This is a genomic window from Pseudomonas sp. (genome assembly GCF_030147005.1).
Classification (GTDB): domain Bacteria; phylum Pseudomonadota; class Gammaproteobacteria; order Pseudomonadales; family Pseudomonadaceae; genus Aquipseudomonas.
The window spans coordinates 1-57177 of sequence record NZ_JASLAW010000254.1; the positions used below are offsets into that span (position 1 = coordinate 1).

The window sequence follows — 57177 nt, forward strand, 5'->3', positions numbered from 1 at the left end:
CTCCCGCTGGGTTGCGCAGCGACCCTAAAATCCTGGGAGCGCTTCGCACTCCAGCGGGAGCAAGCTCCCTCGCCACAAATGGGGTATATCCCCATCCCTGATGGATGTTGAATAAATGAAACAGAAAAAAGCCCAATGGCCCTGGCACCTGCTGACAGTGCTCGTGCTCGTCGGCCTGGCTGGCGCGTTGTATTACGCCACCTCGCTGATGTCCTACGAATGGCGCTGGAACCGCGTGCCGCAGTACTTCGCCTATCAGGCCGAGCAAGCGCAGCGTGCCGCAGATATCTCGACCGTCATTGATCTGGTGCGCAAGGGCGACGTGGCCGAGGTTACCCTGCGCAATGATGCGGGCGCGGAACAGAAGCTGACGGTCGCCGACGACAGCCTGCAAGTGGCGCGTGGCGATGATGTGGCTGAAGGTGACGTCATCGGGGTCAACCGTCATTGGGCATTGGGCCCGCTGATGTGGGGCTTGTGGACCACGCTGTGGTTGTCGGTGGTGTCCGGCATCCTCGGCCTGGCGATTGGCTTGGCCACCGGCTTGTGCCGGCTGTCCAGCAACCCGACCTTGCGCGACCTGTCGACGATCTATGTCGAACTGGTGCGCGGTACGCCGCTGCTGGTGCAAATTTTCATTTTCTATTTCTTTATCGGCACGGTGCTCAACCTGTCCCGGGAGTTTGCCGGGATCGCGGCACTGTCGCTGTTCACCGGTGCCTACGTGGCGGAAATCGTGCGTGCCGGTGTGCAATCGATCACCCGTGGCCAGAACGAGGCTGCACGCTCCCTGGGCTTGAGCGCCAGCCAGTCGATGCGGCATGTGGTGTTGCCACAGGCTTTCAAGCGCGTACTGCCGCCGTTGGCCGGGCAATTTATCAGCCTGGTGAAAGACACCTCGCTGGTCTCGGTGATCGCCATCACTGAGCTGCTCAAGAGCGGACGCGAAGTGATCACCACCTCGTTTTCGCCCTTTGAAATTCTGTTCTGTGTTGCAGGCCTGTACCTGCTGATCAACCTGCCGCTGTCGAAAATGGCCAGCCGGCTTGAGCGGAGGCTCGCGCAAAGTGATTGAAGTCCGCGATCTGGTAAAAGTCTTCGATACCCGTGGCCAGGTGGTGCGCGCGGTGGACCATGTCACCACCCAGGTGGCCAAGGGCGAAGTGCTGGTGGTGATCGGCCCGTCCGGTTCCGGCAAGTCCACCTTTCTGCGCTGCCTCAATGGGCTGGAGGAATTCGATTCAGGTTCGGTCAGCATCGGCGGTTTACAGCTGGCCGACCCGAAGACCGACGTAAATGCCTATCGCCGTGAAGTCGGCATGGTGTTTCAACATTTCAACCTGTTCCCCCACATGACCGTGCTGGAAAACCTGTGCCTGGCGCAAAAGGTCGTACGCAAGCGCGGCAAGCAGGAGCGCGAAGCCAAGGCCCTGGCGTTGCTGGAAAAAGTGGGCATTGCACAGAAAGCCAACGAGTTTCCGTCGCGCCTCTCCGGCGGCCAGCAGCAGCGGGTCGCGATTGCCCGGGCCCTGGCGATGGAGCCCAAGGTGATGCTGTTTGACGAGCCCACCTCGGCCCTCGACCCGGAAATGGTCGGCGAAGTGCTCGACGTCATGAAGACCTTGGCGCTGGAAGGCATGACCATGGTGTGCGTCACCCACGAGATGGGCTTTGCCCGCGAAGTGGCAGACCGGGTGCTGTTTTTCGACCACGGCAAATTGCTGGAAGACGCGGCGCCTGCCGAGTTCTTCGATGCGCCGAAGGACCCGAGGGCGCAGGCCTTCCTGCGCCAGGTCCTGTAGCAATATTCGTCTCTGTGGCGAGCGAGCTTGCTCGCGCTTGAGTGCGAAGCGCTTCCAAATTTTGGGGTCGCTGCGCAGCCCAGCGGGAGCAAGCTCCCTCGCCACAGGTCAAAGCTTGAACTTGGCGACCAGCGTCTGCAAATCCAGGCTCAACCTCGTCAACTGAACGCTTGCGGCCGCCGTTTCCCCGCTGGCGGCGGCGGTCTGTTCCGACACATCCCGCACCTTCAATACACTGCGATTGATCTCCTCGGCCACCGCGCTTTGCTGTTCGGCGGCGGCGGCAATCTGCGGGTTCATTTCCTGGATGACCGATACCGTGCGGGCAATCGCGGCCAGGGCCTCGCCGGCGTCGCGGCTCAGGGCAACGCTGTTGTCGGTCAGGTTGCGACTGCTGTCCATGATGTCCGCCACCTGCTGGGTGCCGTCATTCAGGCCGAGGATCAACCCTTCAATCTCTTCAGCGGATTCCTGCGTGCGCTGGGCCAGGCTGCGCACCTCATCGGCGACCACGGCAAACCCTCGGCCGGCAGCGCCCGCGCGCGCCGCTTCGATGGCGGCGTTCAAGGCCAGCAGGTTGGTCTGTTGGGACACGGACTTGATAACGTCCAGCACGCTGGCGATCTTCTCGCTTTCCTGTTGCAGGGTCAGCATTGCGCGGCCGGACAAGGCCATTTCACTGGCCAGGTTGTCGATCTGCTCAACCGCCTGAGTGACCACCTGCTCACCCGCGCTGGCCTGCTCGTCTGCTTCGTTCGCCGCAACCGAGGCGCGTTCGGCATGGCGCGCCACTTCCTGGGCGGTGGCGAGCATTTCATTCATCGCCGTTGCCACTTGGTCGGTTTCGTCTTTCTGGTCGTTGAGCCCGTTGCGGGTCTGTTCGGTCACAGTGGATAACTGGGTCGCCGCTCCGGCGATCTGCCGGGCGCTGTCGCCGATGCTGCCGATCAGGCCGCGCAGGCTGCGGGTCATTTGCCCGATGCTGTGTTGCAGCTGGCCCAGTTCATCGCGGCGCTCCACCTGGATGTCGTGGCTCAGGTCGCCCTCGGCAATGCGGTTGGCGGATGCCAGGACCTGGCGTAAAGGTAAGGCGATCTGCCGAGCGATCCACCAGGCGGCCAGGGCGCCAAGCAGCATCGCCACAGCGGTGACGCCGGTGAGCAAGGTGCGGGTTTGATCCGCTTCCCGGTCGCGCTTGAAGGTCTGGGCCTGGCTTAACAGGTCATTTTTTTCCAGCACGTGATCAAGTTGTTGTTCAAGTCGGTTCTGCACGGTTTCGGTAGTGAGCTGGGCGTCCTTGAGCGTTATCAGTTGCTCACGATAGGTGGCCAATTGGGTTTTGAGCAAAGCACCATCCACTCCAAGGGTCATGACGGCCACCTGTGCAGCCTCCAGTGCATCGAGCGCTGTGCCGACCGTTTCGGCATAGGCTTGCAGTGAGTCGACCGCCCACGCAGGGTTCTGGGCGCTGTTATCGGCAAGTGTTATCGCCTGACGCAGGTTTTCAATGGCATCAAGGGCGTTCTGGTCTTGCTGGTCAGGCAAATCACTGGCGAATTGAGCCAGGGTGTCGCCGATCTGAAGCGCCATTTTTTTGAGCGGGCCACGGGCGTTCTCACGTTGTTCGACCAAGGGCGGCAGCTCGCTGAATGCTGTTTTTAAGCCAGCTAACAGGCGAATTGCTTCCTGAAGGTGCTGTTGGTCGGAGGGGGCTCTCATGCGCGATGAGAGGTCAGCGAGGTACAGTTCGATTTTTTCGATGTGCGCGTTGATTTTGCCCAGGCTGGCAGTGTCCGCCAGTATTCGGTACACAATTCGATCGGCGCGCATGGCTTCGGCATCAACAGCCAACTGCCCCAATGTTGTCAGCTTGGAAGAGCGTTCAAGCACGGCATTCAGAGCTTGCCAGCCTGTCACGGCGATGGTGAGACTGAGGAACAGCACCAGGCCAAAACCCAGGGCGAGCTTGAGGCGGACGCTGGCGTTAACCAGTATGCGGGTCAGCCGAGAAAACATGGCACACCTCCCAATCAGAAAAAGCGTTTCGCGACAGATGAAACGCTAATTCGAATTGAGGTGAGGGCGGGCTGATAACTGTGTAGGAAATTTCATAAGATGCGGCAGCCCCAATCGGCCGCCGCGCAGCATCAGGTCAGATGCGGAAGCGCCCGACCAGGGTTTGCAGGTAGATGCCAAGCCGTGCCAGCTCTGCACTGGATGCCGCGGTTTCTTCGCTGGCCGAAGAGGTTTGTTCAGAAATATCACGCACATTCAGCACGCTGCGGTTGATCTCTTCGGCGACGGCGCTCTGTTGTTCGGCGGCCGTGGCGATCTGCGAGTTCATCGCCTGAATGGTCGAAACCGTGCGCGTGATGTTCGCCAATGCGCTGCCGGCGCGGCGCGTCAGTTCGACACTGCTGTCGGTCAGGCCACGGCTGTTGTCCATGATGGTCGCCACCTGCTGGGTACCGCTTTGCAGGCCGACGATCAGCTCCGCGATCTCTTCGGTGGACTTCTGTGTGCGCTGGGCCAGGCTGCGCACTTCGTCGGCCACCACGGCGAAGCCACGCCCGGCTTCACCGGCACGCGCCGCTTCGATAGCCGCGTTCAGCGCCAGCAGGTTGGTTTGCTGGGCCACGGATTTAATCACGTCGAGCACGCTGCCGATCTTGTCGCTTTCGCGCTTCAGATCGCCCATGGCAATCGTCGAATTGCCGACTTCGGTGGCCAGGCGCTCGATCTGGGCGATGGCTTCGCCGACCACCTTGTCGCCCTCACGGGCCTGCAGGTCGGCGGCCACGGCGGCTTCCGACGCTTCTTCGGCGTTGCGCGCGACTTCCTGCACGGTGGCGGCCATTTCGTTCATGGCTGTGGCCACCTGGTCGGTTTCGGACCTCTGGCTGTTGACCCCGGCGCTGGTCTGTTCGGTCACCGCCGACAGTTGCTCGGCGGCGCTGGCGATTTGTGTGACGCCATCGCTGATGCCACCAATCAACTCGCGCAGGCCCACGGTCATGCTCTGCATGGCGCGTTGCAGTTGGCCCAGTTCATCCTGGCGGGTGGATTCCAGGTTCTGGCTCAGGTCGCCCGAGGCTACGCGTTCGGCGACCTTGAGGGTCTGAGTGAGCGGGATAATGATCTGGCGAGTAATGGCCCAGGCGGCGAAGAGGCCAAAGAGCAGTGCCAGGAGGGTAGCCAGCAGCAACAGCTGTTTGGCTTGCGCGGCGTCGCTGTCGCGGACCACGGTTTGCGAGGCGGTGAGCTTGTTGCTGCGGTCCAACAGGATGTCGCCTTGGATGCTCATGATTTTCAGCGCTGCGGCGCTGGCCACCTGCGAGTCGCGGTACTGGCTGACAGCAGCGCGGTAGGCTTGCAGCGAGACGCTGGCCTGTTGCAGGTTGGTCGAAAATTGATCAGGTAGCTGGCCATTGAGCGCGGCGATTTTCTTCAAGGTATTGTCGATCGCATCCAGCGCAGGCTGCTCGGCTTCGACTTTGCCGCTGTAGGTGTAACCGCGCACCTGGAACCGCGCCTGCTGGATCAGCTTGCTCAGGTCGACGATGCTGTTGAACTGGCTGACGCTGTCGCCCTGTAACAGGGTCTTTTCCACTTCGCCTACCTTGAGCACCGCGTTGTCGGCGGTATCGCCGAGCTTGCTGCGCGCGTTCTCGCGATTGGCTCCCGCCTGGACCATGGCGTCGAATGCGCGCTTGTACTGGTCAACTGCGGCGAGTTGGTCATCGACCAACGCGATGTCGGCGGGCTGGTCAATCATTGCCCGCGCAGTTTTCAGGCCGCTTTCCAACTGGCCAAGAAAACCATTGACTGCCGCCGGGCCTTGTTCGCCACGGCGCATTTCAAAGTCCAGACGCGCGATGCGCAAGTCCTTGCTCAAGTCGTTGAGGCTGGCGATGTAGCCCAGTTTGTCGCCACGGCTTATCACCCCGGAAAGCCCGGCCCAGCCGGTGAGCGTGATGATCAACGTAAGTAGCAGCACCAGGCCGAAGCCGACGCCCAGCTTGGTTTTGACGCTGACATTTCCCAGCTTTTCGGCTAACCAACGATACATGCTGCGAACTCCCCTGGAGCAAGGCTTAGACTTATTCTGGGTTTATCGGCATGTAGGCAGGATTCTGTAGCGCCCCCGATTCAATGTGGCGGCTTGCGCTGGTTTTGTAGGGGCGAGCCTGCTCGCGAAAACCGCCAACGATAACGCGTATGTCCTGAATGAACGTGGCGCCTGTAGGTTTTTCGCGGGCAAGCTCGCGCCTACAGAGCAAGGAGTGCATTAGGGCAAGCCGCTCTTACCCTAGAACAGTCGGGCGAGCAGGGCGGTGACGGCGGTCTCGACGCGCAGGATGCGCGCGCCGAGTTGCACCGGTTGCAGGCCGGCCTTGGCCAGCAACTCGACTTCATAGGGTATCCAGCCACCTTCCGGGCCAATCGCCAGGGTCACCGGTTCATCCAGGCCACGGGGGCAGGGCGGGTAGTCGCCGGGATGGCCGATCAGGCCCCGCGTGCCTGCGGCCATGGCCGGCAAGCGGTCTTCAACGAACGGCTTGAAGCGTTTCTCGATAACGATCTGCGGCAGTATCGTGTCCCGCGCCTGTTCCAGGCCCAGGATCAATTGCTCACGGACTGCGTGCGGCTCGAGAAAGGGCGTTTGCCAAAAGCTTTTTTCCACCCGATAACTGTTGACCAGCACCACCTTCGGCACGCCCATCGCCGCTACGGTTTGCAGTACCCGGCGCAGCATCTTCGGGCGTGGCAGCGCGAGCAACAGGGTCAGCGGCAGTTTGCTTGGCGGCGGTTGGTCGAAGCTGACTTGCAGCTCGGCCTCGCTGGCTTGCAGGCGCAGCAAGTGCGCGTTGCCCATCATCCCGCCGATACGCCCGACCCGCAGGTTGTCGCCCACCTCGGCGCGATGCACTTGCTGCATATGCAGCAGGCGCCGATCGCGCAGGATCACCCGGTCGGCCGCAATAAAATCGGCCTCTTCGAGCAGCAGCAGGTTCACGGCTGGGTCGCTGGTGGTTGGTCGTCGTCGGCGGCCCGCTCATCATCCGGGTGTTCACCACGCTTGCTGATCAAGCCGCTGAACAGGATGCCGATCTCGAACAGCATCCACATCGGCACGGCCAGCAGGGTCTGGGAGAAGATGTCCGGCGGGGTAAGGATCATGCCGACCACGAAGCAGCCGATGATCACGTACGGGCGGATCTTCTTCAGGTAAGCCACGTTGACCACACCGATCCACACCAGCAACACCACGGCCACCGGGATTTCGAAGGCCACGCCAAAGGCGAAGAACAGCGTCATCACAAAGTCGAGGTAACTGGTGATGTCGGTCATCATCTCCACACCGGCCGGGGTGGCGGCGGCGAAGAATTTGAAGATCAGCGGAAACACCAGGAAGTAGGCGAACGCCATGCCGGTATAGAACAGCAGGATGCTCGACACCAGCAACGGCACGGCGATGCGCTTCTCATGCTTGTACAGCCCCGGTGCGATGAAGCCCCAGATCTGATGCAGGATCACCGGGATCGCCAGGAACAGCGAGACCATCATCGTCAGCTTCAACGGCGTCAGGAACGGCGAGGACACGTCGGTGGCGATCATCGTCGCGCCGGCCGGCAAATACTGGCGCAGTGGTGTGGAGACGAAGGTGTAGATCTGCTGGGTGAAGGCGAACAGCCCGGCAAAAATGATGAAGATGGCCGCTACGCAACGCAGCAGGCGGGTACGCAGCTCGGTGAGGTGCGAGACCAGTGGCATGTGCTGGTCGTTTTCCGGTTTATCAGCGCTCATGGGGCTCGCGGCGGCAATGTAGGGTCATGGGGCGCGGGCGACGCAACGGGCGTCGGCGCAGGCTCTGTCGGGGCAGCGGCGGTGGGGGCGGCAACGCCGGCTGGCGCGATGCTGTTTACGGGCGTTTCGACCACGGGCGTCGCAGGTTTGGCGGGCTCCTGCACCGGCGACAGAATATTGCGCGTTTCCTGCTCCAACGACAGGATATGTTCGTTGTGCAACTGTCGGCGGATCTCGTCGGCGCCGATTTCCCGTTCAACTTCCTGTTTGATCGCATTGAAACTGCGCTTCAGGCGCCCGATCCACAGGCCGGCCGTGCGTGCCGCACCGGGCAAGCGTTCCGGCCCCAATACGAGCAGGGCCACGAGGCCGACGAGCAGCAGTTCAGAGAAGCTGATACCAAACATTAGTCAGTGCTCACGAGTCTTTGCGGGTCGGCTCTTCGACTTTTTCAGCCTGCACGTCGAAGGTACGACGCTCGGTGATCGGCTGCGCGGCCTGCGGGTGCACAGGCTGGGCCGGTGGAACCGGGTTTGCAGTAGGTTCGGCCGGCTTTTCGTCGTCGTTCATGGCTTTACGAAAGCCCTTGATCGACTCGCCGACATCGGTACCCAGGTTCTTGAGTTTCTTGGTGCCGAATACCAGTACCACGACCACCAGAATGACGATCCAGTGTTTCCAGTCAAAAATACCCATGCTGCAAATCCTCGATAAAAGTTATTCAGGTGGACGGGCGTGCAGCCTTCTCGGCGTGCCCGGACAGGCCGAAGCGACGGTCCAGTTCATCCAGCACGGCCTGTGGATGCTGCCCCAGCTGGGCGAGCATGACCAGGCTATGGAACCACAAGTCGGCGGTCTCATAGATGACATCGCTGCAATCGCCACTGATTTGCGCATCCTTGGCGGCAATGATCGTCTCGACGGATTCTTCGCCGAGCTTTTCCAGGATCTTGTTCAGACCCTTGTGATACAGGCTGGCGACGTAGGAGCTGTCGGCATCCGCGCCTTTGCGCTCTTCCAGCACCTGGGCCACACGGTTCAGGGTATCGCTCATGTTCAATGTCCTGCCGAATAGATGGCGTGCGGGTCTTTGAGCACTGGTTCCACCACCTTCCATTCGCCGTTCTCGAACACGCGATAGAAGCAACTGTGACGGCCGGTATGGCAGGCGATGCCGCCGATCTGTTCGACCTTGAGGATCACCACGTCGCCGTCGCAGTCCAGGCGAAGCTCATGCAGCGTCTGCACATGCCCGGACTCTTCGCCCTTGCGCCACAGTTTGCCACGCGAACGTGACCAATAAATGGCGCGCTGCTCAGCGGCGGTGAGGCTCAGGGCCTCGCGGTTCATCCAGGCCATCATCAGCACGCGCCCGGTCTTGTAGTCCTGGGCAATGGCCGGCACCAGGCCGTCACTGTCCCACTTGATCTCGTCCAGCCAGTCTTTCATGTTCGGCTCCGGCAATTTGCGACAGTGTATAACCGGATGGGTTATCGACGCACGATCAGATAAACGCCCACGGCGACCATGATCCCGGCCGGCCAGTGGCTCAGTTGATTCAACGGTCCGCCAATCGCCAGCATGACCCCACCCACCAGATGCGCGGCGCCGAGCAGGCGCAGGAACCAGTCGTCCTTGCGCTTGCGCCATGGCGGCTCAGGATCCTTGGCGTGGGGCTGGGACATGCGCTCGAGCAAGTCGCGGGTCATATTGGCCAGGTGCGGCAGCTGCTCCATTTGGCTGTGCAGGTTGCCGAGCATGGTTTTGGGGCTCATCCGCTCGCGCATCCAGCGTTCCAGGAACGGCTGCGCGGTGCTCCACAGGTCGAGGTCCGGGTACAGCTGGCGACCCAGGCCTTCGATGTTGAGCAAGGTTTTCTGCAGCAGCACCAACTGCGGTTGCACTTCCATATTGAAGCGCCGCGCGGTCTGGAACAGGCGCATCAGCACCTGACCGAAGGAAATATCTTTTAACGGTTTTTCAAAGATCGGCTCGCATACGGTGCGGATCGCCGCCTCGAATTCATTGAGCTTGGTTTCTGCCGGCACCCAGCCCGAGTCGATGTGCAACTGCGCCACGCGGCGGTAGTCACGCTTGAAAAAGGCGAACAGGTTGCGCGCCAGGTAGTCCTGGTCTTCGGGCGTGAGGCTGCCGACGATGCCGCAGTCGATCGCGATGTACTGCGGGCTCCACGGGTTGACGGTGCTGACGAAGATATTGCCCGGGTGCATGTCGGCGTGGAAGAAACTGTCGCGAAACACCTGGGTGAAGAAAATCTCCACGCCGCGTTCGGCCAGCATCTTCATGTCGGTGCGCTGGTCGGCCAGGGTCGCAAGGTCGGTGACCTGCACACCGTAGATGCGCTCCATGACCAGCACTTTAGGGCGGCACCAGTCCCAATACACTTGCGGCACATACAGCAGTTGCGAGCCTTCGAAGTTGCGGCGCAGCTGGCTGGAGTTGGCGGCTTCGCGCAGCAGATCGAGTTCGTCGTAGATGGTTTTTTCGTAGTCGGCGACCACATCCACCGGGTGCAGCAGGCGTGCATCGGCAGAGAAACGCTCGGCGGCGCGGGCGAGAATGAACAGCCACGCCAGGTCCTGGCCGATGATCGGCTTGAGGCCCGGGCGGATGACCTTCACCACCACTTCTTCGCCGGTCTTGAGCTGCCCGGCATGCACCTGCGCGACGGAGGCCGAAGCCAACGGCTCGACGTCGAAGCGGCTGAACACCTCGCTGATCTTCTTGCCCAGTTGTTCTTCGATCAGTTTCATCGACAACTGCGAATCGAACGGCGGCACGCGGTCTTGCAGCAGCATCAGTTCATCGGCGATGTCTTCGGGCAGCAGGTCGCGGCGCGTCGACAGGATTTGCCCGAACTTGATAAAGATCGGCCCCAGGTCCTGCAATGCCAGGCGCAGGCATGCACCGCGGCTCAGCTCCAGCTTTTTACGCGGCAACCAGCGCCACGGCAGCACATAGCGCACCGCCAGCAGGAACCATGGCAGGGGCAGGGCAAACAGCAGGTCATCGAGGCGGTAGCGGATTACGACGCGCTGGATACGAAACAAACGGCGGACGGCGAGCAGCTTCATGCGTTATCGCTTGGATCAAGGGAACGGCTCAGGCGCTCGAAGCGGGCCTCGAGGCGTTCCAGGTCGATTTTGGCCTTGTCGAGCTCACGAAAGCGCGCTTGCGCTTCCCGTTGCCCGACCAGGGTGCGCGATTCTTCGCTCAGGTATTCGGCGAGGTTCTGGTTGAGGCTGGCGAACCCTTGCTGGTACCAGCGCGAACGGCTGCGCAGGTGGCCGCCGATCAGTTGGGTGGCGACGGGGCCGATCCAGCGTGACAGTTCGTATTCCCAGTCCAGTTCCAGGTCCTGCAGCACGGCGGCCAGGTCCATCAGCACCGCGCTGTCGCCTTCCAGCGCCACTTCGGGGCTGTGCAGGATGGCGGTCTTGTTGCGGCTCAGCGCCAGGTGCATCAGGCTGGAGGCCGGCGCGCGCAGGGTGCAGTCGGCCTCGGCGGCCCATTGCGTGGCAAGCAGCAGGCCTTCATCGCTGGGCAGGATAAACAGCTGCACGGCGGGGCTGCGGCAGTCGACGGCGATGACTTTGCCGGTCAGGTGCGCAAGCCGCGCCAGGGCGGTGCTGTCCAGGCGCAAAACACGGTTGAGGCCGTGTTCCACGCTTGCGAGAAGGCCCGCGAGCAACATCAGGGTTTGATGCCGCGGTGCAGGGCAACGATGCCCGAGGTCATGTTGTGGTAAGTCACGCGGTCGAAACCGGCCTCCACCATCATGGACTTCAGGGTTTCCTGGTCGGGGTGCATGCGGATCGATTCGGCCAGGTAGCGGTAGCTCTCGGCGTCATTGGTGATCAGCTTGCCCATCAACGGCATGAAGGCGAACGAGTAGGTGTCATACACCTTGGACATCAGCGCGTTGGTCGGCTTGGAAAATTCCAGCACCAGCAGGCGGCCACCCGGCTTGAGCACGCGCAGCATCGAGCGGATCGCGTCTTCCTTGTGGGTGACGTTGCGCAGGCCGAAAGCGATGGTCACGCAATCGAAGTGGTTGTCGGGAAACGGCAGTTTCTCGGCGTCGGCCTGGACGAATTCGATATTGCCGGCCACGCCCTTGTCGAGCAGACGATCACGGCCAACCTTGAGCATCGAGCCGTTGATATCGGCCAATACCACTTGGCCGGTCGGCCCTACGAGTTTGGAAAACTTGGCCGCCAGATCGCCCGTGCCACCGGCGATGTCCAGCACGCGATTGCCGGTGCGTACGCCCGACAGTTCGATGGTGAAACGCTTCCACAGGCGGTGCATGCCACCGGAGAGTACGTCGTTCATCAAGTCGTACTTGGCGGCTACGGAGTGGAACACCTCAGCGACTTTTTCCGCTTTCTGGCTTTCCGGGACGTTCTTGAAGCCGAAGTGAGTGGTGGGTTCGGCATCGCTGCCTTTGCGCTGATCAGTCATATCGCTGTCACCAAAAGAGAATGCGGGACATGATAATCCCCGGGGCCTGCTTTGTCTTGGCAAGGCTGAAGGTAAGATAGGTGCTTATCGAGACCTTTTGCCGCATGGAAGGTTTCCGAGCCCTTATAGAGAGGAGTCATTGCAATGGCCCGTATCACCGTTGAGCGTGAGCATTCCCTGGGTAAAGAAGGCGCGCGGGCGAAGGCCGAGACGCTGGCGCAGAAACTCAAGGATAAATATGGCGTGGAGTCGTCGTGGTCCGGCGATACCTTGAACCTCAAGCGGTCCGGCGTTAAAGGCACCGTACAGGTTGCCGAAGATGCATTGCGTATCGATGTGGAACTGGGCCTGTTGATGTCGACCATGAGCGGTCCCCTCAAGTCCGAAATCGAAAAAGCCCTGGATAAGGCACTGGCCTGATTCGATGCGCTCAGGGTGCCGATTCTAATTTTTCATCCTGCTTTGTGCCCGAGCCCGAAACTTCGGCGGGCGGCTCCTCCACCCTTTCTGCGTGAGGTGGACCATGGCCACTGTTATTTTTAAGAAAAAAATCGACACTCAAACCACTGCCCTGAGTGAGGTTAAAAGCTGTGCCCGCAAGATCTGGCTGGCGAGTCTTGGTGCCTGCGCCAAGGTCGGCAGCGACGGGGGGACTACTTCAAATAGCTCGTTAAGTGCGGTCAACATATTGAAAGTAAAAGCAAAAAAGTCGCCATTGAACAACTTGATGCCAGCCACAGTCAGATTAACCAAGTAAAGAGTAATGTCTCCAGCGTCAGCCGCTTGGTTGAAGTTCAACTGGATAAAGTTGAAAACGCTTTCGACACGCGTGTTGCAAGTGCCTTGAATCGAATCGGCATTGCGTCTAAACATGACGTGGAGACACTCTCTGCTAAGCTCGAAGAGCTGACGGCATTGCTCGAACGTGTCGCGCGCAAACACTAAGGAGACATCGGGATGGCTGTTAAAAAAACTACTCAGAAAGAAGGCAGCTCGTGGGTCGGGGAAGTTGAAAAATATTCCCGAAAGATCTGGCTGGCTGGTTTAGGCGTGTACTCGAAGGTTAGCAGTGACGGCGGCAAGTACTTCGAGACGTTGGTCAAGGACGGCGAGAAGGCCGAGAAGTTGACCAAAAGCGCGGCTGGTAAAAAAGTTGATGCGGCCAAGACAACTGCCGGCTCCGCCAAGTCGAGCATCTCCGACACTTGGGGCAAGTTGGAAGAAACGTTCGACAAGCGCCTCAACAGTGCAATTTCGCGGCTGGGCGTGCCCAGTAAAGCTGAATTGAAAACGCTGCACAGCAAGGTCGATACCCTGACCAGGCAAATCGAAAAACTCACCGGCGCCAAAGTCCCCCCAGCGAAAACCGCCGCTGCCAAACCTGCCGCTAAAGCCGCCGCCAAACCGTTGGTGAAAGCGGCCGCTAAACCGGCTGCGAAAACGGCGACCAAAGCCCCGGCCAAAGCCGCCGCTAAACCTGCCGCCAAGCCAGCGGCAAAAACCGCCGCCGCCAAACCGGTCGCCAAGTCTGCCGCTAAACCGGTAGCGGCAAAAGCCGCGACCAAACCAGCGGCTAAACCTGCTGCCAAGGCCGCGGCAAAACCCGCTGCCAAGACCGCCGCCGCTAAACCTGCCGCCGCCAAAGCTGCAGTTGCCAAGCCGGCTGCAAAACCCGCCGCCAAGAAGCCAGCAGTGGCCAAGAAGCAAACGGCAGCCAAGCCAGCCGCAGCGGCCAAACCTGCAACGGCAACCCCGTCATCAGCCAACTCGGTGTCCGCGTCCACCCCGGCCGCTAACTCGACGGCAGCGCCGGTTACTCCAACGCCATCCAGCCAGTCCTGATTTTTACGGGACGTACAAAAACGCCCGGCCTGCGAAGGTCGGGCGTTTTTTGCGCGCTGATCCGGTCGCCGCCCAGGTCATGGCGCCGTCATCTTTCCGTCAGTTGTAAGTGATCGACACGGTGACCGCGCTCACCAGGGTGCCATGGGTAATGGGCGCACCGGTTTTGTGGTACGCCGCCTTGAGCGGCAATACGGCCTTGCTGCTGCTCGTCGCCACCGTACGGCTGCGCTGGGCATCGGTGCCGTTGGCGGGGATGGTCTGGCCACTCGACAGCCAAAGGGCCGTGCCGCCCGAAGTCCCCGTGCTGGTAAAGAGCTGGCCGTTTCCGGGGGAAGGTGTGCCCGTGAACAGGAAGATCACATTATTGATGTCGGTATCGCAGTCGGCGCTGAGTTCGAAGTCGTAAGCACCTGCCTGTACAGCGTTATCAAAGTCCGAAACCTTGACTGGCGGCAATGTGATGGTGCGGTTCAGATCGCCGGCCGCCAGGTCGCAGGTGCCGGCGTTGACGACGCCTTGAAACGTCAGGGTGCCAGTGGTGGCGGCCTGGGCGGTAAGGGCGCTCAGGCTTGCGGTGATCGCAAGCAGCAGAAGCGGTGTGGGCAAACTCATGTTCAGTCCTCGGGGTTCAGTTGTAGGTGATGGATACGGTGGCGGTGCTGGCGAGCGTGCCTTGCGTGACCGTGCCGTTTTTGTGATAAGCAGCGCCGAGCGGCAACACGGCACGATCGGCGGACACAACCAGCGTGCGTTCGCCGTCACTGCCTTGGGGGGTAATGGTCTGGACATTCCCGCCGATGACTGAATAGAGCCACAGCCCTATCCCGTCGGCGCTGCCCGTATTGGCGAACAGCAAGCCATTGCCGGGCGCGGGAGTGCCGGAAAAACGAAAGGTGACGTTGGAGGCTTCGCTGCAATTGGCGGTTAATTCGAAGTGGCGCGAGCCCGTATAAACGGCACTTTCGAAGTCACTGACTTTCACCGGGTCCAGCGAGATCGTGCGGTTGACGTCACCGGCTGCCAGGTCGCACGTGGCGGCAGGGGAGACAAACCGCACCGGGCTGTCGAGCCGCAGGTTGAATCGCCCGGTACCGGGGCCGCCCGTGCTGTTCATCAGGTATTCGAAGAGGGTTCCACTGGGTATTGTGCCGCCGGTTACAGGCCCGGTTTTGTAGAAGACTGCTTCGGCGCTGGTGAAGAAAGGATGCCTTCCGGCCGGCAATGCTTGATTGAAGCTGATAAACGCGTAGCGATTGGTCGACGGCCTGGCGTCGGTGATATAGAGCACTATCCCAATGCCTGGCGCCTCGGTGGCGGAGATGTAATTTGGCAGGGCTGCGTAATCGCGTGTGCGGATCGCCACGGGCGTGCCGGTCGGGCAATTCATGAAGTTAGCCGGAGCGACCCCGTCGAACGTTTTTCTGAGGATCTCGCCTCCCACGGGCAGGTTGGCCGGTACGGTAATTGTGCTCGGCAGCGTGAGGCCGTGGGTCGAATTCATATAAATGTCACACGCCGCGTGTGCCGCCATCGGCAGGCTCAGCGCCAGCAGTGTTGTAACCCGTTTGATGGAATGCTTCATTTTTCAGTCCCGCCATAAAGGAGTAGGGCGTGTTCAGGTGAGGGTCACATTGCCTGGCATGTGCCCGCGTGCAGTTGGCGCAAACGGGCAGGGCCATCGGCCGGTTCGCCCGCGTCGTAATACAGGCGACAGGCGGAGTCCGCAGACGGCCCCCACTTGACGGTCAGTTGCCCCTGGGGGCGAGACACCCGAACAAATGCTTTGCCGCCCTGCCCGACAATCCCGACGCTGGCGCCGTCTTCATCAAAGACATCCGCACCGAACGGCAACGGGCTGCCGTCATCACGCCGCGCGGTAATCAACAGGGCCTGGCCGCTGACGGTTTCAAATTGCAGCTTCACCACCGAACCGGCACGGGGCGCTACGTTTTGGGCGGCGGTCTTGAGTTCCACGTCGACGGAAAGGTCTTTGGGGTCCAGTTCGACGACATTCTTTCGGTACGGCGTGAGATGGGGCACGACGGCAAAGCCGCGGGTGCCGATTTGGGCGCTGTGGTTTCCGTTGATGCGCGCGCCTACCGCGTCGGGCGCCTGGACGATGCCGACGGTATCGCCCAATTCCGGCGCGAAGGTCACGCCGCCTGCGTGGGCGACGATACCGCCGGTCATGCCGAGCGATGTCGAACGGTAGGCGTTGCTCTGGCCATAGCCGGCGGACAGCACGCCATGGCTGGTCTGGTATTTCACGTCGGCACTGCTGGCGTGGCCGCTGCCCTGTGCTCGGCTGGCGCTCAAGCCATAGCCGAACTCACTGCGCTCGCCCAGGCTGCCACCCAGGCTCACGCGCTCGCCGCTGCTTTGGTCGCCGTGGTACGCCGTGGTGGTCAGGGTTGGCGAGCGTGCGCCGCTGCCCAGGGGCAGGCTCAGGGTCAACTCAAGCTGACTGTCGACTTTTTCAGTTAGCACATCGCGGGTGCGCTGCGCGCTGACGGTGTAGTGCAGGCCCTTCCAACTGCTGCTGTAACCGGCGGTGAACGTGAGGTTGCGGTTGGCGCGGTTCCAGTAGTGTTGCGAGGAGCCGGTCAGGTACACCAAACCGTTGCCCAGGCTCTGATTGAGGCTGATGTCCATCCTGTCGCGCAGGCGTGACAGGCCGTCCAGTTTCAGCCCGTCGATGGCCAGGTCGCGAACGCGGGCGGCATCGCCCACGCTCAGGAAGCCTTCGGTGGAGTAGCGGTACGCACCGAGGGCAAAGTGGGTGCCGGTGTCGGTGAAATTCTTGCTGTAGCGCACCTGCACACTTTGGCCCTTGCGCGAACCCTGGCCCGGTAGCCGGGCGTTGGAGTGGGTCAGGTCAAACGACAGCGCACCGAGCGGCGTATTGAACGCCGCGCCCAGCAGCTGCGAGCGGTAGTCGTCGCCAGCCACCGCGCCGCCGTACCCGGTCAACAAGTTGCTCAAGCCGCGCTGATAGGTGGCCTGCATCAACTTGGGTGGGTGGCGCAGGCCCAACTCCTCCAGTCGCCCGGCACTCACCGAATAGCGGCTGTAGCCGGTGCGCAGCAAGTTGGCATTGGTGGCGAACGGCACCACGAACTCACGCTTGCGCCCGTCGGCTTCGGTGATCGTGACGTTCAGGTCGCCGCCGTAGCCGGTGGCGAACAAATCGTTGAGCACAAAGGGGCCGGGGGCGACAGAGATTTCCTCGATCAACACGCCGCGCTGCCGCACGCTGACCCGTGCATTGGTCTCGGCGACGCCGCGCACCACCGGGGCAAAACCGGTCAGAGAGTCAGGCAGCATCCGGTCATCGCTGAACAGGCTGGCACCGCGCAGGCGCACGCTGTCGAACAGCTCTCCGGGGGTGTAGATTTCGCCCATCATCAGCTGTGATTGCAACGGGCTCACTTCGCGCTGCACATAGGTGGCGCTGCTTTGATAGCCCGAGGCGCGATGGGTACGGCTGTAGCTGCCGCTGTGGCGCCAATGCCAATCGCCGAGGTTGAGCCCGGTGTTCACGCCCAGGTAGCTGGAGCCGAGTGAGCGCCCACCGGTCCTGGTGGCAAAGGTGTTGGCGTTGTAGCGTACAAACGCGGCATCGATGCCGCTGTCCCAGTGCTGTGGGTCGACATAGCCGCGTGGTTTGCGCGTGAGGTAAATCTGCGGTACTTGCAGCTCCAGGCGGTTTTCACCCGAGTCGAATTGGCTGCCGGCGCCCGGCAGCAACGCCGCGATATCCGCGCAGCGGGAGGCGGTTTGCATGGGCGCGGCATCCATGTCGATGCCGAGCCTGAGCAGCGCGTCACGCTCGACGCACCACTGCGCCGAGTCCTGGCCGTCGACTGGCGCGAAGACCAGCGTTTCGCGGCCTATCCACTGGCCGTTGAGGTAGACATCGGAGCGGTAGCTGCCGGGCAGCACCACGTTGCCCTGGCTGAATCTTGAAATATCGACCTGCAAGCCGGCCGCGCCATCCGGAAAGAACGCCGGGTTGAATGTGGCATGTTCGGCGCCGTGCACACCCATGGCGTAGCCTGCGCCCGCTAACAGCAGGTTGCGCATCGTCAGCTTCAAAAAACGCTGACCTGTCAGCGGTGCTGTGTTCAAACTCATGTGACCGTACTCAAAACTACAAGAGGTGCTGCCCGAATGTCGGCATGGGGCAGCCCTGCCGCAAAAAAGGGCATCTACCGAAGATGTGTGATGACGCTGATAACCTGGCCGGCCTGCGCAGAGGCGCTGGGCGAAGGGCGGGTCGCTAGGCTGGAAGGCGGCGCGTTTGAACCGTCATGGGGCGACCTTGGCGCGGTGGGCGACCTTCACCCCAAAATCATCAAGCGTCTGGAACGCTACGCTGGCCCCGTTGCCTGGCGGCGTCTTGAGCGTGGGCAGCTCAAAGCGATTGCGACCGCCGGGTATCACCATGTTTTCGGCGCCTGACGCTGGGGGTTTGCGCGCATGCCGCTGCCCCGCCGCCTGCACTTCGACCTGGTCGAACGTCACGTGATAGGGCGTCGGGTTATACACTTCCAGGGCCTGGCCTTGCCCTGACGATACGCTGCGCCATTGCAGCTTCGCGGGTGCGGCTTCGACCGTGTCAGGCAAGTTGTGCGGCCGGAAAAACACTTTGATCCGCGAGCGAAAGGCAAGCTGCAACTGGTTGCGCTGTCGAGCGTCGGGTGATTGCGCGGGCACCTCCAGCAGGTTGAACCAGAACAGGCTTTCTTGCGCCGACGGCAAGGCTTCGCCCGTATAAGCCAGGCGCACCACTTGTTGTTTGCCCGGCTCTATCCGAAAGATCGGCGGTGTCGCCACAAAGGGTATTCCCGCCAGGTCCGGCGTTGACTGCTCGTCGCCGTTATCCAGCCATGCTTGCACCAATACGGGTGCCTGGTTCTTGCTTTCAAGCCTGATCGTGACCTCTTTGTCGTTTTGCGGATAAACGATCCGCGTGGTGTTGATCACCACACTCGCTTGCGCCATGGCCGTGCCCGACAGCACCCAGGCCAGCAGCGTGATTCTCGCCAGTGCGTATGAAATCGAAGTCGCGTGCATACAGGTGTTATCCGGCGCAGGAAGCGGTAATGCCCGCGACGTGGCGCACTCGGGCACCGAAGTCGCTGACGGTGGTGAACGCGACCTGGGCGGCGTCGCTTGGGCAATTGCGCAGTCGGGGCAACGCAAACAGTTTTACGTCGCCGGCCGGCAGCAACAGGCTGTCGTTGGCGGCCTTGTTCGGCGCTTTGCTGAACCGTTTGCCGGCGCTGAGCAACTCGGCCGAGGTCAGTGAAATGTGGTACGGCGTGGGGTTGGTGGCTTGCAGAGCAAAGCCTTGGTCATGGGCCACCAGTTTCCATTGCAGTTTTGACGCCGCGCCGGTGACTGGATAAGGCAAGGCCCGAGGCCGCAGGAACACGCGCAAACGCGTGCGGAACGACAACTGGATCTGGTTGTTCTGCGCGGTGTCCGGGGAAAGCGGAGGCACTTCCAGCAGGTTCAACCAGAACAGACTTTCGCGGTCGGTGGGCAGTGGTTCCCCGGTATAACGCAAGCGCAGCGCTTGTTGCTGGTAAGGCTCAATCCGAAACAGCGGCGGCGACAGCGTGAACGGCGTTTGCGCCGTTGCCGGCGTGGAGTGCCGGTTGCCGGTGTCCAGCCAGGTTTGCACCAGTGCCGGAAGGCTGCCCTTGTTTTCCACGCGTACAACGACTTCCTGCTGTTCGGCGGGGTAGATCACCCGTGTGCCATGGATAATCACGGCGGCCTGGGTGGACGGGACCAGCAGCAACAGCCCTGCAATGACACAGCAGGCGAGCGCGAGGAAGGTGATTTTGTTCATCGTGTGAGATCTCTTCGGATCAGGGGCAGCGCCGGACCGCTTACCCCTTAATCGGCGTACTCGACCATAAAGCCGACACGCGTCTTGACCGTGCCTTCAGTGGCCGCGCCGGTGGCGTACATTTGCGCCGCCAATGGGATGATCGCCTGGTTGTCGGCAATGACCACGCCTTCGGATTTGTCGGTGTAGACGTTGATAGGTGAGCCGTCGCGGCGGGCCACTTCGACCTGCACGTTCTTGGCGGCGGTGGTGTTGGCCGGGTCGTCGTAACCGTCGATGTGCAAGCGCCCGGTGGCCACGTCAATGGCCGGGCTGGTCGGGTCAAACGCCACCATGGCGGTGCGCCCGTTGGTGCAACTGCCTTCGCCTGGCGCGCCGATGCGAATGGTGAAACCGGTCAGGTTGGCGCGACTGCCCGCGGTCGCCAGGCGTGAGGCAGAGACACCGCCCAGGTTAACGTCCTTGACCACGGCGCCCGTGCCCGGCGCTGCACCTTCGATGGTGCAGGTCACATCGGTCACCAGGCCGCTGAAATTGATTGTGCCATCGGCGGCTTGAGCGAATTGCGGTGCGGCGGCGCTCAAGGCCAAAGCGGCAGCAGCGCAGAACAGGGCGTTGACTTTCATGGTATTCCCAAAACGTAAGTGATAAATGTCGACCACCCCAGGCGCAAACATGCCCCTGTATTTTTCCCGAAGTGTTTCGGTGGGTGGGTGACACATAATTTGTATCGAAACGTGATTTTTCTCTATAGAGAAGTATCGAGTTTTAGTTCGCGATTGTTCGAAAGTATATTGTTTTGTTTAAGTTTTTCCGGGCGCTGCCTGGCCTTCTCGAAATTTTATTAATGAACTTTCTGTCAGCCTTATCTGTAGGAATAATTAATTTTTATGGCCTGGCTGCATTGATCCTTGTGTGTGGCTGGGATATACGGAATTCAACGAGCCAGTTCTAAAGTTGTGTCGCGCTGTAATCACTTATGCAGGTGTCCAGATGCCTACTTCAACTTCAACTTCAACTATGTACGCCGTCATGTTGCTGGACGATCATGAGATGGTTCGGCAGGGGATCGAGTTGGGCTTGAGCAAAGAACCCGATATCGAGGTGGTCGGCTCTTTCGGCACCGGCAAGGATTTGCTGGATGCGCTCGCCCGCAGGCTGGCGGATGTGGTGGTGATGGATTTTATCCTGGCACCGTCGGGCATTGATGGCCTCAGCCTGCTTCAGGCGCTCAACAGGCGTTTCAGCAAGTGCAAGCCATTGGTGTTGGCCTCGCATTGCACGCCTGCAACGGTTTCATTGGCATTGAAGGCCGGAAGTTGGGGCATATTGGGTAAAACCCAAACCCTGACTGAACTCATCACGGCTATTCGCACGGTCGCCCAGGGCCGTATTTATTTGCAGCCTTGCAGAGTGCCGACCCTGGAGGATATGCAGTCTGTGCTTGACGTGGGGAATACCAAAGCGCACGTGGATGTTTCAACGCCGTTGCCCTTGAGCGCTTGCCTTACACCCAAAGAGCGTGAAGTGCTCAGGTGTTTTCTTGACGGGATGTCCGTTAATTCAATTGCGGCGAAGTTTTCGCGCAGTGCAAGTACGATCAGTACGCAAAAACAATCGGCTTATCGAAAACTGGGTATTCGAAGCGACAGTGAGCTGTTCAAGTTTACTCATCAGTTCGGCGAGCCCAGGTAAGCCGGGGTTAAAGCCCATTTCGTTGGCCATTCCCATGGTCGACACGTTCGGTTTTCCCTAGTGATTGAACAGTTGCAAGCGGACCAATCGTTGACCACGGGACAGCGATTCACGCAGATGAAATTAGAAAATGCCCTCTTAAAGAGTAAGCGTTCTGGGCTAGAGCATCAGCCGCACGACCGACTGGCTCGGGTCGCGGGTTTTTCCGGCCGCTTTGAGTTCGGCCAGGTAATCGGCCCATAGTGCTTCCTGACGCACGGCTAGTTGATAAAGGTAGTCCCAGGTGAACAGCCCGCTGTCATGACCGTCGTCGAAGGTCAGTTTCAGTGCGTACTGGCCGGCCGGTTCGAGCTTGATCAACTTAACGTTGAGCTTGCCGAATTGCAGGATGGGTTTGCCGTGGCCCTGGACCTCGGCGGAAGGCGAGTGCACGCGCAGGAATTCGGCGGGCAGTTGGTAGGTTTCGTCCGGCCCGTAGGTGAGGCCGAGGGTGTTGGAGGTTTTGTGCAAATTAACAGCGGTGGGAAATTTCGGCATTAGGGACACCTCGGGCTGCAAGCGACAAGCTGCAAGCTGAACGTGCTCAACTTGCGGCTTGTAGCTTACAGCTTGAGGCTTAGAGAATGTAACGCGACAGATCTTCGTTCTGCGCCAACTCGCCCAAATGGCTGTTGACGTAATCCGCGTCGATCCTGATCGCTTCGCCATTCTGCGCACCGGCCATGTCGCCAGCGCTGAAAGACACCTCTTCCAGCAGGCGTTCCAGCAGGGTGTGCAGACGACGCGCACCGATGTTCTCGGTCTTCTCGTTGACCTGCCAGGCAATCTCCGCCAGGCGCTTGATACCATCGGCCTGGAACTCGATACCGAGGCCTTCGGTTTTCAGCAACTCACGGTACTGCTCGGTCAGCGAGGCATGCGGCTCGCTGAGAATGCGCTCGAAGTCGCCAGGGGTCAGTGCCTTGAGTTCCACGCGGATCGGCAAGCGGCCTTGCAGTTCCGGCACCAGGTCGCTTGGCTTGCTCAGGTGGAAAGCACCGGATGCGATAAACAGGATGTGGTCGGTCTTGACCATGCCCAGCTTGGTATTGACCGTGCAGCCCTCGATCAGCGGCAGCAAGTCGCGCTGTACGCCCTCGCGAGACACATCGACACCGCCGGAGTTGCCGCGCTTGGCCACCTTGTCGATCTCATCGATAAATACAATGCCGTGTTGCTCGACCGCTTCCAGGGCCTTGGCCTTGAGTTCTTCCTCGTTCACCAGGCGCCCGGCTTCTTCATCGCGTACCAGTTTCAGCGCTTCCTTCACCTTCAGCTTGCGGCTTTTCTTCTTGCCCTTGCCCATGTTGGCGAACAGGTTCTGCAACTGGCTGGTCATTTCTTCCATGCCAGGTGGTGCGGAAATATCGACGCCGGCTACCTCGGCAATTTCGATCTCGATTTCCTTGTCATCCAGCTGGCCTTCACGCAGGCGCTTGCGGAACAGCTGGCGGGTGTTGGAGTCCGACGACGGCGCGGCGTCTTCGTTGAAACCCATGCGTGCCGGTGGCAGCAGGGCGTCGAGAATGCGCTCTTCGGCAGCGTCTTCGGCGCGGTGGCTGACCTTGGTCACTTCCTGTTCGCGCAGCATTTTCAAGGCGGCATCGGCCAGGTCGCGGATGATCGACTCGACGTCGCGGCCCACATAGCCCACTTCGGTGAACTTGGTGGCTTCGACTTTGATGAACGGGGCATTGGCCAATTTGGCCAGGCGCCGGGCGATTTCGGTTTTACCGACGCCGGTAGGGCCGATCATCAGGATGTTCTTGGGCGTTACTTCAACGCGCAACTCTTCGGGCAGTTGCATCCGGCGCCAACGGTTGCGCAGCGCAATGGCAACGGCGCGCTTGGCATCGTCCTGGCCGATGATATGGCGATTGAGTTCATGGACGATTTCGCGGGGAGTCATGGACATAGTGTTTGGCGGCCTCAAGCGGGAATAAGCCTACGGCTTACTCGGCGAGGTCCTGCTCCTCAATGGTCTGGTTGTGGTTGGTGAACACGCAGATATCGCCGGCGATACCCAGAGCGGTCTCGACGATTTCACGGGCCGACAGGTCGGTTTTCTTCAACAGCGCGCTGGCCGCGGCTTGTGCGTAGCCGCCACCCGAACCCATGGCGATCAGGCCATGTTCAGGTTCAACCACATCGCCGTTGCCGGTGATGATCAGGGACGCGTCTTTGTTGGCGACCGCCAGCATGGCTTCGAGGCGGCTTAGGGAGCGGTCGGTGCGCCATTCTTTGGCGAGTTCGACGGCGGCGCGCACCAGGTGGCCCTGATGTTTTTCGAGCTGGCCTTCGAAACGCTCGAACAGAGTGAAGGCGTCGGCGGTAGCGCCTGCGAATCCGGCGAGAACCTGGCCGTGGTACAAGCGACGCACTTTCTTGGCGTTGCCTTTCATCACGGTATTACCCAGGGAAACCTGGCCGTCGCCGCCCATGACGACTTTGCCGTGGCGACGTACTGAAACGATGGTGGTCAAGGGGAGAGTCTCCACGCAGCGGGGCGAAAATGCCCTGATGGAAACTGATATGGGGGTGGTGGGGGGGATTTCAACCGTAGGGCGTTGGGGCGGACGAGTGGTGTCTATCGGTCTGACACACGCTACAGAACACCGCAAAACCACTGTGGAAGCCGGCTTACCTGCGATGCTGGTGTGTCAGTCACTGAAAATATTGACTGCTTCACCGCCATCGCAGGCAAGCCAGCTCCCACATTTGAACCGTGTCGGCTGTTGATCAGCGGCTCTGGCGCTGTTGTAACAACAGGTTGCTAAAGCCCGCGCCAGCCAGTTGTTTCTGCGCCACGGTCAACTGTTCGCGGTTGCTGAACGGGCCGACCAGCACGCGATACCAGGTCGCTTCCTTCACCGTGCCGGACTCCACCGTCACCGACTGGCCCAACAGAATGATCTGCGCCCGCACGCGTTCGGCATCCGCCTGTTTCGGAAACGAGCCCGCCTGCAGGAAGAACTTGGTCACCGGTGCGGCCTTGGTCTCGGCAACCGGCGGTGCCGGCGGCGGAGTGATTCCGGCCAGCGCAGCCTGAGCACGCGCCGTGTCGATTTTCGCCGCTTCCGCCGGAGTGACTGGGGTGGTCGGCACTTGCGGCGTCGGCAGGGTTTTTTCCGGCACGGCGTCGGGCGGCACGATCACTTCCGATTCCGGCAGCAGTGTGTAGAAGTCGTACTTCGGTTTCACCGGCGCCGTCGGGCTCGGTGCAGTCTTGTTGGCCTCGGCGATTTTCGTGGCTTTGAGCTGCTCCTGTTTGACGCGCTTGACGTCATCGCCCTGGCCGGGCTCCAGCTTCATCAAAAATACAACGAAGGCGCCGACCGTGAGGCCGATGGCCATCCACAGCCAGCCCGGGATCGGCTGCTTGGCGGGGGCCTGGTAACGGCTGGCGCCGCGCTTGGGTGCAGGTTTTTTCTTGGCGGCCAACTTACATGCGCTCCAGAGTTTCCAGGCCCAACAACTCCAGGCCTTGCTTGAGGGTTCGTCCAGCCAGTGCGGCGAGGCGCAGGCGACTTTGCTTTTGGGCTTCATCGTCTGCGGTAAGGATCGGGCAGTTCTCGTAGAAGCTGGAGAACAGGCCCGCCACTTCGTACAGGTAGGTGCAGAGGATATGCGGCGTGCCTTTTTCGCCGACGCTGTTGAGCACTTCGCCGAATTGCGCGAGCTTGGCGGCCAGTTCCTGCTCATGCGGCGCGTCCAGTACGATCTGGCCTTCGACTGCGCTGAAGTCCTTGCCCAGTTTGCGGAACACACCGGCCACGCGGGTATAGGCGTACAGCAGATACGGCGCGGTGTTGCCTTCGAAGTTGAGCATCAGGTCGAAGTTGAAGCTGTAGTCGCTGGTGCGGTGCTTGGACAGGTCGGCGTATTTCACCGCGCCAATGCCTACCACTCGGGCGATATTGCGCAGGTCGGCCTCGGCCAGTTCCGGGTTCTTTTCCTTCACCAGGCTGTAGGCGCGCTCCTGGGCTTCGGTCAGCAGGTCGATCAGCTTCACGGTGCCGCCATCGCGGGTCTTGAACGGGCGGCCATCGGCGCCGTTCATGGTGCCGAAGCCCATGTGTTCCATGTGCATCGGGTGGGTGACGAAGCCCGCGCGGCGCGCCACTTCGAACACCTGTTGGAAGTGCAGGGCCTGGCGCTGGTCGACGAAATACAGCGCGCGATCGGCCTTGAGCACGCCGCTGCGGTAGCGCACGGCGGCCAGGTCGGTGGTGGCGTAGAGATAGCCGCCATCGGCCTTGACGATGATCACCGGCAGCGGCTCGCCATCGGCGGTTTTGAATTCTTCAAGGAACACGCACTGCGCACCGTTGCTCTCGACCAGCAGGCCCGCGGCCTTGAGGTCGTTGACCACGTTGATCAGGTCGTCGTTGTAGGCGCTTTCGCCCATCACGTCGGCCATGGTCAGCTTGACGTTGAGCAGCTCGTAGATTTCCTGGCAATGGGACAGTGAGATATCGCGGAAGCGACCCCACAGCTCCAGGCATTCCTTATCGCCCGCTTGCAGCTTGACCACCAGGCCGCGCGCACGGTCAGCGAATTCTTCGGATTCGTCAAAGCGCTTCTTGGCGGCGCGGTAGAAGTTTTCCAGGTCTGCCAGTTCGTTGCTGGTGATCGGGTTTTCCTGCAGGTAGGCCATCAGCATGCCGAACTGGGTGCCCCAGTCGCCCACGTGGTTCTGACGGATCACGGTGTCGCCGAGAAATTCGAGTACCCGCGCCACGGCGTCGCCGATGATGGTCGAGCGCAGGTGGCCGACGTGCATCTCCTTGGCCAGGTTCGGTGCCGACAGGTCGATGGTCACGCGTTCCACCGGGCCGGCCTTGCGCACGCCGATCCTGGCATCGGCCAGGGCGGCATCCAGGCGCGAGGCGAGGGCCTGGGTGTTCTGGAAGAAGTTGATAAAGCCCGGGCCGGCGATTTCGGCCTTGGTGACACTGGCGTCGGCCGGCAGTGCGGCGATGATTTTTTCCGCCAGATCGCGGGGTTTCATGCCCGCAGGTTTGGACAGCATCATCGCGATGTTGCTGGCGAAGTCGCCGTGGGTCTTGTCGCGGGTGTTCTCCACCTGGATCGCCGGCGACAGGCCTTCAGGCAACACACCTTCGTGGACGAGTTGGGTGAGGGCTTGTTGGATCAGCTGGCGAATGGTGTCTTTCATGGTGTTCTCTTTCAACCGCAAGCGGCGGCGCGCGATGCGCAGGTGGAAAAACTGGGCATTATCCGTGGCGAGGGCGGGCTTGCCAACCTTCGTCGGACCTCTATAGACGATTAACCTGTGGCGAGGGAGCTTGCTCCCTGGAGTGCGAAGCGCTCCCGAAAACTTGGGGCCGCTGCGCAGCCCAGCGGGAGCAAGCTCCCTCACCACAGGGGCATTCAGTACAGATCGACCGGGTCTACATCCAGCGACCATCGCACTTGGCGGCCGCTGGGCATTTGCTCCAGAGCAAGCAACCAGCTACTTAATAACCGATGCAGCGGGGCGCGGGACGTTGCCTGCAAGAGTAGCTGAGCGCGATACCGCCCGGCGCGGCGTTCCATGGGCGCCGGCACGGGGCCGAGCAACTCGATGCCGCTCAGACCCAGCTCTGCAAGCAAACGTTCGGCGGCGCTGCAGGCTTCGTCGAGAAAGCTTTCGGCCTGGCCCGGTTTATGCGCCTCGGCGCGCAGCAGCGCCAAGTGCGCAAACGGCGGCAGCCCGGCGGCGCGGCGCTCGCTTAACGCCTGCTCGGCAAAGGCAAAGTAACCTTGCTCGGTCAGTTGAATCAGCAGCGGGTGGTCGGCCAGGTGCGTCTGGATAATCACTCGTCCCGGCTCCTCGGCCCGCCCGGCGCGGCCGGCGACCTGCACGATCAGCTGCGCCATGCGCTCGCTGGCGCGGAAGTCACCGGAGAATAAACCACCGTCGGCGTCCAAAATCGACACCAGGGTCACCCGTGGGAAGTGATGCCCTTTGGCAAGCATCTGCGTGCCGACCAGAATGCACGGTTGGCCCTTCTGGATGGTGGCGAACAATTGGTTCATCGCGTCTTTGCGCGACGTGCTGTCGCGGTCCACCCGCAGCACCGGGTAATCCGGGAACAGAATGCCCAGGCGCTCTTCGGCGCGCTCGGTGCCGGCCCCGACCGGGCGCAGGTCGACCTTGCCGCATTGTGGGCAGTGGCGCGGCACAGGCTCCACATGGCCGCAGTGGTGGCAGCGCAGTTCGCCGTAGCGCTGGTGCACGGTCATGCGCGCATCGCAGCGCTCGCATTCGGACATCCAGCCGCAGTCATGGCACAACAGCGTCGGCGCAAAACCGCGTCGGTTAAGGAACACCAGGACTTGCTGGCCGGCCGCCAGCGTCTGGCCGATGGCTTGCTGCATCGGGCCGGAAATACCGCTGTCCAGCGGCCGGCTTTTTACATCCAGGCGTAGGAAGCGCGGTTGCTTGGCGCCCCCTGCGCGCTCATTCAGGCGTAGCAGGCCATAACGACCGGTGTAGGCGTTATGCAGGCTTTCCAGGGAAGGCGTCGCCGAACCCAGCACAATCGGGATGTCTTCCTGGCGCGCGCGCACCAGTGCCAGGTCGCGGGCGTGGTAGCGCAGGCCTTCCTGCTGTTTGTACGAGCCGTCGTGTTCTTCGTCGATGATGATCAGCCCCGGGTTTTTCATCGGGGTGAACAGCGCCGAGCGGGTGCCGATAATAATGTCGGCTTCGCCGTCCCGCGCAGCCAGCCAAGACTCCAGGCGCTCACGGTCGTTGACCGCCGAGTGCACCAGGGCGATGCGGGCGTTGAAGCGCTGTTCGAAACGCGCCAGGGTCTGCGGACCGAGGTTGATCTCGGGGATCAGCACCAGCGCCTGTTTGCCGGCTTGCAGGGTTTCGCGGATCAGCTGCAAATAGACTTCGGTTTTGCCGCTGCCGGTGACCCCGGCCAGCAGGAACGCGTGGAAACTGTCGAACCCGGCGCGGATCGCTTCATACGCGGCGCGCTGTTCGGGGTTCAGCGGCAGCTCCGGCTGGGCCAGCCAGTGTTCATGGCGCGGCTCGGGGGCGTGCTTGCGAATTTCCACCTGCACCAGGCCTTTGGCGAGCAACAGGTCGAGGCTGTCCTTGCTCAGCATCAGCTTGCTCAAAAGCTGATGGGCGACGCCGTGTGGATGCTGCGCCAGGGTGGCCAATGCTTCGCGCTGGCGCGGGGCGCGGGCGATGCGCGGGTCGTCGAGGCGTGCGTCGGGCGCCATCGACCAGAAGCGATCCTGGCGCGCTTCGGCCAGTTCGCCCTGGCGCAGCAGCACCGGCAGCGCCCAGCTCAAGGTGTCGCCCAGGCTGTGCTGGTAATACTGCGCGGTCCACAGGCACAGCTTGAACAGCGCGGGCGGCAGTGGCGCAGTGGCGTCGAGAATGGCGATGGCCGGCTTGAGCTTCTCGGCGGGCACTTCGCTGTGGTCGCTGACTTCCACCAGGATGCCGATCATCTCCCTGCGCCCGAACGGCACGCGCACGCGCATGCCTGGCTCTAACTGCGCACGCGACACGCCGTCCGGGGCGCGGTAATCGAACAGACGGCGCAGGGGCGAGGGCAGGGCTAGGCGCAAAATGGCGTCGGGCACGCGGGGAGTCTCATCTATAAAAAGGCAGGCGGTGGCGCAAGGGCGGGAGCCTAGCAGACCGGCGGTGGGGGTGTCCCGTCTCTGATATTGGAATCGGGTCGTCAGAACACTGCGGTCCCATTAGGGCTAATGAATCGCGGCTTTTTTCTGATGAAAGGGAGTTTTCAGCCATTACCGCCGCTTGCGCGTTTAAAAAGGTCTGGTAGAATTCGCGGCCTAATTACGTGCGGTATTCGACAATAGTGTCGAGTGGCGGCACGCTAGCCCGAGGAAGTGCCATGAAAGCCGATATCCATCCAGCGTACGAAGAAATCGCAGTTACCTGCAGCTGCGGCAACGCGTTCCATACCCGTTCGACCCTGGGCAAGCCACTGGGTACTGACGTATGCAATGCGTGCCACCCGTTCTACACCGGTAAGCAGAAAACTCTGGACACCGGCGGCCGTGTACAGCGCTTCGCAGATCGCTTTGGTGCTTTCGGCAAGAAGCCTGCTGCTACTCCAGCAGAGTAAGGCCAAAAAGCCTTATGGGCTTTTACCAGCTGTTGAAAAAGGCGTCCCTTGCGGGCGCCTTTTTTGTGCCTGCGATTTGCTGCGCTGCCGCCCAGGCCCAGGCGTTCTGCCCAGCGCCGGCTTCGGTGGCGCATGTACAAGTACAGCGCGTGGTGGATGGCGATACCGTGCGCCTCAAAGACGGCCGCAGCGTGCGGATGATCGGCGTGAACGCACCGGAAACCGGCAAGAAGGGGCGCGCTGACGAACCGTTTGCGGTCGCCGCCCGTCAACGCTTGCAGGCTTTGGTAGAGGCCAGCGAGGGGCGTGTGGGGCTGGTGCAGGGCCGCGAGGGCAAAGATCGCTATGGGCGAACCCTGGCGCATCTCTACGGCGCCGACGGCGAGAACCTGGAGGCGCAATTGCTCAGCGAAGGCCTGGGCTTGCAGGTGGGCGTTGCGCCAAACGTCGACCTCGTTGCCTGCCAGCAGGCGGCTGAAAACGCTGCGCGCCAGGCGCGGCTGGGGCTATGGCGCCAATCGCCGCTGCAGCCGGTGGCGCAACTCAGGCAATCGGGCTTTGCCCTGGTCAGTGGCCGGGTCAGCAAGGTCGAACGCAATCGCGGCGGAGTCTGGATTGAAGTGCAGGGGGCGCTGGTATTACGTATTGCACCTGATCGGGTCCGCCTATTCGATAGCGCCGGGCTGAATGGTCTGCAAGGCAAGACAATTGAGGCGCGAGGTTGGGTGCAGGACCGCTCCAGGCGCGGCGGGCTGAAAAACGCTCAGGCGCGCTGGCTGATGCCGCTCACCGATTCCAGCATGCTCAGATTGGCCCAATAATAAAAATAATTGTAGACATTTTTTAAGCTGATTGTGAACAGTCAAGCCCTTGTATCCCGTGGCTTTAGACTAAAGTACGCCGCTGCGGGGCCTTGACACCTGTGACTGACCAGTCTTGTAGGGGCTTTACGACACGCGTATCCTCGGCGGTCCGTCGACCAACAGTAAAAGCGGAATGCCGATATGTCTGATTTGAAAACTGCCGCTCTCGAATATCATGCCAATCCTCGTCCAGGAAAGCTGAGTGTAGAGCTCACCAAAGCCACTGCCACCGCCCGTGATCTGGCGCTGGCCTACAGCCCTGGCGTTGCCGAGCCCGTACGTGAAATCGCCCGCGACCCCGAGCTGGCTTACAAGTACACCGGCAAGGGCAACCTGGTTGCAGTGATTTCTGATGGCACCGCGATCCTGGGTCTGGGTAACCTCGGCCCATTGGCTTCCAAGCCGGTCATGGAAGGCAAGGGCGTGCTGTTCAAGCGCTTTGCTGGCATCGACGTTTTCGACATCGAAGTCGACTCCGAAAGCCCGCAGGCTTTCATCGACACCGTCAAGCGCATTTCCATCACCTTCGGTGGCATCAACCTGGAAGACATCAAGGCACCTGAGTGCTTCGAGATCGAAAAGGCTCTGATCGAGCAGTGCGACATCCCGGTATTCCACGATGACCAGCACGGCACCGCAATCGTTACCGCGGCCGGTATGATCAACGCCCTGGAAATCGCCGGCAAAACCCTGGGCGAGGCGAAAATCGTCTGCCTGGGCGCAGGTGCCGCAGCTATTTCCTGCATGAAGCTGATCATCAGCATGGGCGCCAAGCTGGAAAACATCTACATGGTCGACAGCAAGGGCGTGATCCAGTCCGAGCGTACCGACCTGAACCAGTACAAGGCGATGTTCGCCCACCCGTCCTCCAAGCGCACACTGGCTGATGCCCTCAACGGTGCCGACGTGTTCGTCGGCCTGTCCGGCCCGAACCTGCTGAGCGCCGAAGGCCTGAAGTCGATGGCACCGAACCCGATCGTGTTCGCCTGCTCCAACCCAGACCCGGAAATCTCGCCGGAGCTGGCACACGCCACCCGCAGCGACGTGATCATGGCCACCGGCCGTTCGGACTACCCGAACCAAGTCAACAACGTGCTGGGTTTCCCGTTCATCTTCCGGGGTGCCCTGGACGTCCGCGCCAAGCGCATCAACGAAGAGATGAAGGTAGCGGCCGCCAACGCCTTGCGTGAACTGGCCAAACTGCCGGTGCCGCAGGACGTATGCGACGCCTACGGTGGCGCCAAGCTGGAATTCGGTCGTGAGTACATCATTCCGAAACCAATGGATAAGCGCCTGATCACCCTGATCTCCGATGCTGTGGCCAAGGCTGCAATCGAGACCGGTGTGGCGACCCTGCCGTATCCGAAGAACTACCCGCTCAAAAGCGTGGATGATGTGTTCAACGGCTAACCGCAGCCCCATAAAAAACCCCGGCTCTGAGCCGGGGTTTTTTTATGGGGAAGTTTCAAGCTGCAAGTTTAAGAGCGGCCATCGCAGCTCTTTTCTTGCCGCTTGTCGCCGACAGCTTGCCGCTCTCTAGAAGAGATCAATCGGTGCGCCTTCGTCCGCCGGCAGCGGGCTGCCCGGCGCAACCCCGTTGCCCAGCTCGTTGACCGACGGCGGCGTGTCTTCGCTCTTGAACAGTTCGAAGTACGCGTTCGGCGTGCTTGGCGAAGCCGCCCGGCCACTTACCGGGTCGATGCGCAGGCTGAGAATGCCTTCCGGCTCCGGCTGGGTGTGCAGCGGCTTGTCCTTCAAGGCCGCGCCCATGTAACTCATCCAGATTGGCAGCGCGACGGTGCCACCGAATTCGCGACGGCCCAGGCTTTCCGGCTGGTCGTAACCGGTCCATACGGTCGTCACGTAATCGCCGTTGTAGCCGGAGAACCAAGCATCCTTGGATTCGTTGGTGGTACCGGTCTTGCCGGCGATGTCCGCACGGCCAAGGGCCAGTGCACGCCGGCCGGTACCCTTCTTGATCACGTCTTGCAGGATGCTGTTGAGGATGTAGGTGGTGCGGCCATCCACGATGCGCTCGGCCACCGCCGGTGCCTGCGGCTCGGTCGGTGCGGGGGCGTTTGCGGCAGGCGTGCCTGGCGTCGACTCGATGGTGATACCGCCGTTGCTCGGCGCGGCGAGACCATCGGCTGCCGCTACGCCATTGACCACATCGCCGGGTACCCGTGGCGGGTTGGCGGTGAACAGCGTGTCGCCATTACGGCTTTCGATCTTGTCGATCAGGTACGGCGAGATCTTGTAGCCGCCGTTGGCAAAGGTGCTCCAGCCGGTTGCAATTTCCATTGGCGTGAGGGTCGCGGTACCCAGGGCCAGGGACAGGTTTGGCGGCAGGTCGGACTTGGCGAAGCCGAAGCGGGTCATGTAGTCGATGGTCTTGCCCACGCCCATCGCCTGCAGCAGGCGGATCGACACCAGGTTGCGCGACTTGTACAAAGCCTCGCGGATGCGGATTGGGCCGAGGAAGGTGTTGGTATCGTTCTTCGGGCGCCAGACCTTGTCCAGGTACTCATCGACGAACACGATCGGTGCGTCGTTGACCAGGCTGGCGGCGGTATAGCCGTTATCCAGTGCGGCGCTGTAGACGAATGGCTTGAAGCTCGAGCCCGGCTGGCGCTTGGCCTGGATGGCGCGGTTGTAGTTGCTCTGCTCGAAGGCGAAGCCGCCGACCAGGGCACGGATCGCACCATTTTGTGGGTCGAGGGATACCAGAGCGCCCTGGGCGACCGGTACCTGGCTGAATTTCAGGCTGTCATCCGGCTGGCGTTGCACGCGGATCAAATCACCCACCTGTGCCACATCGGACGGCTGCTTGGGCATGGGGCCCATGCTGTTGGTGTTCAGGAAAGGGCGCGCCCATTTCATGCTGTCCCACGCCACATGCGCTTCGCCGGTACGGGTCAGTACTTGCACGCCGTCTTTCTTCACCTGGGTGACGATGGCCGGTTCCAGGCCGCTGATCGCGCGTTGTTTGCTCAGCTCGGTGGTCCAGGCGCTCAGAGTCTTGCCCGGCAGACGCGATTCAGGGCCGCGATAACCGTGGCGCTGGTCATAGGTGATCAGGCCCTCGTGCAGTGAATTGTTGGCAATTTCCTGCAAGTTGCTTGGCACGGTGGTGGTGACGCGGAAACCTTCGGTGTAGGCCTCGCTGCCATACCGGCCGACCATCTCGGCGCGCGCCATTTCGGCGATATACGGCGCGTTCACTTCCGGCGTCGGCACGTGATAGCTGGCGTTCAACGGTTCGGCCACGGCGCTTTCGTAAGCTGCCTGGTCGATTTTGCCGAGCTTGTACATGCGCCCCAGGATCCAATCGCGACGTTCTTTGCTGCGCGCCGGGTTGGCCAAGGGGTTGAAGCGCGACGGCGCCTTGGGCAGGCCGGCGATCATCGCCATCTGCGCCAGGCTGGCATCACGAATCGACTTGCCGTAGTACACCTGGGACGCCGCCTCGATGCCGTAGGCGCGGTTGCCCAGGTAAATCTTGTTGACGTACAGCTCGAGAATTTCGTCCTTGGTCAACTGACGTTCGATTTGCAGCGCCAGCAGGATCTCGGTGGCTTTACGCGAAAAACTGCGCTCGCTGGTGAGGAAGAAATTCTTCGCCACCTGCATGGTGATGGTGCTGCCGCCGGACTGAATGTGTCCGCTTTTTACCAACTGCGTGGCGGCTCGCACCAGGCTGCCGGGGTCGACACCGTAGTGATTGGCGAAATTATCGTCTTCTGCCGACAGCAATGCGTTGATGAAATTGGGCGGAATGTCGGCGAAACGGATCGGGGTGCGGCGCATTTCGCCGAACTCCGCGATCAGTTTTTCATCGCTGCTGTAGACCCGCAAAGGAATCTGCAACTGGATACTTCTGAGAGCCTCTACGGAGGGCAAACCCGGACTAAGGTAGAGGTAGGCCCCGCTGAGTACGAGCAGCAGCCCGCAAACGATCGCGACAATGGAGTACCCGAAAAACTTCAGCAGACGAATCAAGGCTTTTGGATTTCCAGAGAAAAGAAAGAGTTATGCGTCGGGGCATGCATGGCAAACGATGGATCGACCCGGGCAGCAGAGAAAAAGCGGGAAAAAACGCTGGGCATTAAAGCATTTTCGCTTTCGGGCGTCATTCACGCGGCTTAAACGAGGCGACCGAATGCACGCTGCCCGGCGGCAATCAGGCGGTAAGACAGGCAAAGCTTTAGGGAGTTTTATGAAAAACGGATTTTTCAGGCGCAAACTCGACGTCGCCCTCGGCGTTGATATCAATGACCAGGGGATCAAGCTGGTCGAACTGGGCCGTTCGGCGCAGGGTTTCAGTATTCAGGGATATGTCACCCAGGTATTGCCGGCGCATGCGGTGGTCGATGGCACATTGCTCGACCTCGAAGGCGTGGGGCGGGCGTTGCACCAGGCGTTATCCCGGCTGCACGGTTGTGCCAGGCAGGCGGCCGTGGCGGTCTCCGGCCCTTCGGTCATTACCCAAGTGATCGAACTGGACGCGGGCCTGGGCGACGAGGAAATGACCTGGCAGATACAAATGGAGGCCGACCAGTACATTCCTTATCCATTGGACGAGGTCGCCATCGATTTTCAGGTGCGCGGCCCGTCACCCCAGGAAGCGGGGCGGGTCGAAGTGTTGCTGGCGGCATGCCTGCGTGAGCAGGTCGAGGTCCGCGAGGCGGTCTTGGGCCTGGCCGGGCTGGTGACAAGGGTGGTGGATGTCGAAGCATTTGCATTGGAGCGCGCTTGCCGTCAGGATTTTGCCAGCTTCACGCCGGGTCATCGAGTCGATGGCGCACAATGGGCCGCCGATGCCCACGGGATGGGAGTGGCTTGCGGGTTGGCCCTGAGGAGTTTCGCTGGATGACACGAATCAATCTTTTGCCCTGGCGCCGGGCGCTGGCGGAGCGGCGCCGCAAATACTTCCTGGTGTTGTTGCTGGCGTTTGCCTGCCTGGCGCTCGCGGCAGTGTGGCTGGCCGATCAAGTGATCGATCAGGCGATCGACCGCCAGGTAACCCGCAATATCCGCCTGGACGGGGATGTCGCCGTGCATGACTCACGGATCAAGACCATCGACGACCTGCAGGAGCGCAGCCAGCAATTGGCGCAGCGCATGAAGGTTGTACAGGACCTGCACGACGCCCGCTCTTCCGGCGCCCGGCTGTTCGACCAGTTGGCGCGCGCGATGCCCGATGGCGTTCATCTGCATGAAGTAGTGGCGAGCGGCGACACGCTCAGCATCCGCGGCAGCGCGGACAGCAACCAGGATATCGCCCAGTTGATGCGTCGGTTGGAGGCGTCGCAAGGCGGCCACTCCGCGCGGCTCGAGCGTGTGCGTGCAGAGGGAGCGCGCGGCGATCATGAGTTTCAACTGATGGTGCGCCAGGGGGAAACCATCGAGGCGCAACCATGAGCCTGCCCAGGCTCGACTTTTCCGCACTTTCCTACAACGCTGCAAAATGGCCCTGGCCTGCAAGGGTCCTGCTTGGCTGCGCGCTGGCCGGCGTGGTGTTGTTGATAGGCGAGCTGTTGTACCTGGGGCCTTCGCGGGAGCGATTGCACGGGTTCCAGGCGCGGGAACAGGCGCTGCAGAGGCAGCTTGAAGAAAACGCCGGTTTGGCCGCCCAGCTTGAGGTGTACACCGAGCAGGTCAGGGTGATGGAAGAGGCTGTCGCGGGCCTTCAAGGCCAGTTGTCCGGCGAGTTTGCAGTGCCGGCCTTGCTTGAAGATATCGCTCGGCTGGCGGTTGCCAAAGGCGTATGGGTCGAGGCCGTTGCGGTACTGGATGAAGCGTCGCAGCCGTTCCTTATCGAGCAGCCCTTACAGATTGGCATCACCGGGGCGTATCACGACCTGGCGGCGTTCGTCAGTGCCCTGGGTGGGTTGCCGCGCATCGTCACGGTGCATGACGTGGCATTGCGCCCTGAGGGGGCCTTGTTACGTCTTGACCTGCTGGCCAAGGCCTATCGAAGTGTGTCCCAGGTGCGCAAGTCGCCCCAGGCAGTCGTTCCGGCCCCGCGCTTTGTTTATGACGCAACCTCCCTGCGCGACCCGTTTCAACGCCCTGCCTTGCAGCCGGCTTACACGCCTGGGCGACCGGCCCTGGCTCCGGATCTCGCTCGACCCCGCGGGCTGCTGGAGAGCATTGCAATCGACCAGTTCCACATGGTCGGTACGCTGTCGGGCGGTGGACAGACCTTCGCGTTGTTGCGCGCCGGGTCAACAGTGCATCGGCTGGCGGTCGGTGACTACCTCGGGCCGGATCACGGCCAGGTCATGTCCATCCAGGACGGTCATGTCGAACTGGTCGAACGCTTTCCCGATGAACGGGGCCTCTGGCTGGAGCGCCCGCGAACCCTGGTTCTGAACGTCAACTCATAACGGAATTAAAAAATGAAAAGGATTTTATCGTCCTTCGGTGTGGCGCTATGGATAGCGTTCACGGCTCCGATGGCTACCGCTGTACCCAATCGTCTCGACCTGATCCACCTGCCGCCTCCTGCAAGCTCATCGTCGGTCGGCTACACGGGCGACAAACTGAACCTGAATTTCCAAAACATCGATTTGCGCGCGGCTTTGCAGCAAATCGCCGACGTCGCAGGCCTCAATCTGGTGGCCGGTGACGAGGTGCAGGGTTCAATCACCCTGCGGCTCAAGGAGGTGCCCTGGGACCATGCCCTGGACCTCGTGCTGCAAGCCAAGGGTTTGGACAAGCGGGTGAAGGCCGGCGTATTGCTGGTTGCCCCGGCCGATGAGTTGGCCGCTCGCGAGTTGCTGACGCTCGAAGCGCACAAGCAGATGGCCGATCTGGCGCCGTTACGCCGGGAGTTGCTGCAGGTCAACTATGCCAAGGCAGCGGACCTGGCCAAACTGTTCCAGTCGGTAACCGGCTTTGAAGGCACTACCGACGAGCGCGGCTCGGTATCGGTGGACGACCGCACCAACAATATCATCGCCTACCAGACCGCAGAGCGGCTGGAGGAACTGCGGCGAATCGTAGCGCAGTTGGACGTTCCGGTGCGCCAGGTGATGATCGAGGCGCGCATTGTCGAGGCCAACGTCGATTACGACAAAAGCCTGGGTGCGCGTTGGGGCGGGCGGCTCAATCGCGGCAATTGGAGCGCCGGCGGTGCCCCCAAACCCTCGGCGGAGGGCGCGCAGTCACCGCAGAACTCACCCAGTTCACCCTTTGTCGACCTGGGGTCGCTGACCGGCACCTCCGGCCTCGGGCTCGCCTTTATCACCGACAACCTGCTGCTGGACCTTGAGCTGACCGCCATGGAAAAGTCCGGCAACGGCGAAATCGTCTCACAGCCAAAGGTCGTCACCTCGGACAAGGAAACCGCCCGTATCCTCAAGGGCACCGAGATTCCCTACCAGGAATCCACGTCCCAGGGCGCTACCTCGGTGTCGTTCAAAGAAGCCTCGCTGTCATTGGAGGTCACGCCGCAGATCACTCCCGATGATCATGTGATCATGGTGGTCAAAGTCACCAAGGACGAGCCCGACTATTTGAACAAACTCAACGACGTTCCGCCGATCAAGAAAAACGAGGTCAACGCCAAGGTCCTGGTCAAGGATGGCGAGACCATTGTCATCGGCGGGGTTTTCTCCAATACCCAAAGCAAAGTGGTAGATAAAGTGCCATTTTTAGGCGATGTGCCGTATCTTGGCCGCCTTTTCCGGCGCGATGTGCGGGCAGAGAAAAAATCCGAGCTGCTGGTATTCCTGACTCCGCGTATCATGAATAACCAGGCGATTGCTGTGAGTCGTTGATTCTGTGCGAAATTTGATTCTTGTAGGGCCGATGGGGGCTGGAAAAAGCACCATCGGCCGTTTGCTGGCCAAAGAGCTGCGCCTGCCGTTCAAAGATTCCGACAAGGAAATTGAATTGCGCACGGGTGCCAATATCCCATGGATCTTCGATAAGGAAGGCGAACTGGGCTTTCGTGACCGCGAGCAGGCAATGATTGCCGAGCTGTGCGGCTGCGACGGCGTGGTATTGGCCACCGGTGGTGGCGCGGTGATGCGCGATGAAAATCGTCGCGCCCTGTATGCCGGCGGTCGGGTGGTGTACCTGCATGCCTCGGTCGAGCAACAGGTGGGCCGCACCGCCCGTGATCGCAATCGCCCGCTGCTGCGCACGGCCAACCCGGAAAAAACCCTGCGGGACCTGCTTGCGCTGCGCGATCCGCTGTATCGGGAAATCGCCGATCTGGTGGTGGAAACCGATGAACGGCCGCCTCGAATGGTGGTGCTCGACATTCTTGAGCGCCTGCAGCGGCTACCACCCCGTTAAAGCCTGGCCGCAAATGCGCTATTCTCGGCGGCGCGCCATGACCTCGCGGGGTATGGCGCAGAGCCATCAGGCAACGTCTGATCCAGGCGTTACCGGTTGTCAAAATATCTTCAACGCGGGGACACATGCAGACACTTAAGGTCGATCTAGGCGAGCGCAGCTACCCGATCCATATTGGCGAAGGCCTGTTGGACCAGCCCGAGCTGCTCGCACCGCATATTGCCGGTCGGCAAGTGGCGATCATCTCCAACGAAACGGTGGCGCCGCTGTATCTCGAGCGTCTGAGCCGCAGCCTGGCGGCATACTCGGTGATCTCTGTGATCCTGCCCGACGGCGAAGCCCACAAGAACTGGGAAACCCTGCAACTGATCTTCGATGGCCTGCTGAGCGCACGGCATGACCGCCGCACCACCGTGGTCGCCCTGGGCGGCGGTGTGATCGGCGACATGGCCGGTTTTGCGGCCGCCTGTTACCAGCGTGGCGTGGACTTTATCCAGGTGCCGACCACGCTGCTGTCCCAGGTCGACTCGTCGGTGGGCGGCAAGACCGGTATCAACCACCCGCTGGGCAAGAATATGGTCGGCGCGTTCTATCAGCCGCAGGCCGTGCTGATCGACACCGCAACCCTCAACACCCTGCCACCCCGCGAGCTGTCGGCGGGCCTGGCGGAAGTCATCAAGTACGGGCTGATCTGCGACGAGCCCTTCCTGACCTGGCTGGAAGAACACATGGACGCCCTGCGCGCCCTCGATCAGGTGGCGCTCACCGAAGCGATTTCCCGCTCCTGCGCGGCCAAGGCGCTGGTGGTGAATGCCGACGAACGGGAGTCCGGTGTACGGGCTACCCTGAACCTGGGCCACACCTTCGGCCATGCGATCGAAACGCACATGGGCTATGGTGTGTGGCTGCATGGGGAGGCCGTAGCGACTGGCACCGTGATGGCATTGGAGATGTCGCAGCGCCTGGGCTGGATCAGCGCCCAGGAGCGTGACCGAGGTATCCGTCTGTTCCTGCGCGCCGGTTTGCCGGTGATTCCGCCGTCTGAAATGACCGAGGCGGATTTCCTGGAGCACATGGCGATAGACAAGAAAGTGATCGACGGTCGACTGCGGCTGGTGCTGTTGCGCCACATGGGCGAAGCGGTGGTGACCGACGATTATCCGAAAGAGATTTTACAGGCCACGCTGGGAGCGGATTACCGCGCCCTGGCCCAGCTTAAAGGTTAATAAGATCCCGATGACTAGTTTGCATGCCGACGAGGCGTTCCTCGGCCATTACCACCTGAGCCACGACCCGTTCGCTGCGCGGGTGCCTGGTTTCAAATTCTTCCCTGCCCAGCGCAAGCCGGTACTGGGGCAATTGCACCATCTCGCGCGCTACAGCCAGTTGCTGCTGGTGGTCACGGGGCCGTTGGGCAGCGGCAAAACCTTGCTGCGCCAGGCGCTGGTGGCCAGTACCAACAAGCAATCGGTGCAGAGCGTGGTTGTTTCGGCCCGTGGCGCCGGTGATGCGGCCGGTGTATTGCGCCAGGTGGCGCAGGCGTTGGACGTCGCCAACGCTGAGCCGAACGCGATTCTCAAGCAGGTGGTGCAACTGGGCCTGACCGGCCAGGAAGTCTATCTGCTGGTGGATGACGCCGAGCAACTCGAGGAATCCGCCCTCGAAGCGCTGTTGGCGCTGGCGGCGGGTACGCCCGAAGGTCGTCCCCATGTGTTCCTGTTTGGTGAGTCGTCGCTGATCGCCGATCTGGAACAGATCAGCGGTGATCAAGAGCTGTTCCACGTTATCGAATTGCAGCCGTACGAAGAAGAAGAGACGCGTGAATACCTGGCTCAGCGCCTCGAAGGCGCAGGGGCGGGTATCGAACTTTTCTCCGCTGCGCAGATCTCTGATATTCACGAAAGCTCCGATGGCTGGCCTGGCAACATCAATCAGGTTGCCCGCGATGCATTGATCGAAGCCATGATTGCCAGCCGCTCCGCGGTCAAGCGTCCAAAGATGGGGTTTACTATGCCTAAGAAGCACGTATTGGCTATTTCCGCCGTTGTCGTGGTCGCTGTTGCCGCCGCCTGGTTGATTCCAGGTCGCAGCAAGGCCCCGGCCACCGCCGGCGCGCCAACCGAACAGGCGCAGTTGCCACTGGGCAAGCCCACGCCAAATGTCGAATTCGCCAATTCCGGCCAACCGACCAACCTGCCGATGGTCGGCCAACCTGTCATGCGCGGCCCGCTGGCTGAAGAAGCCGGTGGCATCTCCGAAGGCGACGATGGCGTACCGGTGGAAGGTTCCAGCGCGACGCCGCCGACCGTGACCACCACCGCGCCACCTACGGGCGTCCCTGCCGGTACGCCAGCGGCTCCGGCGGCTCCGGCTGCACCCGTTGCGCCAGTTGCCAAGCCGACCCCCGCGCCGACGGTTGCCACAGCCAAGCCTGCGCCGGTCGCCAAGCCCGCTCCAGCGCCAGCGGCCAAGCCTGCTGAAAAACCTGCCGCCACCGTTGCCAAGGCCGGGGCCGCCGGCAGCAGCTGGTACAGCAGCCAGCCCACCGGCAACTTCGTGGTGCAGATCCTCGGCACCAGCTCCGAGGCCAACGCCCAGGCGTTCGTCAAAGAGCAGGGCGGCCAGTACCGTTATTTCAAGAAAGTGCTCAACGGCAAGCCTCTCTACGTGATCACCTACGGCAGCTTCCCAAGCCGCGCCGCAGCCGATTCCGCCATCAAGGCCTTGCCAGCGAAGGTTCAGGCTGGTAAACCTTGGCCTCGCACTGTTGCCAGCGTTCAACAAGAACTGGCCACAACTCGCTGAAGATCCGGCGGCCTTACCCAGGCCGCCCTCCCGGCACCTCAAAAAAATCGCATGGCGTGCAGCTTCCCGGAAGCCGCGCGCTTTGTGGTGTCTGCGTCACAGTAGCTTTTGAGTCGTAGCGGTCAGAATTAAAAAAGTTTTGACTAGCACAGCATATCGCTTTAAACCTTTCATAAATGCGACATAGATTTGCGACATTTCGTCGCTAAATTTGTGAGCGTCTGTGGCGGTGTGTACAATGACCTCCCTTTTGCCCCCGCTAAGCCGGCGTACGTTCGGCGTGGAAGGTAACCGGTTGAATTAAAAAGAAATTTGCCTCGATATAAGAGGCAGCCTGGTGAGAAAGTGTCTATGAAAGCAGGTCTGTACCAACCCGATGAATTCAAGGATAACTGCGGTTTCGGCCTGATAGCCCACATGCAGGGCGAGCCCAGTCATACCCTTTTGCAAACGGCCATCGAGGCCCTGACCTGCATGACCCACCGCGGTGGGATCAACGCCGACGGCAAGACCGGTGACGGCTGCGGCTTGCTGATTCAAAAGCCCGACCAGTTCCTGCGCGCCGTTGCCAAAGAGCAGTTCGCAGTCGAGCTGCCCAAGCAGTACGCCGTGGGCATGGTGTTCTTCAACCAGGACCCGGCCAAAGCCGAAGCCGCTCGCGAGAACATGAACAGCGAGATCACCGCCGCCGGCCTGCAACTCGTCGGCTGGCGCAAAGTGCCTATCGATACCAGCGTACTCGGCCGCCTGGCCCTGGAGCGTCTGCCGCAGATCGAACAAGTGTTCATCGCAGGTGACGGCCTGAGCGACCAGGACATGGCGATCAAGCTGTTCACCTCCCGTCGTCGTTCGTCGGTGCTCAATGCCGCCGACACCGACCACTACATCTGCAGTTTTTCCCACAAGACCATCATTTATAAAGGCCTGATGATGCCGGCGGACCTCACCGCCTTCTATCCGGACCTGAGCGATGAGCGCCTGCAAACCGCGATCTGCGTGTTCCACCAGCGCTTCTCCACCAACACCCTGCCGAAATGGCCGCTGGCCCAGCCGTTCCGCTTCCTCGCCCACAACGGCGAGATCAACACCATCACCGGCAACCGCAACTGGGCCGTGGCCCGTCGCACCAAGTTCGCCAATGATCTGATGGACCTGGAAGAGCTTGGCCCGCTGGTCAACCGCGTGGGTTCGGACTCCTCCAGCATGGACAACATGCTCGAGCTGATGGTCACCGGCGGCATCGACCTGTTCCGTGGCGTGCGCATGATCATTCCGCCAGCGTGGCAGAACGTCGAGACCATGGACCCGGATCTGCGCGCGTTCTATGAATACAACTCGATGCACATGGAGCCGTGGGACGGCCCGGCCGGCGTGGTCATGACCGACGGCCGCTACGCCGTCTGCCTGCTCGACCGCAACGGCCTGCGCCCGGCGCGTTGGGTCACCACCACCAACGGCTTCATTACCCTCGCCTCGGAAATCGGCGTGTGGAACTACAAGCCCGAAGACGTGATAGCCAAAGGCCGCGTAGGCCCTGGCCAGATTCTCGCCGTGGACACCGAAACCGGGCAGATCCTCGACACCGACGCGATCGACAACCGCCTGAAGTCCCGTCACCCCTACAAGCAATGGCTGCGCAAGAACGCCCTGCGTATCCAGGCGACCATGGAAGACAACGACCACGGGTCGGCTTTCTACGACGTCGATCAGCTCAAGCAATACATGAAGATGTACCAGGTCACGTTCGAAGAGCGCGACCAGGTGCTGCGCCCGCTCGGCGAGCAAGGCTACGAAGCGGTCGGCTCCATGGGCGACGACACGCCGATGGCTGTGCTGTCCCAGCGTGTGCGCACGCCGTACGACTACTTCCGCCAGCAGTTCGCCCAGGTGACCAACCCACCGATCGATCCGCTGCGCGAAGCGATCGTGATGTCGCTGGAAGTGTGCCTCGGTGCCGAGCGCAACATTTTCCAGGAATCGCCGGAGCATGCTTCCCGGGTGATCCTCAGCTCGCCGGTCATTTCCCCGGCCAAGTGGCGCTCGTTGATGACCCTGGAACGTCCAGGCTTCGAGCGCCAGATCATCGACCTGAACTACGACGAGAGCCTCGGCCTTGAAGCCGCTGTGCGCAACGTCGCCGACCAGGCCGAAGAAGCGGTGCGCGCAGGTCGTACCCAGATCGTGTTGACCGACCGTCATATCGCCCCAGGCAAGCTGCCGATCCATGCCTCCCTGGCGACGGGCGCGGTGCATCACCGCCTGACTGAAAAAGGCCTGCGCTGCGATTCGAATATCCTCGTGGAAACCGCCACCGCCCGTGACCCGCATCACTTCGCGGTGCTGATCGGCTTCGGTGCCTCGGCGGTCTATCCGTTCCTCGCGTACGAAGTGCTCGGCGACCTGATTCGTACCGGTGAAGTGCTGGGCGACCTCTACGAAGTGTTCAAGAACTACCGTAAAGGCATCACCAAAGGCCTGTTGAAGATCCTGTCGAAGATGGGTATCTCCACCGTCACGTCCTACCGCGGCGCTCAATTGTTCGAAGCCATCGGCCTGTCCGAAGAAGTCTGCGAGCTGAGCTTTCGTGGCGTGCCGAGTCGCATCAAGGGCGCGCGTTTCGTCGATATCGAAGCCGAACAGAAAGCCCTGGCGGCCGAAGCCTGGAGCGCGCGCAAGCCGATCCAGCAAGGCGGCCTGCTCAAGTTCGTGCACGGTGGTGAATATCACGCCTACAACCCGGACGTGGTCAGCACCCTGCAAGCCGCCGTGCAGCAGGGCGACTATGCCAAGTTCAAGGAATACACGAGCCTGGTGGATAACCGCCCGGTGTCGATGATCCGCGACCTGTTCAAGGTGAAAACCCTGGACACGCCGTTGGCCATCAGCGAAATCGAGCCGCTGGAATCGATCCTCAAGCGCTTTGACTCCGCCGGTATCTCCCTGGGAGCGCTGTCGCCCGAGGCCCACGAAGCCCTGGCCGAAGCGATGAACCGCCTGGGCGCGCGTTCCAACTCCGGCGAAGGCGGTGAAGACCCGGCGCGCTACGGCACGCTCAAGAGCTCGAAAATCAAGCAGGTTGCTACCGGTCGTTTCGGTGTGACTCCGGAATACCTGGTCAACGCCGAAGTGCTGCAGATCAAGGTGGCCCAGGGCGCCAAGCCGGGTGAAGGCGGCCAGCTGCCAGGCGGCAAGGTCAATGGCCTGATCGCCAAGCTGCGTTACGCCGTACCGGGTGTGACGTTGATTTCGCCACCGCCGCACCATGACATTTACTCGATTGAAGACTTGTCGCAGCTCATTTTCGACCTCAAACAAGTCAACCCGCAGGCTCTGGTCTCGGTGAAACTGGTGGCGGAAGCCGGCGTCGGCACCATCGCCGCCGGCGTCGCCAAGGCCTATGCCGACCTGATCACCATCTCCGGCTACGACGGCGGCACCGGCGCTTCGCCGCTGACCTCGATCAAGTACGCCGGTGCGCCGTGGGAACTGGGCCTGGCCGAAACCCACCAGACCCTGCGCGGCAACGACCTGCGCGGCAAGGTTCGCGTGCAGACCGACGGCGGCCTGAAAACCGGCCTCGACGTCATCAAGGCCGCGATCCTCGGCGCCGAAAGCTTCGGTTTCGGCACCGCGCCGATGATCGCCCTGGGCTGCAAATACCTGCGCATCTGCCACCTGAACAACTGCGCTACTGGCGTCGCCACTCAGAACGAGAAGCTGCGCAAGGATCACTACATCGGCACCGTCGACATGGTGGTGAACTTCTTCACCTACGTCGCCGAAGAAACCCGTGAGTGGCTGGCCAAGCTGGGCGTACGCTCGCTGGAAGAGCTGATTGGGCGTACCGACTTGCTGGACATCCTCCAGGGCCAGACCGCCAAGCAACAGCACCTGGACCTGACGCCGCTGTTGGGCAGCGATCATATCCCGGCGGACAAGCCACAGTTCTGCCAGGTCGAGCGCAACCCGCCGTTCGATAAAGGCCTGTTGGCCGAGAAAATGGTCGACATGGCCGGTTCCTCGATCAATGACGCCAGCGGTGGCGAATTTGCTTTGGATATCTGCAACTGCGACCGTTCCATCGGTGCACGCATCTCCGGCGAAATCGCGCGCAAGCACGGCAACCAGGGCATGGCGAAAGCGCCGATCACCTTCCGCTTCAAGGGCACTGCGGGTCAGAGCTTCGGCGTATGGAACGCCGGCGGCCTGCACATGTACCTCGAAGGCGACGCCAACGACTACGTGGGCAAGGGCATGACCGGTGGCAAGCTGGTGATCGTTCCCCCTGAAGGCAGCGTCTACAAGAGCCAGGACAGTGCCATCATCGGCAACACCTGCTTGTACGGCGCCACCGGTGGCAAGCTGTTCGCCGCTGGTACCGCCGGTGAGCGTTTCGCCGTGCGTAACTCCGGTGCCCACACCGTGGTGGAAGGCACCGGCGATCACTGCTGCGAGTACATGACCGGTGGCTTTGTCGCCGTATTGGGCAAGACCGGTTACAACTTCGGTTCGGGCATGACCGGCGGTTTCGCCTACGTGCTCGACCAGGACAACACCTTCGTCGACAAGGTCAACCACGAGTTGGTCGAGATCCAGCGCATCAGCGGCGAAGCCATGGAATCCTACCGCAACCACTTGCAGCATGTGCTGGACGAGTATGTTGAGGAAACCGGCAGCGAATGGGGTCGTAACCTCGCCGAGAACCTCGATGACTACCTGCGTCGTTTTTGGTTGGTCAAGCCCAAGGCTGCCAACTTGAAATCGTTGCTTTCCAGCATCCGTGCCAACCCGCAGTGATATGCGCCTGAAGAGTTTGATGAGGTTTTAACATGGCTGAACGTCTGAATAACGACTTCCAGTTCATCGATGTCGGGCGCGAAGATCCGAAGAAGAAACTGTTGCGTCAACGCAAGAAAGAGTTCGTGGAAATCTATGAACCCTTCAAACCCCAGCACTCGGCCGAGCAGGCCCACCGCTGCCTGGGGTGCGGTAACCCGTATTGCGAATGGAAGTGCCCGGTGCACAACTTCATTCCCAACTGGCTCAAGCTCGTGGCCGAGGGCAACATCCTCGCTGCCGCCGAGTTGTCGCACCAGACCAACACCCTGCCGGAAGTCTGCGGCAGGGTTTGTCCCCAGGACCGTCTGTGCGAGGGTGCCTGTACCCTCAACGACGGCTTCGGCGCGGTGACCATCGGTTCGGTGGAGAAGTACATCACCGACACCGCGTTCGCCATGGGCTGGCGCCCGGACATGTCCAAGGTCAAGCCGACCGGCAAGCGCGTCGCCATCATCGGCGCCGGTCCTGCCGGCCTGGGCTGCGCCGACGTGTTGGTGCGCGGCGGTGTGACCCCGGTGGTGTTCGACAAGAACCCTGAAATCGGCGGCCTGCTGACCTTCGGCATTCCCGAGTTCAAGCTGGAAAAAACCGTACTGAGTCACCGTCGTGAAGTGTTCACCGGCATGGGTATCGAGTTCCGCCTCAATACCGAAATCGGCAAAGACATCACCATGGAACAACTGCTTGCCGAATACGATGCCGTGTTCATGGGCATGGGCACCTACACCTACATGAAGGGCGGCTTTGCCGGTGAAGACCTACCGGGCGTGTACGACGCGCTCGACTTCCTGATCGCCAACGTCAACCGCAACCTGGGTTTTGAAAAGTCGCCGGAAGATTTCGTCGACATGAAAGGCAAAAAAGTCGTGGTGCTCGGCGGTGGCGACACCGCGATGGACTGTAACCGTACGTCGATCCGCCAGGGCGCCAAGACGGTGACCTGTGCGTACCGCCGTGACGAAGCCAACATGCCCGGCTCGCGCAAAGAGGTGAAGAACGCCAAGGAAGAAGGCGTGAAATTTCTCTACAACCGCCAGCCAATCGCGATTGTCGGTGAAGATCGCGTCGAAGGTGTGAAGGTGGTCGAGACCCGTCTCGGCGAACCGGACGCCCGTGGCCGTCGCAGCCCCGAGCCTATCCCGGGTTCCGAAGAAATCATCCCGGCCGACGCCGTGGTCATTGCCTTCGGTTTCCGCCCGAGCCCGGCGTCGTGGTTCGAACAGTTCGAAATCCAGACCGACAGCCAGGGCCGCGTCGTGGCCCCGGAGCAAGGCCAGTACAAGCACCAGACCAGCAACCCGAAAATCTTCGCCGGTGGCGATATGGTGCGCGGTTCGGATTTGGTGGTAACGGCGATCTTCGAAGGGCGCAATGCCGCCGAAGGCATCCTGGATTACCTGCAAGTCTGAGCCTGATCCCAAGTTGAAATGGGATCAAAATGTGGCAGCGGGCTTGCTTGCGAAGACGGTATACCAGTCACCCGATGTATAGGCTGACCCACCGCCTTCGCGAGCAAGCCCGCTCCCACTTTCGTTCTGCCGCGCGGTTATGTCCGCGACAAATTGACCCGATAGACAAAAGGCACGGCGCATTCCGTGCCTTTTGCGTCGCGCTCTGAGAAAATGCCCGCACTTTTTTTGCGGATGCCGACATGACTGCCCTCAAGAACGACCGTTTCCTTCGTGCCCTGCTCAAGCAACCCGTAGACGTCACCCCCGTGTGGATGATGCGCCAGGCCGGTCGCTACCTGCCGGAATACCGTGCCAGTCGCGCCCACGCCGGTGACTTCATGAGCCTGTGCATGAACCCGGAGTTCGCCTGCGAAGTCACGATGCAGCCGCTGGACCGCTACCCGCAACTGGACGCGGCCATCCTCTTTTCCGACATCCTCACCATCCCGGACGCCATGGGCCAAGGCCTGTACTTCGAGACCGGCGAGGGCCCGCGCTTCAAGAAAGTCGTCAGCACCCTGGCTGATATCGAAGCCTTGCCGATCCCTGATCCGCACAAAGACCTCGGCTATGTGATGGACGCCGTGAGCACCATCCGCCGTGAGCTCAATGGCCGCGTGCCGTTGATCGGTTTCTCCGGCAGCCCTTGGACCCTGGCCACGTATATGGTCGAAGGCGGCTCGTCGAAAGACTTCCGCAAGACCAAGGCCATGCTCTACGACAACCCGCATGCCATGCACCTGCTGTTGGACAAGCTGGCGCAGTCGGTCACCGCGTACCTCAATGGCCAGATCATGGCTGGCGCGCAAGCGGTGCAGATCTTTGATACCTGGGGCGGCAACCTGTCAGCGGCGGCTTATCAGGAATTCTCCCTGGCCTACATGCGCAAGATCGTCAGCGGCCTGATCCGCGAGCACGAAGGCCGCAAGGTCCCAGTGATCATGTTCACCAAGGGCGGCGGCCTGTGGCTGGAAAGCATCGCCGACGCCGGCGCTGACGCACTGGGCCTGGACTGGACGTGCGACATCGGCGAAGCCCGCCAGCGCGTGGGCAACCGCGTTGCGCTGCAAGGCAACATGGACCCAACCGTGCTGTACGCCAAGCCGGAAGCGATTCGCACCGAAGTCGGCCGCATCCTCGCCAGCTACGGCAAAGGCACCGGGCACGTGTTCAACCTCGGCCATGGCATCACCCCGGAAGTGAACCCGGAGCATGCCGGCGCATTCCTGCGCGCGGTGCATGAGCTGTCGGCGCAATACCACGAATAAACGCAAAAAAAATGTGGGGGCGGGCTTGCTCGCGAATACGGTGGTTCAGTGACGAATTTGTCCACTGACTTTCGCGAGCAAGCCCGCTCCCACAGCAAAGCAGGGTAGCGTCAAGACTTCGCTTGCCCCAGCGGTGGCAACTTCGCCAACTTCAATGCCACCAGCAACGCACCGACCAACAACGCCACCACAAACGCGCCAATCCCGTTCCACCCGCCGAAGTGCCAGAAGAACCCTCCCGCCGTCCCGGCAATGCTCGACCCCACGTAATAGCAAAACAGATACAGCGACGACGCCTGGCCCTTGGCCTTGACCGCACGGCGGCCGATCCAGCTGCTGGCTACCGAGTGGGCGCCAAAAAAGCCGAAGGTGAGGATCAGCATGCCCGGCACTACCAGCCATAGTGGCGTGAACAGCGTCAGGACCATGCCGATGAGCATCAGCACAATGGTGCCCCACAGCACGCGACGGCGGCCGAGGCGGTCGGCCAGGGCGCCGATTTTTGCCGAGCTGTAGATGCCTGACAGATACACCAGCGACAGCAGGCCGACCACGGCTTGGCTGAGGTCATACGGATCGGCCAGCAGGCGATAGCCGATGTAGTTGAACGTCGTCACAAACGCGCCCATCAGCAGAAAGGCTTCAAGGAACAACCACGGCAGGCCCGCGTCCTTGAAGTGCATCACGAAGCCATCCAGCAGGTTGCGCGGCTTGAGGCTGCTGGCGCGGAAGTTGCGCGATTCGGGGAGGATTTTCCAGAACACCGTCGCGGCGATCAGCGCAAGGCCGCCGATGATCAGCATTGCCGTGTGCCAACTGACGAAGTCGATCAATATGCCGATGATCAGCCGTCCGCTCATGCCGCCAATGGCGTTGCCGCCGATGTACAGCCCCATGGCCAGGCCGATGTGCTGCGGGTGAATCTCTTCGCTCAGATAGGTCATTGCCACGGCGGCCAGGCCGCTCAACGACAGGCCCACCAGCGCACGCATCAGCAGAATGCCTTCCCAGCTTGGCATCAAGCCGCTGGCAATGGTGGCCAGCGCTGCACAGAACAGCGCGGCGACCATTACCGGCTTGCGCCCCAGCCTGTCGGAAATCGGCCCGGTGATCAGCAGGCCGAAGGCAAGCATCGCCGTGGCGACCGACAGGATCAGGCTGCTCTGTGCGGCATTGATGGAAAACTCGTGGGACAGCGCCGGCATCATCGGCTGTACGCAATACAACAGCGCAAAGGTGGCAAACCCGCCGCAGAACAACGCCAGCACCGTGCGCATGAACATCGGCGTGTCTTTTTCGATGTACTCGTCATTGAGCTGCGCCATCACGTCATCGAGGGCTGGCGGCGGGCTGTGTTGAGTAAGTGGAGCAGCAGCAGGATTCACGGGGGGACCTCGGGGAGAAAGTCTGCCAGGACTGACAATACAAAAAAGAATATAGCTGCCTAATGATTCTTTCCAATATATTGTTCGACCTGTTTGATAGCTTTAACGACTTAATGAGGTTTGCATGGAATTACGCCACCTGCGGTACTTCATCGCCGTCGCCGAGGAGCTGCATTTTGGCCGCGCCGCGCAAGTGCTGGGCATTTCGCAACCGCCGTTGAGCCAGCAGATCCAGGCATTGGAGCAAGAGGTGGGAGCGCGGTTATTTGAGCGTACCAACCGTCGGGTCGAGTTGAGCGAAGCGGGGCGCCTGTTTCTGCATGAGGCGCGCCTGGTGCTGGCGCAAGTGGATAAAGCGGCGGACGTCGCGCGGCGGGCGCAGATGGGGGAGCTGGGAGAGCTGAAAATCGGATTCACCTCGTCGGCGCCCTTCAATGCCAGCATTCCCCAAGCGATTTTTGCGTTTCGCCAAGCCTTTCCAGCCGTGCACTTGAGCCTGCAGGAAATGAGCAGCACCGAGGTGGCCGAGTCGCTGGTGAATGAATCGATCCAGGTCGGGCTGATGCGGCCTTTGCCGTTGCCCGAATCACTGTGTGTGGTCGAGTTGATGCGCGAGCCCTTGGTGGCGGTACTGAACGCCGGGCATCCTTTGGCGCAGGGCAGCGAGCGCGGCTTGCACCTGGCGCAATTGGCGGAAGAACCGTTCGTGTTTTTCCCGCGCGCCTACGGCAGCGGTCTTTATGCGCAACTGCTCAGCCTGTGCCGTGACGCCGGCTTCAGCCCCCATGTCGCCCAGGAAGCGGGGGAAGCGATGACCATCATCGGTCTGGTGGCGGCGGGATTGGGCGTATCGGTGCTGCCGGCGTCGTATCAACGGATACGGATCGATGGCGTGGTGTATCGCACGTTGCTGGATCCGGAAGCGGTGACGGCAGTATGGCTGGTGCAGCGCAAGGGCGCGCAGACGCCGATGGCGAGGGCGTTTGTGGAGTTGTTGACGCGTAGGGCGGTGGCGCCGATGCTTGCCGAGTTCCCGAAAGGGGGCTTGTGAAAATGTGAGGGGCCTGGGCGACCAGCCATCGCAGAGCCAGGCAGGAAGCGGCGATGACAAGCCAACCTGATTGTGAAGAGGGCGCCGAAAGGCGCCCTTTGTCGTTTCTGGCTTACTGCATTCCCGCCGAGCGCAAACCAGCCATGATGTCGCGATCGAGCATGCTCACCCAACGGTTGTAGTTGCGATGGATTTTGCCGTCCTTGTAGCCCAAATCGCGGCTGTCGCGGTAGGTGATGGCGTAGCTGTTGCGCGTGTAGCGGATGTCGATGGCGGCATAGAACTGGTTGCGCACGATGATTTCGGCCTGCACCAGTTGCGGGCTCAGGCGTTGCACCGTCCACTCGCGTTTTTGCAGGGCTGCGACGATCACCTGTTTCATTTTTTCTTCGCTGACCTGAGTTGTGGCCGGCAGGTCGTGCTGTGTGTTGAGCACCGGTTTGTTGGTGCAACCGGCGGTGGTCAGCAGGGCCAGGGTGATCAGGGTAGCGCGTAGCAGGGAAGACATTCCGTTTTCTCCAATCGATTTAAAAGTCAGGACCAGCGGCGGAAGATCAGCGAAGTGTTGACGCCGCCGAAGGCAAAGTTGTTGTTCATCACGTAGTCGTGGTGCATCTCGCGAAAGCCGCCTTGCAGGTAATCCAGCTCACCGCATTGCCGGTCCACGCAATCCAGATTGAAGGTGTGCACGTATTGGTCGCGGTTCATCATCTCGATGCTGAACCACGACTCCAGCGCCCCGCACGCGCCCAAGGTGTGGCCAAGGAAGCTCTTCTGCGAACTGATGGGCATGCGGCTGCCGAACAGGCTGCTCGTGGCCAGGGTTTCGGCGATGTCGCCCTGGTCGGTGGCGGTGCCGTGGCCGTTCACGTAGCCGATGGCGGACGGTTCAAGCCCGGCATCTTCCAGCGCCAGCTCCATGGCGCGGCGCATGGTTTTCTGTTCCGGGCGGGTGGTGTGCTGGCCGTCGGCATTGCTGCCAAAGCCGACCAGTTCGGCGTGGATGTGCGCACCCCGCGCCAACGCGTGTTCCAGCTCTTCGAGCACCAGCATGCCGCCGCCTTCACCAATCACCAGGCCATCGCGACCGCTGTCGTAGGGGCGTGGGCTGGTTTGCGGTGCGTCGTTTTTCAGGCTGGTGGCGTAGAGCGCGTCGAACACCATCGCTTCGGTGGGGCAGAGTTCTTCGGCACCGCCGGCAAGCATCAACGGCAGGCGGCCGAACTTGATTGCCTCGTAGGCATAGCCGATGCCCTGGCTGCCGCTGGTGCAGGCGCTGGACGTTGGGATCAAACGCCCGGTCAGGCCAAAAAAGATGCTGATATTCGCCGCGGTGGTGTGCGGCATCATGCGCACATAGGAGTTGGCATTCAGCCCCTCGGCCACCGAGTTCAGCAGCATATTGCCGAACGCTTTGATCTCATCGGTGCTGCCGGTGGACGAGCCACACGCCACGCCCATGCGCCCGTCCTTGATCGACGCGTCGCCGAGCAAGCCGGCGTCCTGCAACGCCTGCTCCGCTGCCCACACGGCCAGGCGCGAGACGCGGCCCATGCTGCGAAGCTGCTTGCGCGTCCAGTGCGGGGGCACGACGAACGTGTCAATCGGCCCGGCCAGACGCGTGTTCAATTCGGTGAAACGGTCCCACTCATCCATGCGCCGGATGCCGCTGCGGTTGGCGCGAAAGTTGGCCGCGATGGTGTCCCAATCGCTGCCCAGGGAGGTCATGCCGGCCATGCCGGTGACGACAACGCGCTTCATCAGCACAGGCCTCCATTCACGGCCAGAACCTGGCGCGTGATATAGCCGGCTTCGGCCGACATCAGGAAATTCACCGCGCCGGCGACTTCTTCCGGGGTGCCCATGCGCTGCGCTGGGATCATTTTCATCAGCTCTTCGACCGGCACGTTTTCATCCAGCATCGCGGTGTCGATCAACCCGGGCGCCACACAGTTGACGGTGATCTTGCGTTTGCCCAGTTCGATGGCCAGTGCCTTGGCCGCGCCGATCAACCCGGCCTTGGAGGCGCTGTAGTTAACCTGGCCACGGTTGCCGATCAGCCCGGAAACCGAGGTGATGCACACGATGCGCCCGGCCGCGCGACGACGAATCATCGGCATCATCACCGGGTGCAGCACGTTGTAGAAACCGTCGAGGTTGGTGCGCATCACCACGTCCCAGTCATCTTCCGACAGGGCGGGGAAGGCGCCGTCGCGGGTCAGGCCGGCATTGAGCACCACCCCGTAATAAGCGCCATGCAGCTCAACGTCGGCCTCCAGGATTTCCTTGCACGCCGCGCGGTCCGCCACGTCGAATTGCAATACCCGCGCCTTGCGGCCCAGGGCTTCGATGTCGGCCTGTACTGCGTTGGCTTCGGCACGGCCACTGCGGCAATGCAGCACGATGTCATGCCCGGCCTGGGCCAGGCGCAGGGCAATGGCGCGGCCGATGCCCCGGCTGGAGCCGGTGACCAGTACGGATTCAGTCATGGCGTTTCGTCCTTCGATTCATCTAAATAGTTGGCCGCCTGGGGCGGTCGAAATACGTTCAAGCGTGCGCTGGCCCGGATGCCGTCGCCGGTGAGGTGGCATTCGAACACCCCCATGCCGTTGTCGTCTTCCAGGGAGCGCAAGCCATGAATATTCAGCTCGGCGCCTGCGGGGAAGTGCTCCACGTTGCACTCGAACTTACGCGTGCCCAACAGGAAACCCAGCTCCACCGCCTGGCCTTGCTGGCGCGCGCGGCAACCGGCATAGGCGGCGACGCTCTGCGCCATCAACTCGATACCGACCCAGGCCGGCAGGCTGCCGTCGGCGCGGTTGAACAGGCCACCGGGCTTGACGGTGAGGCGGGTGTGAACCTGCTCTTCATCGAACGACAGCACTTGGTCGATCAAAATCATGTCGCCCGCGTGGGGCAACAGTTCGGCGAGTGGCCAATTGTTCATGGGGCCTCTCCAATAATCAGGCTGACGTTGTTGCCGCCGAAGGCAAACGAGTTGCTCATCAGGCAAGGCTTTTTCAAAGTGTCACCCTTGTGCGCCCACTGCAAAGCGGGCAGCGTCGGGTCGACGTGGCCGTCCCACACATGGGGCGGGACCAGGCCATGAACCAGGCTCAACCAGCAGAACGCCGCTTCCAGCGCGCCCGCCGCGCCGAGGGTGTGGCCGCTCATGGGTTTGGTTGACGAACAGGCCACGCCGCTCGGAAACAGGCTGGCCACCGCCAGGCTTTCCATGGCGTCGTTGTGTTGGGTGGCGGTGCCGTGCAGGTTCAGATAGCCGATCTGCGCGGGCGCGAGTTGCGCGTTGGCCAGGGCCTTGCGCATCGCCTGCAACGCACCTTTGCCGGTGGGCTCGGGCGCGGAGATATGGTGCGCGTCGCTACTGGCGCCGCTGCCCAGCAGGGCGACCGGTGCGGGCTCACGACTCATCACAAACAACACCGCGGCTTCGCCGATGTTGATGCCGTTGCGGTTCACCGAGAACGGATTGCAGCGCTCGGCAGACACCGCCTCCAGTGCGGTAAAACCGTTCAGCGTCAGCCTGCACAAGCTGTCGACGCCGCCGCAGATCACCGCGTCGCACACGCCCAGGTCAAGCAGGCGCTGGGCACTCATCAACGCGCGGGCGCTGGAGGTGCAGGCAGTGGAAATCACGTAGGCCGGGCCACTCAACTGCAGCCAGTCGGCGAGAAAATTTGCCGGCGCGCTGAGTTCCTGCTGCCGGTAGTCGTAGTCGCCAGGAAACGTTTTATCGCGCAGGTAGTGGGCGATGCCGCGACTGGCTTCGTCGATGCCCGAGGTGCTGGTTCCCAACACAACGCCAACCCGCGATGGGCCGTAGGTGTGGATCGCCTGGCGGATCCGGGCTTCGATCTGCAACGCCGCTTCCAGCAGCAACTGGTTATTGCGGCTGCTCTGCTGGCCCAGTGGCTCTGGAAGGGTCGCCAGTTCGCCGCGCACAGCCGCAACCGGCACCACGCGCTCCGGCACCCAGCCGCTCTCGGCGCGCATGCCGCTGCAGTCACCGGCAAACAGGCTGCGGCTGACCTCGGCCTGGCCGCGACCGAGGGCACAGATCACCCCGAGGGCATTGAGGTAAGCGGTCATTTGCCGGCACCCAGCGGAGTAATGCGATAGCGCAACGGTTGGCCCGTCATGTTCACGCTGAACACCTCTGAAGACTGATAGACGATTTGCCAATGGCCCGGCAGCGTTCGCGTGAGGTCCATGGCCTGGGCCGAAGGGTACAGCGCACGCACGTCATCCGCCGGGGCCAGGGCAAACAACAGCGCGGCGAACAGCGCGCGGGCCTGGGGATTGGGCGGCAGCAAGCCATCGGCCTGCCACTGCCCGTCGATCAATTTCTGCCGGGCCTGGGGAATGCCCAGCGGGTCCATCATCGACCAGCGAATCGCCGCACCTTCACGCTGGATCACCAACAGCCAGTCCTGGCTGCGATCGCCCTCCAGGCGTTGCACATGCAATTGCATCGGCAGCGCCAATGCCGGGGTTTTTTCCGGTAACGGCGCTTGGCTCGCGCAAGCGCCGAGCAGCAACAGGCAACCGATCAACAGCAGGCGGATCATGAGCTTGGGACCTGCAACGGCTTGCGCGCCACGCAGTTGACCAGGGTTTCCTCGCGCTGGCCCACAGGAGGCGCCTTACGCAAGCCCCAGCGTTCCAGCAGGCCGAAATCGCTGGACCGGCTCCACCACAAGTAGGGGTACGAGACGTTCCGCGCGTCGAACTCAAAGCCCTGCTCGCGCAGCATCTCCAGATACGCCTCGGCGCTTTTCTGCACGTGCATCGGGTGACGGAACAGCCAGCGAATCACCCAGGTGTCGATATAGGCTTCGGTGGATTCGGCAAACAGCAAATAGCCGCCCGGCTTGAGTACGCGATAGAACTCCTTGAGTGCGCGATGTTGCTCGACCAAGTGGTGAAAGGTCTGGTGGCAAAACACAATATCGACACTGGCGTCGGGTACGTCGAGGGTGGCGCAGTCGCTGCCGATCAACTCCACGGCCAGGCCCTGGCGAGCGGCCTCTTCACGGCTCAGCGCCAGGCTGTGAGGGTCGGCATCCAGGCCGATCAAGCGCGAAGGTGCAAATACCTGTTGCAGCAACTTGAAGGATTTACCCTGGCCGCAGCCGGCGTCGAGCAATACCGGCGCCACCGGCAGCGGCTCGCTGAACAGGCTGCGCAGGTCGTTGATCGCCACGCGCAACACATGGTGCTGCCAAGTGTGGCTGCGCAGGAACCAGATGCCGAAGCGGGTTTCTTCGACGTAATTTTTACTCAGGTAGTTCTTTTCAACGGCAGGGCTGCTCATACCGGCTCACTCGCACAAATATCCGACAACATCCGCAGGCGCCGTTTGGGCTCGCTGACAAACGGGTTGCGTTCATCCCAGGCGTAACCGGCGAGAATCGAACTGATCATGCGGCGAATCTCCGGCGAACTGCCGGCATGGAAAATCACATCCTGGAATGTCCCGGCGTACCAGCCCTCCACGTAGCAGCGGAAGGTGTCGACGCCGCGCTTC

Annotated in this window: 52 protein-coding genes and 1 pseudogene (1 of these 53 only partly in view); 20 read left to right on the plus strand and 33 right to left on the minus strand. The window is 61.5% G+C overall.

What is annotated here, in order from left to right; all coding sequences use genetic code 11:
- Positions 1–115 precede the first annotated feature (115 nt).
- Together Q1V60_RS24490 and Q1V60_RS24495 are read left to right on the plus strand one after the other, a co-directional pair.
- A complete protein-coding gene (locus Q1V60_RS24490) occupies positions 116–1075 on the plus strand; it encodes an amino acid ABC transporter permease (RefSeq protein WP_300635661.1) in 960 nt (319 codons plus the stop codon).
- Positions 1068–1802 carry an amino acid ABC transporter ATP-binding protein gene (locus Q1V60_RS24495; protein ID WP_300635663.1) on the plus strand — a complete coding sequence of 245 codons (735 nt, stop codon included), beginning with the start codon at positions 1068–1070 and terminating at the stop codon, positions 1800–1802. The genes Q1V60_RS24490 and Q1V60_RS24495 overlap by 8 nt, the downstream gene beginning before the upstream one ends.
- Before the next feature lie 108 nt (positions 1803–1910).
- Here the strand turns inward: Q1V60_RS24495 and Q1V60_RS24500 are convergent, their stop codons facing one another.
- From Q1V60_RS24500 to ubiE, 11 genes are all read right to left on the minus strand, one after another.
- On the minus strand, positions 1911–3818 hold the full coding sequence (locus Q1V60_RS24500; protein ID WP_300635665.1) for a methyl-accepting chemotaxis protein: 1908 nt from the start codon (positions 3816–3818) through the stop codon (positions 1911–1913).
- Positions 3819–3954: 136 nt separating this feature from the next.
- Complete coding sequence (locus Q1V60_RS24505) at positions 3955–5871, minus strand: methyl-accepting chemotaxis protein (RefSeq protein ID WP_300635667.1); 1917 nt, start codon at positions 5869–5871, stop codon at positions 3955–3957.
- A gap of 240 nt (positions 5872–6111) precedes the next feature.
- On the minus strand, positions 6112–6819 hold the full coding sequence (locus Q1V60_RS24510) for a 16S rRNA (uracil(1498)-N(3))-methyltransferase (protein ID WP_300635669.1): 708 nt from the start codon (positions 6817–6819) through the stop codon (positions 6112–6114).
- A complete protein-coding gene (gene tatC, locus Q1V60_RS24515; protein ID WP_300635671.1) occupies positions 6816–7610 on the minus strand; it encodes a twin-arginine translocase subunit TatC in 795 nt (264 codons plus the stop codon). Before tatC ends, Q1V60_RS24510 begins: the two co-directional genes overlap by 4 nt.
- Positions 7607–8017, minus strand: coding sequence for a Sec-independent protein translocase protein TatB (tatB, locus tag Q1V60_RS24520; RefSeq protein WP_300635673.1), 411 nt, complete (start codon positions 8015–8017; stop codon positions 7607–7609). Before tatB ends, tatC begins: the two co-directional genes overlap by 4 nt.
- A gap of 10 nt (positions 8018–8027) precedes the next feature.
- Positions 8028–8306: a twin-arginine translocase TatA/TatE family subunit gene (locus Q1V60_RS24525; RefSeq protein WP_065885720.1), complete on the minus strand. Its 279-nt coding sequence runs from the start codon at positions 8304–8306 to the stop codon at positions 8028–8030.
- A 25-nt stretch (positions 8307–8331) separates the two neighbouring features.
- The gene (locus Q1V60_RS24530; RefSeq protein ID WP_057724443.1) at positions 8332–8664 is read right to left on the minus strand and encodes a phosphoribosyl-ATP diphosphatase; all 333 of its coding nucleotides are present in this window, start codon (positions 8662–8664) and stop codon (positions 8332–8334) included.
- A gap of 2 nt (positions 8665–8666) precedes the next feature.
- A complete protein-coding gene (hisI, locus tag Q1V60_RS24535) occupies positions 8667–9059 on the minus strand; it encodes a phosphoribosyl-AMP cyclohydrolase (protein WP_057008528.1) in 393 nt (130 codons plus the stop codon).
- A gap of 41 nt (positions 9060–9100) precedes the next feature.
- A complete protein-coding gene (gene ubiB / locus Q1V60_RS24540; RefSeq protein ID WP_300635681.1) occupies positions 9101–10705 on the minus strand; it encodes a ubiquinone biosynthesis regulatory protein kinase UbiB in 1605 nt (534 codons plus the stop codon).
- Positions 10702–11325 carry an SCP2 domain-containing protein gene (locus Q1V60_RS24545; protein WP_300635683.1) on the minus strand — a complete coding sequence of 208 codons (624 nt, stop codon included), beginning with the start codon at positions 11323–11325 and terminating at the stop codon, positions 10702–10704. The genes ubiB and Q1V60_RS24545 overlap by 4 nt, the downstream gene beginning before the upstream one ends.
- Entirely contained in the window at positions 11325–12095 is a 771-nt protein-coding gene (gene ubiE, locus Q1V60_RS24550) for a bifunctional demethylmenaquinone methyltransferase/2-methoxy-6-polyprenyl-1,4-benzoquinol methylase UbiE (protein ID WP_003171186.1), read from the minus strand. Before ubiE ends, Q1V60_RS24545 begins: the two co-directional genes overlap by 1 nt.
- Before the next feature lie 144 nt (positions 12096–12239).
- Here ubiE and Q1V60_RS24555 point away from each other — a divergent pair, with 144 nt between their 5' ends.
- The 3 genes and pseudogenes from Q1V60_RS24555 to Q1V60_RS24565 all read left to right on the plus strand — a co-directional run bounded on the left by Q1V60_RS24555 (position 12240) and on the right by Q1V60_RS24565 (position 13937).
- Complete coding sequence (locus tag Q1V60_RS24555) at positions 12240–12515, plus strand: polyhydroxyalkanoic acid system family protein (protein WP_300635690.1); 276 nt, start codon at positions 12240–12242, stop codon at positions 12513–12515.
- Positions 12516–12618: 103 nt separating this feature from the next.
- Positions 12619–13040, plus strand: a pseudogene (locus Q1V60_RS24560) (phasin family protein).
- 12 nt (positions 13041–13052) lie between these two features.
- Entirely contained in the window at positions 13053–13937 is an 885-nt protein-coding gene (locus Q1V60_RS24565; RefSeq protein WP_300635691.1) for a phasin family protein, read from the plus strand.
- 99 nt (positions 13938–14036) lie between these two features.
- Here Q1V60_RS24565 and Q1V60_RS24570 read toward each other — a convergent pair whose 3' ends face one another.
- From Q1V60_RS24570 to Q1V60_RS24595, 6 genes are all read right to left on the minus strand, one after another.
- Entirely contained in the window at positions 14037–14552 is a 516-nt protein-coding gene (locus Q1V60_RS24570; protein WP_300635693.1) for a fimbrial protein, read from the minus strand.
- Positions 14553–14568: 16 nt separating this feature from the next.
- Positions 14569–15522: a fimbrial protein gene (locus Q1V60_RS24575; protein ID WP_300635695.1), complete on the minus strand. Its 954-nt coding sequence runs from the start codon at positions 15520–15522 to the stop codon at positions 14569–14571.
- A gap of 44 nt (positions 15523–15566) precedes the next feature.
- Entirely contained in the window at positions 15567–18074 is a 2508-nt protein-coding gene (locus Q1V60_RS24580; RefSeq protein ID WP_300635697.1) for a fimbria/pilus outer membrane usher protein, read from the minus strand.
- A 174-nt stretch (positions 18075–18248) separates the two neighbouring features.
- A complete protein-coding gene (locus tag Q1V60_RS24585; protein WP_300635699.1) occupies positions 18249–19016 on the minus strand; it encodes a molecular chaperone in 768 nt (255 codons plus the stop codon).
- Positions 19017–19023: 7 nt separating this feature from the next.
- Positions 19024–19800 (minus strand): fimbria/pilus periplasmic chaperone, encoded by a 777-nt coding sequence (locus tag Q1V60_RS24590; RefSeq protein ID WP_300635701.1) that lies wholly within the window; start codon positions 19798–19800, stop codon positions 19024–19026.
- 47 nt (positions 19801–19847) lie between these two features.
- On the minus strand, positions 19848–20426 hold the full coding sequence (locus tag Q1V60_RS24595; RefSeq protein ID WP_300635703.1) for a fimbrial protein: 579 nt from the start codon (positions 20424–20426) through the stop codon (positions 19848–19850).
- A gap of 406 nt (positions 20427–20832) precedes the next feature.
- Between Q1V60_RS24595 and Q1V60_RS24600 the strand changes: the two genes are divergently transcribed.
- Positions 20833–21495 carry a response regulator transcription factor gene (locus Q1V60_RS24600; RefSeq protein WP_300635784.1) on the plus strand — a complete coding sequence of 221 codons (663 nt, stop codon included), beginning with the start codon at positions 20833–20835 and terminating at the stop codon, positions 21493–21495.
- A gap of 159 nt (positions 21496–21654) precedes the next feature.
- On the opposite strand, the gene Q1V60_RS24605 is transcribed toward Q1V60_RS24600, so the two are convergent.
- The 6 genes from Q1V60_RS24605 to Q1V60_RS24630 form a co-directional block, all read right to left on the minus strand.
- Complete coding sequence (locus Q1V60_RS24605) at positions 21655–22032, minus strand: DUF971 domain-containing protein (RefSeq protein WP_300635704.1); 378 nt, start codon at positions 22030–22032, stop codon at positions 21655–21657.
- A gap of 79 nt (positions 22033–22111) precedes the next feature.
- Positions 22112–23449 carry an ATP-dependent protease ATPase subunit HslU gene (gene hslU / locus Q1V60_RS24610; protein ID WP_300635706.1) on the minus strand — a complete coding sequence of 446 codons (1338 nt, stop codon included), beginning with the start codon at positions 23447–23449 and terminating at the stop codon, positions 22112–22114.
- A 37-nt stretch (positions 23450–23486) separates the two neighbouring features.
- Positions 23487–24017 (minus strand): ATP-dependent protease subunit HslV, encoded by a 531-nt coding sequence (gene hslV, locus Q1V60_RS24615; RefSeq protein WP_003171209.1) that lies wholly within the window; start codon positions 24015–24017, stop codon positions 23487–23489.
- A gap of 256 nt (positions 24018–24273) precedes the next feature.
- On the minus strand, positions 24274–24975 hold the full coding sequence (locus Q1V60_RS24620; RefSeq protein WP_300635710.1) for an SPOR domain-containing protein: 702 nt from the start codon (positions 24973–24975) through the stop codon (positions 24274–24276).
- A gap of 1 nt (position 24976) precedes the next feature.
- Positions 24977–26713: an arginine--tRNA ligase gene (argS, locus tag Q1V60_RS24625; RefSeq protein ID WP_300635712.1), complete on the minus strand. Its 1737-nt coding sequence runs from the start codon at positions 26711–26713 to the stop codon at positions 24977–24979.
- 215 nt (positions 26714–26928) lie between these two features.
- Positions 26929–29148, minus strand: a complete 2220-nt coding sequence (locus tag Q1V60_RS24630) for a primosomal protein N' (protein WP_300635714.1) — start codon at positions 29146–29148, stop codon at positions 26929–26931.
- Between the two features lie 278 nt (positions 29149–29426).
- On the opposite strand from Q1V60_RS24630, the gene rpmE reads away from it, so the two are divergent.
- The 3 genes from rpmE (at position 29427) to Q1V60_RS24645 (ending at position 31933) form a co-directional block, all read left to right on the plus strand.
- Entirely contained in the window at positions 29427–29660 is a 234-nt protein-coding gene (gene rpmE / locus Q1V60_RS24635; protein WP_300635715.1) for a 50S ribosomal protein L31, read from the plus strand.
- Between the two features lie 14 nt (positions 29661–29674).
- The gene (locus tag Q1V60_RS24640) at positions 29675–30481 is read left to right on the plus strand and encodes a thermonuclease family protein (RefSeq protein WP_300635716.1); all 807 of its coding nucleotides are present in this window, start codon (positions 29675–29677) and stop codon (positions 30479–30481) included.
- Between the two features lie 183 nt (positions 30482–30664).
- Positions 30665–31933: a malic enzyme-like NAD(P)-binding protein gene (locus Q1V60_RS24645; protein ID WP_300635717.1), complete on the plus strand. Its 1269-nt coding sequence runs from the start codon at positions 30665–30667 to the stop codon at positions 31931–31933.
- 126 nt (positions 31934–32059) lie between these two features.
- Here the strand turns inward: Q1V60_RS24645 and Q1V60_RS24650 are convergent, their stop codons facing one another.
- Positions 32060–34522 carry a penicillin-binding protein 1A gene (locus Q1V60_RS24650; RefSeq protein ID WP_300635719.1) on the minus strand — a complete coding sequence of 821 codons (2463 nt, stop codon included), beginning with the start codon at positions 34520–34522 and terminating at the stop codon, positions 32060–32062.
- Between the two features lie 217 nt (positions 34523–34739).
- Here Q1V60_RS24650 and pilM point away from each other — a divergent pair, with 217 nt between their 5' ends.
- The 10 genes from pilM to hemE all read left to right on the plus strand — a co-directional run bounded on the left by pilM (position 34740) and on the right by hemE (position 49193).
- The gene (gene pilM, locus Q1V60_RS24655; RefSeq protein ID WP_300635721.1) at positions 34740–35396 is read left to right on the plus strand and encodes a type IV pilus assembly protein PilM; all 657 of its coding nucleotides are present in this window, start codon (positions 34740–34742) and stop codon (positions 35394–35396) included.
- Positions 35393–35944: a PilN domain-containing protein gene (locus Q1V60_RS24660; protein ID WP_300635723.1), complete on the plus strand. Its 552-nt coding sequence runs from the start codon at positions 35393–35395 to the stop codon at positions 35942–35944. Before pilM ends, Q1V60_RS24660 begins: the two co-directional genes overlap by 4 nt.
- Positions 35941–36912 carry a pilus assembly protein PilP gene (locus Q1V60_RS24665; RefSeq protein ID WP_300635725.1) on the plus strand — a complete coding sequence of 324 codons (972 nt, stop codon included), beginning with the start codon at positions 35941–35943 and terminating at the stop codon, positions 36910–36912. Before Q1V60_RS24660 ends, Q1V60_RS24665 begins: the two co-directional genes overlap by 4 nt.
- Before the next feature lie 69 nt (positions 36913–36981).
- Positions 36982–38307 (plus strand): type IV pilus secretin PilQ family protein, encoded by a 1326-nt coding sequence (locus tag Q1V60_RS24670; RefSeq protein ID WP_300635786.1) that lies wholly within the window; start codon positions 36982–36984, stop codon positions 38305–38307.
- A 4-nt stretch (positions 38308–38311) separates the two neighbouring features.
- Positions 38312–38830 carry a shikimate kinase AroK gene (gene aroK, locus Q1V60_RS24675; protein WP_005784043.1) on the plus strand — a complete coding sequence of 173 codons (519 nt, stop codon included), beginning with the start codon at positions 38312–38314 and terminating at the stop codon, positions 38828–38830.
- A gap of 125 nt (positions 38831–38955) precedes the next feature.
- Entirely contained in the window at positions 38956–40056 is a 1101-nt protein-coding gene (aroB, locus tag Q1V60_RS24680; protein ID WP_300635728.1) for a 3-dehydroquinate synthase, read from the plus strand.
- Between the two features lie 10 nt (positions 40057–40066).
- Positions 40067–41635, plus strand: a complete 1569-nt coding sequence (locus Q1V60_RS24685; protein ID WP_300635730.1) for an AAA family ATPase — start codon at positions 40067–40069, stop codon at positions 41633–41635.
- A gap of 351 nt (positions 41636–41986) precedes the next feature.
- Complete coding sequence (gene gltB, locus Q1V60_RS24690) at positions 41987–46432, plus strand: glutamate synthase large subunit (RefSeq protein WP_300635732.1); 4446 nt, start codon at positions 41987–41989, stop codon at positions 46430–46432.
- A gap of 32 nt (positions 46433–46464) precedes the next feature.
- Complete coding sequence (locus Q1V60_RS24695; protein WP_300635733.1) at positions 46465–47883, plus strand: FAD-dependent oxidoreductase; 1419 nt, start codon at positions 46465–46467, stop codon at positions 47881–47883.
- A gap of 242 nt (positions 47884–48125) precedes the next feature.
- Positions 48126–49193, plus strand: coding sequence for a uroporphyrinogen decarboxylase (gene hemE / locus Q1V60_RS24700; protein WP_300635734.1), 1068 nt, complete (start codon positions 48126–48128; stop codon positions 49191–49193).
- A gap of 110 nt (positions 49194–49303) precedes the next feature.
- Here the strand turns inward: hemE and Q1V60_RS24705 are convergent, their stop codons facing one another.
- Positions 49304–50578 carry an MFS transporter gene (locus Q1V60_RS24705; RefSeq protein WP_300635736.1) on the minus strand — a complete coding sequence of 425 codons (1275 nt, stop codon included), beginning with the start codon at positions 50576–50578 and terminating at the stop codon, positions 49304–49306.
- A 124-nt stretch (positions 50579–50702) separates the two neighbouring features.
- Here Q1V60_RS24705 and Q1V60_RS24710 point away from each other — a divergent pair, with 124 nt between their 5' ends.
- On the plus strand, positions 50703–51629 hold the full coding sequence (locus tag Q1V60_RS24710) for a LysR family transcriptional regulator (protein WP_300635738.1): 927 nt from the start codon (positions 50703–50705) through the stop codon (positions 51627–51629).
- A gap of 112 nt (positions 51630–51741) precedes the next feature.
- Here the strand turns inward: Q1V60_RS24710 and Q1V60_RS24715 are convergent, their stop codons facing one another.
- The 8 genes in view from Q1V60_RS24715 to Q1V60_RS24750 are tightly spaced (at most 26 nt apart) and all read right to left on the minus strand, a layout consistent with a single transcriptional unit that may run on beyond the window.
- The gene (locus Q1V60_RS24715; protein WP_300635740.1) at positions 51742–52137 is read right to left on the minus strand and encodes a hypothetical protein; all 396 of its coding nucleotides are present in this window, start codon (positions 52135–52137) and stop codon (positions 51742–51744) included.
- A gap of 26 nt (positions 52138–52163) precedes the next feature.
- Positions 52164–53390, minus strand: coding sequence for a beta-ketoacyl-ACP synthase (locus Q1V60_RS24720; RefSeq protein ID WP_300635742.1), 1227 nt, complete (start codon positions 53388–53390; stop codon positions 52164–52166).
- Entirely contained in the window at positions 53390–54118 is a 729-nt protein-coding gene (gene fabG, locus Q1V60_RS24725) for a 3-oxoacyl-ACP reductase FabG (RefSeq protein ID WP_300635744.1), read from the minus strand. Before fabG ends, Q1V60_RS24720 begins: the two co-directional genes overlap by 1 nt.
- Positions 54115–54576 carry a hotdog family protein gene (locus Q1V60_RS24730; RefSeq protein WP_300635746.1) on the minus strand — a complete coding sequence of 154 codons (462 nt, stop codon included), beginning with the start codon at positions 54574–54576 and terminating at the stop codon, positions 54115–54117. The genes fabG and Q1V60_RS24730 overlap by 4 nt, the downstream gene beginning before the upstream one ends.
- Positions 54573–55739 (minus strand): beta-ketoacyl-[acyl-carrier-protein] synthase family protein, encoded by a 1167-nt coding sequence (locus tag Q1V60_RS24735; protein WP_300635748.1) that lies wholly within the window; start codon positions 55737–55739, stop codon positions 54573–54575. The genes Q1V60_RS24730 and Q1V60_RS24735 overlap by 4 nt, the downstream gene beginning before the upstream one ends.
- On the minus strand, positions 55736–56218 hold the full coding sequence (locus Q1V60_RS24740) for a hypothetical protein (RefSeq protein ID WP_300635750.1): 483 nt from the start codon (positions 56216–56218) through the stop codon (positions 55736–55738). Before Q1V60_RS24740 ends, Q1V60_RS24735 begins: the two co-directional genes overlap by 4 nt.
- On the minus strand, positions 56215–56964 hold the full coding sequence (locus tag Q1V60_RS24745) for a class I SAM-dependent methyltransferase (RefSeq protein WP_300635752.1): 750 nt from the start codon (positions 56962–56964) through the stop codon (positions 56215–56217). Before Q1V60_RS24745 ends, Q1V60_RS24740 begins: the two co-directional genes overlap by 4 nt.
- Positions 56961–57177 carry the 3' portion of an NAD(P)/FAD-dependent oxidoreductase gene (locus Q1V60_RS24750; protein WP_300635754.1) on the minus strand. 1031 nt of this gene lie beyond the right edge of the window, so 217 of the gene's 1248 nt are visible here — the last part of the coding sequence; the start codon falls outside the window, past its right edge; it ends in the stop codon at positions 56961–56963. The genes Q1V60_RS24745 and Q1V60_RS24750 overlap by 4 nt, the downstream gene beginning before the upstream one ends.

Coding starts and splice junctions, on each gene's coding strand:
- hemE (WP_300635734.1), top strand. CDS start 48,126: ATGACTGCCCTCAAGAACGACCGTTTCCTTCGTGCCCTGCTCAAGCAA.
- ubiE (WP_003171186.1), bottom strand. CDS start 12,095: ATGACTGATCAGCGCAAAGGCAGCGATGCCGAACCCACCACTCACTTC.
- Q1V60_RS24685 (WP_300635730.1), top strand. CDS start 40,067: ATGACTAGTTTGCATGCCGACGAGGCGTTCCTCGGCCATTACCACCTG.
- Q1V60_RS24570 (WP_300635693.1), bottom strand. CDS start 14,552: ATGAGTTTGCCCACACCGCTTCTGCTGCTTGCGATCACCGCAAGCCTG.
- aroB (WP_300635728.1), top strand. CDS start 38,956: ATGCAGACACTTAAGGTCGATCTAGGCGAGCGCAGCTACCCGATCCAT.
- Q1V60_RS24740 (WP_300635750.1), bottom strand. CDS start 56,218: ATGATCCGCCTGCTGTTGATCGGTTGCCTGTTGCTGCTCGGCGCTTGC.
- tatC (WP_300635671.1), bottom strand. CDS start 7,610: ATGAGCGCTGATAAACCGGAAAACGACCAGCACATGCCACTGGTCTCG.
- Q1V60_RS24660 (WP_300635723.1), top strand. CDS start 35,393: ATGACACGAATCAATCTTTTGCCCTGGCGCCGGGCGCTGGCGGAGCGG.
- rpmE (WP_300635715.1), top strand. CDS start 29,427: ATGAAAGCCGATATCCATCCAGCGTACGAAGAAATCGCAGTTACCTGC.
- Q1V60_RS24730 (WP_300635746.1), bottom strand. CDS start 54,576: ATGAACAATTGGCCACTCGCCGAACTGTTGCCCCACGCGGGCGACATG.
- Q1V60_RS24575 (WP_300635695.1), bottom strand. CDS start 15,522: ATGAAGCATTCCATCAAACGGGTTACAACACTGCTGGCGCTGAGCCTG.
- Q1V60_RS24640 (WP_300635716.1), top strand. CDS start 29,675: ATGGGCTTTTACCAGCTGTTGAAAAAGGCGTCCCTTGCGGGCGCCTTT.
- Q1V60_RS24595 (WP_300635703.1), bottom strand. CDS start 20,426: ATGAAAGTCAACGCCCTGTTCTGCGCTGCTGCCGCTTTGGCCTTGAGC.
- Q1V60_RS24490 (WP_300635661.1), top strand. CDS start 116: ATGAAACAGAAAAAAGCCCAATGGCCCTGGCACCTGCTGACAGTGCTC.
- fabG (WP_300635744.1), bottom strand. CDS start 54,118: ATGACTGAATCCGTACTGGTCACCGGCTCCAGCCGGGGCATCGGCCGC.
- Q1V60_RS24715 (WP_300635740.1), bottom strand. CDS start 52,137: ATGTCTTCCCTGCTACGCGCTACCCTGATCACCCTGGCCCTGCTGACC.
- Q1V60_RS24530 (WP_057724443.1), bottom strand. CDS start 8,664: ATGAGCGATACCCTGAACCGTGTGGCCCAGGTGCTGGAAGAGCGCAAA.
- Q1V60_RS24645 (WP_300635717.1), top strand. CDS start 30,665: ATGTCTGATTTGAAAACTGCCGCTCTCGAATATCATGCCAATCCTCGT.
- Q1V60_RS24600 (WP_300635784.1), top strand. CDS start 20,833: ATGTTGCTGGACGATCATGAGATGGTTCGGCAGGGGATCGAGTTGGGC.
- Q1V60_RS24670 (WP_300635786.1), top strand. CDS start 36,982: ATGGCTACCGCTGTACCCAATCGTCTCGACCTGATCCACCTGCCGCCT.
- Q1V60_RS24545 (WP_300635683.1), bottom strand. CDS start 11,325: ATGTTGCTCGCGGGCCTTCTCGCAAGCGTGGAACACGGCCTCAACCGT.
- tatB (WP_300635673.1), bottom strand. CDS start 8,017: ATGTTTGGTATCAGCTTCTCTGAACTGCTGCTCGTCGGCCTCGTGGCC.
- Q1V60_RS24505 (WP_300635667.1), bottom strand. CDS start 5,871: ATGTATCGTTGGTTAGCCGAAAAGCTGGGAAATGTCAGCGTCAAAACC.
- argS (WP_300635712.1), bottom strand. CDS start 26,713: ATGAAAGACACCATTCGCCAGCTGATCCAACAAGCCCTCACCCAACTC.
- gltB (WP_300635732.1), top strand. CDS start 41,987: ATGAAAGCAGGTCTGTACCAACCCGATGAATTCAAGGATAACTGCGGT.
- ubiB (WP_300635681.1), bottom strand. CDS start 10,705: ATGAAGCTGCTCGCCGTCCGCCGTTTGTTTCGTATCCAGCGCGTCGTA.
- Q1V60_RS24565 (WP_300635691.1), top strand. CDS start 13,053: ATGGCTGTTAAAAAAACTACTCAGAAAGAAGGCAGCTCGTGGGTCGGG.
- Q1V60_RS24580 (WP_300635697.1), bottom strand. CDS start 18,074: ATGAGTTTGAACACAGCACCGCTGACAGGTCAGCGTTTTTTGAAGCTG.
- Q1V60_RS24555 (WP_300635690.1), top strand. CDS start 12,240: ATGGCCCGTATCACCGTTGAGCGTGAGCATTCCCTGGGTAAAGAAGGC.
- Q1V60_RS24720 (WP_300635742.1), bottom strand. CDS start 53,390: ATGAAGCGCGTTGTCGTCACCGGCATGGCCGGCATGACCTCCCTGGGC.
- Q1V60_RS24665 (WP_300635725.1), top strand. CDS start 35,941: ATGAGCCTGCCCAGGCTCGACTTTTCCGCACTTTCCTACAACGCTGCA.
- pilM (WP_300635721.1), top strand. CDS start 34,740: ATGAAAAACGGATTTTTCAGGCGCAAACTCGACGTCGCCCTCGGCGTT.
- Q1V60_RS24695 (WP_300635733.1), top strand. CDS start 46,465: ATGGCTGAACGTCTGAATAACGACTTCCAGTTCATCGATGTCGGGCGC.
- Q1V60_RS24710 (WP_300635738.1), top strand. CDS start 50,703: ATGGAATTACGCCACCTGCGGTACTTCATCGCCGTCGCCGAGGAGCTG.
- Q1V60_RS24500 (WP_300635665.1), bottom strand. CDS start 3,818: ATGTTTTCTCGGCTGACCCGCATACTGGTTAACGCCAGCGTCCGCCTC.
- Q1V60_RS24590 (WP_300635701.1), bottom strand. CDS start 19,800: ATGAACAAAATCACCTTCCTCGCGCTCGCCTGCTGTGTCATTGCAGGG.
- Q1V60_RS24735 (WP_300635748.1), bottom strand. CDS start 55,739: ATGACCGCTTACCTCAATGCCCTCGGGGTGATCTGTGCCCTCGGTCGC.
- Q1V60_RS24745 (WP_300635752.1), bottom strand. CDS start 56,964: ATGAGCAGCCCTGCCGTTGAAAAGAACTACCTGAGTAAAAATTACGTC.
- hisI (WP_057008528.1), bottom strand. CDS start 9,059: ATGAAAGACTGGCTGGACGAGATCAAGTGGGACAGTGACGGCCTGGTG.
- Q1V60_RS24605 (WP_300635704.1), bottom strand. CDS start 22,032: ATGCCGAAATTTCCCACCGCTGTTAATTTGCACAAAACCTCCAACACC.
- hslU (WP_300635706.1), bottom strand. CDS start 23,449: ATGTCCATGACTCCCCGCGAAATCGTCCATGAACTCAATCGCCATATC.
- Q1V60_RS24585 (WP_300635699.1), bottom strand. CDS start 19,016: ATGCACGCGACTTCGATTTCATACGCACTGGCGAGAATCACGCTGCTG.
- Q1V60_RS24525 (WP_065885720.1), bottom strand. CDS start 8,306: ATGGGTATTTTTGACTGGAAACACTGGATCGTCATTCTGGTGGTCGTG.